At 65.9% G+C, this 55,426-nt stretch carries 55 protein-coding genes and 1 tRNA gene (2 of these 56 running past the window's edge); 21 read left to right on the top strand and 35 right to left on the bottom strand.

From position 1 onward, the window contains the following. The 3 genes from A0U87_RS13150 to A0U87_RS13140 all read right to left on the bottom strand — a co-directional run. Positions 1–819 carry the start of a glycoside hydrolase family 3 N-terminal domain-containing protein gene (locus tag A0U87_RS13150; RefSeq protein WP_048936387.1) on the bottom strand. The gene continues 1,467 nt to the left of window position 1, outside the view, so the window shows 819 of its 2,286 coding nt (coding positions 1–819); it begins with the start codon at positions 817–819; its stop codon lies beyond the left edge, outside the window. Between the two features lie 161 nt (positions 820–980). After that, the gene (locus tag A0U87_RS13145; RefSeq protein ID WP_017499387.1) at positions 981–1,301 is read right to left on the bottom strand and encodes a multidrug efflux SMR transporter; all 321 of its coding nucleotides are present in this window, start codon (positions 1,299–1,301) and stop codon (positions 981–983) included. A gap of 85 nt (positions 1,302–1,386) precedes the next feature. Further along, positions 1,387–1,472: transfer RNA gene (locus tag A0U87_RS13140), tRNA-Tyr, on the bottom strand. 103 nt (positions 1,473–1,575) lie between these two features. On the opposite strand from A0U87_RS13140, the gene rlmB reads away from it, so the two are divergent. Both rlmB and A0U87_RS13130 read left to right on the top strand, forming a co-directional pair. Beyond that, positions 1,576–2,316 (top strand): 23S rRNA (guanosine(2251)-2'-O)-methyltransferase RlmB, encoded by a 741-nt coding sequence (gene rlmB / locus A0U87_RS13135; protein ID WP_004210274.1) that lies wholly within the window; start codon positions 1,576–1,578, stop codon positions 2,314–2,316. Between the two features lie 85 nt (positions 2,317–2,401). Then, positions 2,402–3,169 (top strand): hypothetical protein, encoded by a 768-nt coding sequence (locus tag A0U87_RS13130; protein ID WP_048936386.1) that lies wholly within the window; start codon positions 2,402–2,404, stop codon positions 3,167–3,169. A 22-nt stretch (positions 3,170–3,191) separates the two neighbouring features. Here the strand turns inward: A0U87_RS13130 and A0U87_RS13125 are convergent, their stop codons facing one another. Continuing rightward, a complete protein-coding gene (locus tag A0U87_RS13125; protein ID WP_004210272.1) occupies positions 3,192–3,509 on the bottom strand; it encodes a 2Fe-2S iron-sulfur cluster-binding protein in 318 nt (105 codons plus the stop codon). A gap of 76 nt (positions 3,510–3,585) precedes the next feature. On the opposite strand from A0U87_RS13125, the gene A0U87_RS13120 reads away from it, so the two are divergent. Next, positions 3,586–4,215 carry a DNA-3-methyladenine glycosylase gene (locus A0U87_RS13120; RefSeq protein ID WP_048936385.1) on the top strand — a complete coding sequence of 210 codons (630 nt, stop codon included), beginning with the start codon at positions 3,586–3,588 and terminating at the stop codon, positions 4,213–4,215. 39 nt (positions 4,216–4,254) lie between these two features. On the opposite strand, the gene A0U87_RS13115 is transcribed toward A0U87_RS13120, so the two are convergent. Beyond that, entirely contained in the window at positions 4,255–4,887 is a 633-nt protein-coding gene (locus A0U87_RS13115; protein ID WP_037515927.1) for a DUF202 domain-containing protein, read from the bottom strand. Positions 4,888–4,900: 13 nt separating this feature from the next. After that, positions 4,901–5,437: a DUF4136 domain-containing protein gene (locus A0U87_RS13110; protein WP_037515925.1), complete on the bottom strand. Its 537-nt coding sequence runs from the start codon at positions 5,435–5,437 to the stop codon at positions 4,901–4,903. 314 nt (positions 5,438–5,751) lie between these two features. Here A0U87_RS13110 and A0U87_RS13105 point away from each other — a divergent pair, with 314 nt between their 5' ends. Together A0U87_RS13105 and A0U87_RS13100 are read left to right on the top strand one after the other, a co-directional pair. Further along, positions 5,752–5,928, top strand: coding sequence for a hypothetical protein (locus A0U87_RS13105; RefSeq protein WP_017499382.1), 177 nt, complete (start codon positions 5,752–5,754; stop codon positions 5,926–5,928). 191 nt (positions 5,929–6,119) lie between these two features. Then, entirely contained in the window at positions 6,120–6,794 is a 675-nt protein-coding gene (locus A0U87_RS13100) for a hypothetical protein (protein WP_010339336.1), read from the top strand. Positions 6,795–6,799: 5 nt separating this feature from the next. Here the strand turns inward: A0U87_RS13100 and A0U87_RS13095 are convergent, their stop codons facing one another. The 4 genes from A0U87_RS13095 to A0U87_RS13085 all read right to left on the bottom strand — a co-directional run bounded on the left by A0U87_RS13095 (position 6,800) and on the right by A0U87_RS13085 (position 9,132). Then, positions 6,800–7,474, bottom strand: coding sequence for a hypothetical protein (locus A0U87_RS13095; RefSeq protein ID WP_029547956.1), 675 nt, complete (start codon positions 7,472–7,474; stop codon positions 6,800–6,802). Positions 7,475–7,489: 15 nt separating this feature from the next. Continuing rightward, positions 7,490–7,693, bottom strand: coding sequence for a hypothetical protein (locus A0U87_RS26745; RefSeq protein ID WP_240700558.1), 204 nt, complete (start codon positions 7,691–7,693; stop codon positions 7,490–7,492). A gap of 141 nt (positions 7,694–7,834) precedes the next feature. Beyond that, positions 7,835–8,221: a hypothetical protein gene (locus A0U87_RS26740; protein ID WP_240700557.1), complete on the bottom strand. Its 387-nt coding sequence runs from the start codon at positions 8,219–8,221 to the stop codon at positions 7,835–7,837. Between the two features lie 239 nt (positions 8,222–8,460). Further along, the gene (locus tag A0U87_RS13085; RefSeq protein WP_037490921.1) at positions 8,461–9,132 is read right to left on the bottom strand and encodes a murein L,D-transpeptidase catalytic domain family protein; all 672 of its coding nucleotides are present in this window, start codon (positions 9,130–9,132) and stop codon (positions 8,461–8,463) included. 133 nt (positions 9,133–9,265) lie between these two features. On the opposite strand from A0U87_RS13085, the gene A0U87_RS13080 reads away from it, so the two are divergent. Next, positions 9,266–9,835: a helix-turn-helix domain-containing protein gene (locus A0U87_RS13080; RefSeq protein WP_048936459.1), complete on the top strand. Its 570-nt coding sequence runs from the start codon at positions 9,266–9,268 to the stop codon at positions 9,833–9,835. Between the two features lie 21 nt (positions 9,836–9,856). Here A0U87_RS13080 and A0U87_RS13075 read toward each other — a convergent pair whose 3' ends face one another. The 8 genes from A0U87_RS13075 to A0U87_RS13040 all read right to left on the bottom strand — a co-directional run bounded on the left by A0U87_RS13075 (position 9,857) and on the right by A0U87_RS13040 (position 23,610). Next, positions 9,857–11,179, bottom strand: a complete 1,323-nt coding sequence (locus A0U87_RS13075; protein WP_048936458.1) for an oligogalacturonate lyase family protein — start codon at positions 11,177–11,179, stop codon at positions 9,857–9,859. Between the two features lie 14 nt (positions 11,180–11,193). Further along, positions 11,194–13,902, bottom strand: coding sequence for a Tat pathway signal sequence domain protein (locus A0U87_RS13070; RefSeq protein WP_048936383.1), 2,709 nt, complete (start codon positions 13,900–13,902; stop codon positions 11,194–11,196). Between the two features lie 22 nt (positions 13,903–13,924). Beyond that, a complete protein-coding gene (locus A0U87_RS13065) occupies positions 13,925–14,617 on the bottom strand; it encodes a DUF6250 domain-containing protein (protein ID WP_048936382.1) in 693 nt (230 codons plus the stop codon). Between the two features lie 105 nt (positions 14,618–14,722). Further along, the gene (locus tag A0U87_RS13060; RefSeq protein WP_048936381.1) at positions 14,723–17,449 is read right to left on the bottom strand and encodes a TonB-dependent receptor; all 2,727 of its coding nucleotides are present in this window, start codon (positions 17,447–17,449) and stop codon (positions 14,723–14,725) included. A 320-nt stretch (positions 17,450–17,769) separates the two neighbouring features. Then, complete coding sequence (locus A0U87_RS13055; RefSeq protein ID WP_048936380.1) at positions 17,770–18,582, bottom strand: class I mannose-6-phosphate isomerase; 813 nt, start codon at positions 18,580–18,582, stop codon at positions 17,770–17,772. A gap of 100 nt (positions 18,583–18,682) precedes the next feature. Beyond that, positions 18,683–20,095, bottom strand: coding sequence for a succinylglutamate-semialdehyde dehydrogenase (gene astD / locus A0U87_RS13050; protein ID WP_048936379.1), 1,413 nt, complete (start codon positions 20,093–20,095; stop codon positions 18,683–18,685). A gap of 120 nt (positions 20,096–20,215) precedes the next feature. Next, a complete protein-coding gene (locus A0U87_RS13045) occupies positions 20,216–21,307 on the bottom strand; it encodes a tyrosine-protein phosphatase (protein WP_122928728.1) in 1,092 nt (363 codons plus the stop codon). A gap of 23 nt (positions 21,308–21,330) precedes the next feature. Then, positions 21,331–23,610: a TonB-dependent receptor gene (locus A0U87_RS13040; RefSeq protein WP_048936377.1), complete on the bottom strand. Its 2,280-nt coding sequence runs from the start codon at positions 23,608–23,610 to the stop codon at positions 21,331–21,333. Positions 23,611–23,836: 226 nt separating this feature from the next. Here A0U87_RS13040 and A0U87_RS13035 point away from each other — a divergent pair, with 226 nt between their 5' ends. From A0U87_RS13035 to A0U87_RS26735, 4 genes are all read left to right on the top strand, one after another. Further along, entirely contained in the window at positions 23,837–25,042 is a 1,206-nt protein-coding gene (locus A0U87_RS13035; protein ID WP_240626787.1) for a TetR family transcriptional regulator, read from the top strand. Positions 25,043–25,280: 238 nt separating this feature from the next. Further along, complete coding sequence (locus tag A0U87_RS13030; protein WP_048936375.1) at positions 25,281–26,141, top strand: methyltransferase domain-containing protein; 861 nt, start codon at positions 25,281–25,283, stop codon at positions 26,139–26,141. Positions 26,142–26,173: 32 nt separating this feature from the next. After that, positions 26,174–27,040 carry a DUF2520 domain-containing protein gene (locus A0U87_RS13025; RefSeq protein ID WP_048936374.1) on the top strand — a complete coding sequence of 289 codons (867 nt, stop codon included), beginning with the start codon at positions 26,174–26,176 and terminating at the stop codon, positions 27,038–27,040. Further along, the gene (locus A0U87_RS26735) at positions 27,037–27,258 is read left to right on the top strand and encodes a hypothetical protein (protein ID WP_048936373.1); all 222 of its coding nucleotides are present in this window, start codon (positions 27,037–27,039) and stop codon (positions 27,256–27,258) included. The genes A0U87_RS13025 and A0U87_RS26735 overlap by 4 nt, the downstream gene beginning before the upstream one ends. Here the strand turns inward: A0U87_RS26735 and A0U87_RS13015 are convergent. Then, positions 27,255–28,223, bottom strand: a complete 969-nt coding sequence (locus tag A0U87_RS13015; RefSeq protein ID WP_048936372.1) for a nucleoside hydrolase — start codon at positions 28,221–28,223, stop codon at positions 27,255–27,257. The two genes, A0U87_RS26735 and A0U87_RS13015, sit on opposite strands and share 4 nt — an antisense overlap. 165 nt (positions 28,224–28,388) lie before the next feature. Between A0U87_RS13015 and A0U87_RS13010 the strand changes: the two genes are divergently transcribed. After that, positions 28,389–28,496, top strand: a complete 108-nt coding sequence (locus tag A0U87_RS13010) for a helix-turn-helix domain-containing protein (protein ID WP_234415651.1) — start codon at positions 28,389–28,391, stop codon at positions 28,494–28,496. Here A0U87_RS13010 and A0U87_RS13005 read toward each other — a convergent pair. The 5 genes from A0U87_RS13005 to A0U87_RS12985 all read right to left on the bottom strand — a co-directional run bounded on the left by A0U87_RS13005 (position 28,493) and on the right by A0U87_RS12985 (position 34,260). Beyond that, positions 28,493–29,590, bottom strand: coding sequence for a glycosyltransferase (locus A0U87_RS13005; protein ID WP_048936371.1), 1,098 nt, complete (start codon positions 29,588–29,590; stop codon positions 28,493–28,495). The genes A0U87_RS13010 and A0U87_RS13005 overlap by 4 nt on opposite strands. Further along, positions 29,587–30,678 (bottom strand): sugar-transfer associated ATP-grasp domain-containing protein, encoded by a 1,092-nt coding sequence (locus tag A0U87_RS13000; RefSeq protein WP_048936370.1) that lies wholly within the window; start codon positions 30,676–30,678, stop codon positions 29,587–29,589. Before A0U87_RS13000 ends, A0U87_RS13005 begins: the two co-directional genes overlap by 4 nt. A 3-nt stretch (positions 30,679–30,681) precedes the next feature. After that, the gene (locus A0U87_RS12995) at positions 30,682–31,488 is read right to left on the bottom strand and encodes an NTP transferase domain-containing protein (RefSeq protein WP_048936369.1); all 807 of its coding nucleotides are present in this window, start codon (positions 31,486–31,488) and stop codon (positions 30,682–30,684) included. Further along, the gene (locus A0U87_RS12990; RefSeq protein ID WP_048936368.1) at positions 31,488–32,519 is read right to left on the bottom strand and encodes a phosphoribosylglycinamide synthetase; all 1,032 of its coding nucleotides are present in this window, start codon (positions 32,517–32,519) and stop codon (positions 31,488–31,490) included. Before A0U87_RS12990 ends, A0U87_RS12995 begins: the two co-directional genes overlap by 1 nt. Before the next feature lie 118 nt (positions 32,520–32,637). Then, positions 32,638–34,260, bottom strand: coding sequence for an NAD(P)/FAD-dependent oxidoreductase (locus tag A0U87_RS12985; protein WP_137405609.1), 1,623 nt, complete (start codon positions 34,258–34,260; stop codon positions 32,638–32,640). Positions 34,261–34,378: 118 nt separating this feature from the next. Here A0U87_RS12985 and A0U87_RS12980 point away from each other — a divergent pair, with 118 nt between their 5' ends. Both A0U87_RS12980 and A0U87_RS12975 read left to right on the top strand, forming a co-directional pair. Next, positions 34,379–34,786 (top strand): MerR family DNA-binding transcriptional regulator, encoded by a 408-nt coding sequence (locus A0U87_RS12980; RefSeq protein WP_004210206.1) that lies wholly within the window; start codon positions 34,379–34,381, stop codon positions 34,784–34,786. 57 nt (positions 34,787–34,843) lie between these two features. Then, on the top strand, positions 34,844–36,646 hold the full coding sequence (locus A0U87_RS12975) for an acyl-CoA dehydrogenase C-terminal domain-containing protein (RefSeq protein ID WP_048936367.1): 1,803 nt from the start codon (positions 34,844–34,846) through the stop codon (positions 36,644–36,646). Positions 36,647–36,652: 6 nt separating this feature from the next. Here A0U87_RS12975 and A0U87_RS12970 read toward each other — a convergent pair whose 3' ends face one another. Beyond that, positions 36,653–37,537, bottom strand: a complete 885-nt coding sequence (locus A0U87_RS12970) for a DUF3617 family protein (RefSeq protein ID WP_048936366.1) — start codon at positions 37,535–37,537, stop codon at positions 36,653–36,655. A 122-nt stretch (positions 37,538–37,659) separates the two neighbouring features. Between A0U87_RS12970 and A0U87_RS12965 the strand changes: the two genes are divergently transcribed. Continuing rightward, a complete protein-coding gene (locus A0U87_RS12965; RefSeq protein WP_048936456.1) occupies positions 37,660–38,958 on the top strand; it encodes an amino acid permease in 1,299 nt (432 codons plus the stop codon). 18 nt (positions 38,959–38,976) lie between these two features. On the opposite strand, the gene dnaJ is transcribed toward A0U87_RS12965, so the two are convergent. Continuing rightward, positions 38,977–40,113 (bottom strand): molecular chaperone DnaJ, encoded by a 1,137-nt coding sequence (gene dnaJ / locus A0U87_RS12960; protein WP_048936455.1) that lies wholly within the window; start codon positions 40,111–40,113, stop codon positions 38,977–38,979. Positions 40,114–40,216: 103 nt separating this feature from the next. After that, positions 40,217–42,115 carry a molecular chaperone DnaK gene (gene dnaK, locus A0U87_RS12955; RefSeq protein ID WP_004210200.1) on the bottom strand — a complete coding sequence of 633 codons (1,899 nt, stop codon included), beginning with the start codon at positions 42,113–42,115 and terminating at the stop codon, positions 40,217–40,219. A gap of 177 nt (positions 42,116–42,292) precedes the next feature. Between dnaK and A0U87_RS12950 the strand changes: the two genes are divergently transcribed. Beyond that, positions 42,293–42,778 carry a copper chaperone PCu(A)C gene (locus A0U87_RS12950; protein ID WP_037515827.1) on the top strand — a complete coding sequence of 162 codons (486 nt, stop codon included), beginning with the start codon at positions 42,293–42,295 and terminating at the stop codon, positions 42,776–42,778. Beyond that, positions 42,775–43,239 carry a hypothetical protein gene (locus A0U87_RS12945; RefSeq protein ID WP_048936365.1) on the top strand — a complete coding sequence of 155 codons (465 nt, stop codon included), beginning with the start codon at positions 42,775–42,777 and terminating at the stop codon, positions 43,237–43,239. Before A0U87_RS12950 ends, A0U87_RS12945 begins: the two co-directional genes overlap by 4 nt. Before the next feature lie 9 nt (positions 43,240–43,248). Here the strand turns inward: A0U87_RS12945 and A0U87_RS12940 are convergent, their stop codons facing one another. From A0U87_RS12940 to sdhC, 4 genes are all read right to left on the bottom strand, one after another. Next, positions 43,249–43,875, bottom strand: coding sequence for a hypothetical protein (locus A0U87_RS12940; RefSeq protein ID WP_048936454.1), 627 nt, complete (start codon positions 43,873–43,875; stop codon positions 43,249–43,251). A 124-nt stretch (positions 43,876–43,999) separates the two neighbouring features. Then, positions 44,000–45,814: a succinate dehydrogenase flavoprotein subunit gene (gene sdhA, locus A0U87_RS12935; protein ID WP_004210194.1), complete on the bottom strand. Its 1,815-nt coding sequence runs from the start codon at positions 45,812–45,814 to the stop codon at positions 44,000–44,002. Further along, a complete protein-coding gene (gene sdhD, locus A0U87_RS12930; protein WP_004210192.1) occupies positions 45,814–46,203 on the bottom strand; it encodes a succinate dehydrogenase, hydrophobic membrane anchor protein in 390 nt (129 codons plus the stop codon). The genes sdhA and sdhD overlap by 1 nt, the downstream gene beginning before the upstream one ends. Further along, positions 46,203–46,598: a succinate dehydrogenase, cytochrome b556 subunit gene (sdhC, locus tag A0U87_RS12925; RefSeq protein WP_037490915.1), complete on the bottom strand. Its 396-nt coding sequence runs from the start codon at positions 46,596–46,598 to the stop codon at positions 46,203–46,205. Before sdhC ends, sdhD begins: the two co-directional genes overlap by 1 nt. Before the next feature lie 172 nt (positions 46,599–46,770). Between sdhC and A0U87_RS12920 the strand changes: the two genes are divergently transcribed. The 3 genes from A0U87_RS12920 to A0U87_RS12910 all read left to right on the top strand — a co-directional run bounded on the left by A0U87_RS12920 (position 46,771) and on the right by A0U87_RS12910 (position 50,048). Then, entirely contained in the window at positions 46,771–48,102 is a 1,332-nt protein-coding gene (locus A0U87_RS12920; protein WP_029547951.1) for a methyl-accepting chemotaxis protein, read from the top strand. Between the two features lie 197 nt (positions 48,103–48,299). Beyond that, positions 48,300–49,298, top strand: coding sequence for a 50S ribosomal protein L11 methyltransferase (locus A0U87_RS12915; protein ID WP_048936364.1), 999 nt, complete (start codon positions 48,300–48,302; stop codon positions 49,296–49,298). A gap of 30 nt (positions 49,299–49,328) precedes the next feature. After that, entirely contained in the window at positions 49,329–50,048 is a 720-nt protein-coding gene (locus tag A0U87_RS12910) for a dienelactone hydrolase family protein (RefSeq protein ID WP_048936363.1), read from the top strand. Here the strand turns inward: A0U87_RS12910 and A0U87_RS12905 are convergent. From A0U87_RS12905 to A0U87_RS12895, 3 genes are read right to left on the bottom strand one after another with little or no spacing between them, the layout of a single operon-like run. Beyond that, positions 50,045–51,409: an amidase gene (locus A0U87_RS12905; RefSeq protein ID WP_234415652.1), complete on the bottom strand. Its 1,365-nt coding sequence runs from the start codon at positions 51,407–51,409 to the stop codon at positions 50,045–50,047. The two genes, A0U87_RS12910 and A0U87_RS12905, sit on opposite strands and share 4 nt — an antisense overlap. A 37-nt stretch (positions 51,410–51,446) precedes the next feature. Further along, positions 51,447–52,577 carry a M14-type cytosolic carboxypeptidase gene (locus tag A0U87_RS12900; protein WP_048936362.1) on the bottom strand — a complete coding sequence of 377 codons (1,131 nt, stop codon included), beginning with the start codon at positions 52,575–52,577 and terminating at the stop codon, positions 51,447–51,449. Continuing rightward, positions 52,574–53,164, bottom strand: a complete 591-nt coding sequence (locus A0U87_RS12895) for a DUF4136 domain-containing protein (protein WP_004210178.1) — start codon at positions 53,162–53,164, stop codon at positions 52,574–52,576. Before A0U87_RS12895 ends, A0U87_RS12900 begins: the two co-directional genes overlap by 4 nt. A 196-nt stretch (positions 53,165–53,360) precedes the next feature. Here A0U87_RS12895 and ykgO point away from each other — a divergent pair, with 196 nt between their 5' ends. Then, the gene (ykgO, locus tag A0U87_RS12890; protein WP_004210176.1) at positions 53,361–53,486 is read left to right on the top strand and encodes a type B 50S ribosomal protein L36; all 126 of its coding nucleotides are present in this window, start codon (positions 53,361–53,363) and stop codon (positions 53,484–53,486) included. Between the two features lie 184 nt (positions 53,487–53,670). On the opposite strand, the gene pyk is transcribed toward ykgO, so the two are convergent. Next, the gene (gene pyk / locus A0U87_RS12885; RefSeq protein ID WP_010339297.1) at positions 53,671–55,143 is read right to left on the bottom strand and encodes a pyruvate kinase; all 1,473 of its coding nucleotides are present in this window, start codon (positions 55,141–55,143) and stop codon (positions 53,671–53,673) included. Positions 55,144–55,247: 104 nt separating this feature from the next. Here pyk and A0U87_RS12880 point away from each other — a divergent pair, with 104 nt between their 5' ends. Then, positions 55,248–55,426: the 5' portion of a DUF1244 domain-containing protein gene (locus A0U87_RS12880; protein ID WP_048936361.1), read on the top strand. 121 nt of this gene lie beyond the right edge of the window; the window shows 179 of its 300 coding nt (coding positions 1–179); its start codon is at positions 55,248–55,250; the stop codon falls past the right edge of the window.

The raw sequence follows: 55,426 nt of genomic DNA, 5'->3' as shown, positions 1-55,426 counted from the left end.
GTCGGCGGTGGCGGGCACGCCGTTAATCTCGTTGAAGGCGGCCATGGTGGTGAGCGCCCCGGCGGCAAAGGCCTTGCCGAAGGGCGGCAGATGGGTTTCGCGCAGCGTTTCGTCACTGATGTCGACGCTGCCATATTCGAGGCCCGCCGCGACCGCGCCATAGGCGGCGAAATGCTTGGGACAGGCGAGCAGCGAATCGTCGCGGCGCAGGTCACGCCCCTGGAAACCGCGAATGCGCGCCGCCGACAACAGGCCGGTCAGATAGACATCCTCGCCCGCGCCCTCGACCACCCGGCCCCAGCGCTGGTCGCGCGCGACATCAACCATCGGCGCGAAGGTGAGGTGCAGGCCGGCTGCCGTCGCCTCCACCGCCATGACCCGCGCGGTCTTTTCCACCAGCATGGGATCGAAGCAGGAAGCCTCCCCCAGCGGAACGGGAAAGATGGTCTTGAGTCCGTGAATCACGTCGCCGGCCAGCAGCAGCGGGATGCCCAGGCGGCTGTTCTTGACCGCCATTTCCTGCGCGCGGCGCCCGCCGGCAACGCCGATGCCATTGAACAGGCAGCCGACCCGGCCCTTGCGAATCTCGTCCGCCAGGCGCTTCTCGTCCTGGATGCCGGCCGCCGGGTTGGGTGGGTTGAAGGGACGGAAGCTGTCGGCCAGGCAGGTCATCTGCCCAGCCTTTTCCTCCAGCGTCATCTTCGCGATCAGCGCGTCGACGCGAGCAACGTCAGCCTGCGCCAGTGCGCGGCGAGGGATGCCAAGGGCGAGGACACCGCCCAGAGTGCGGATCAGAAGGTCGCGGCGATCAAGAGTCATGCGGGAGAGAGCGTAACCGGGGAAGAATGAACGGGGCTTGTCCGAAGACAAACGGACTTGCGCCGATTTTGTTGCGCTGCGGCAATAAGCCTGCGGCGCGACGCCCCGATCCCGCGATCAGGCCATGCGCCGAATCATGTCGCGCGAATCAGGAGTAGCAATCACGCCTGGGCCGACAATTTGGTGCCGACCACGCCGATCACGATCATCGCCATGAAGCCGATCTGGGCCATGTTGACCCGATCGCCATAGAGAATCATGCCGCCGATGATGACGCCCACGGCGCCCAGGCCCGTCCAGATCGCATAGGCGGTGCCCGCCGGCAGATCCCGCATCGCCAGCGCCAAAAGGCCCATGTTGAGGAAGCTGAGGCCGATCGGCACGGCCGATGCCTGCCAGCTGCCGACGGTGGCGGCCCATTTCAGGCTCAATGCCCAGATGATTTCGGTGAATACGGCAATGCCGAGAATGACCCAGGCCAAGCGGCGTTCCTCTTGCGGTAACGGGCTCGGCTGGAGCGGCGCGCGGACCGGAAACCCGAAAGAGGCGGCGCGCCGATGAGGGCAGTGGTGGACAGGGCTGGATTCGAACCAGCGTACGGAAACCCGGGCAGATTTACAGTCTGCTGCCTTTAACCACTCGGCCACCTGTCCAGTGCCCTACGCGGTGGAAATTTGCTGTCCCGCCGCGCTGGAGGCGGCTCAATGGCGAATGGAGGCTTGCCTGTCAATGGGGTGATGTGAAAAGAGCGAAAACATGAAAAGAGGACATCGTACCGGCAAGCCGAAAGGCGCCTTCCCCCGCTTCTACGGACGCCATGCCATCACGGCTGCGCTCGCCAATCCGAACCGCGTCGTGCGCAAGATATGGGGCACGCGCGAAGCGATCGGCGCGCTCGACCTGCCGCCCGTGCTGCCGATCGTCTATTCCGACGTCGCCGACATGGGCCGGATGGTGCCGTCGGATGCGCCGCATCAGGGCATCGTCGCCGAAGTCGAGCCGCTGGACGATGTCTGGCTGGGCGACGTGCTGGAACAGGGGCGGGACGACCAGCGCCCGATCCTGGTGCTCGACCAGGTGACCGACCCGCATAATGTCGGCGCGATCCTGCGGTCGGCCGCCGCCTTCGACGCGCTGTGCATCGTGACGCAAGACCGGCATGCGCCGCCCGAATCGGGCGTGCTGGCCCGCGCCGCGTCGGGCGCGCTGGAAACCGTGCCCTGGGTGCGGGTGGTGAACCTGGCCCGCGCGCTCGAAGAGATTGCCGAAGCCGGTTACTGGCGCATCGGCCTGGACGGCGATTGCGACACCGTGCTGGCCGACGCGATCGGCGAATCGCGCGTCGCGCTGGTGCTGGGCGCCGAGGGCGAAGGGCTGCGCCACAACACCATGGCGCATTGCGACATTATCGCTAAGCTGCCGATCAGCCCGCGCATGGAGAGCCTGAACGTCTCCAATGCGGCAGCGATCGCCCTGTACGCCGCCACCAGCCGGTAAGCGGCCGCCGGGCACCATCTTGCGGCGATGTGGGTAGGGCGCCCTGCCCCGCCCATATCGTCGCGCAGACGAACGGGGGTTCGCCATGGTCCTATTGTCCCGCGCGGCGGGCGCGCTGGCGGCGCTGCTGATGCTGCCCGGATGCCTGGTGACCCCCGGCAGCTTCACCTCCACGCTCGACATCCGCGCCGACCGCAGCTTCGCCTTTGCCTATAAGGGCGAGATATTGGCGTCGGACATGGACAAGGCGCTGGGCGGCCTCAACAGTGATGCGGAGGAGGATCCGCTGGAAGGCGTCGCCCCGCCCGAGGGCGAGGAGGCCGTGCTGCAGAAGGTGGCGCAGAGCCAGAGCAAGACACCCGCCCCGCCCGCCGAACCCCAGTTCGACAAGGCCGGCGGCGACGATGCGCAGATGCAGGCGATGGCGAGCGCGCTCACCAAGGAGAAGGGCTTCCGGTCGGTCCAGTATCTGGGCGATCACAAATTCGCGATCGACTATGCGATCAGCGGAAGGCTGGACCATGCCTTCCTCTTCCCCTTCAACATCGACGCGCAGATCGTCCTGCCCTTCGTCGCGGTGGAAATGCGCGGGGCGGACCGGGTGCGGGTGAAGGCACCGGGCTTTTCCAACGGTTTCGACAAGAGCCAGGGGCCGGCCGGCATGGGCGGCGGATCGGGCGACGCCGCCGCCAAGGCGCTGAACGGCACGTTCACGCTGACCACCGATGCAGAGATCGTGAGCCAGAATCAGGAAGATGGCGCAACCACAGTGCCGGAGGGCAAGCGCATCACATGGACCATCACGCCGCTGACCGGCGATGCGCCGGCCGCGACGTTGCGGGTCAGGCCCTGAAAAACGGGGCCGTAGGAAGAAATCAGTCTTCCGGCGCGATGGTGACGCGCAGGCCGTCAAGCGCATCGCTCAGCACGACCTGACAGGACAGGCGGCTGGTCTCGTTGCGATGATCGCTGCTGTCGAGCAGGTCATTCTCGTCCTCGCTCATCGCCGGCAGGGCGTCGGCAAAGGCCGGGTCGACATAGACATGGCAGGTCGCGCAGGAGCAGCAGCCGCCGCACAGCGCGAGCAGCTCGTCAAAGCCATGGTCGCGAATGACTTCCATCACCGAGAGACCCTTGTCCCCCTCAACAGTCTGTTCGGCACCATCACGGTTGACCACGATCAGCTTCGGCATCTACCCATTCCTTTTGGACTTATCCCCGCCGCTCTGACCGACAGCGACGGCGAAATCAAGGGCTGGACAGGCGGACATGGTAAGCACGGCGGAAGAATTGCGCGTCAGCCTGGACTTCATCGCTGCGGCGGAGCCGGCATTCGGCGCGGCGATCGCCAGCGTCGGCTATCCGGTGCCGCGCGTGCGCGAGCCGGGCTATGAGACGCTGCTGCGCACCATCGTCGGCCAGCAGGTCAGCGTCGCCTCCGCCGCGGCGGTCTGGCGCAAGCTGGAGGCGGAGCTGGGCGTGGGCTGCACAGCCGAAGCGCTGCTGGCGCGCGATTTCGATGCGTTGCGCGCCTGTGGCCTGTCGCGGCAGAAGCAGGGCTATGCCCGCAGCCTGGCCGAACTGGTCGTGGACGGCACATTGGACCTCCACGCCCTGCCCGCCGACGATGAAGTCGCGATCGCGCAACTGGTGCAGATCAAGGGGATCGGCCGCTGGTCGGCGGAAATCTATCTGCTGTTCGCCGAAGGCCGCCCCGACATCTGGCCGGCCGGCGACCTGGCGGTGCAGATCGCGGTCGGGCGGATATTGGGCTTGGGCGAGCGGCCGAGCGAGAAGCTGACCCGCGACCTTGCCGAAGCCTGGCGGCCGCATCGCGGCGCCGCCGCGATCATGGCCTGGCACCATTATAATAAAGGGCAGGACATGCTGCAGAGCTGAGACGCGGCGGGGCACAGCCCCCGCCCGCCTGCCCGCGCTTCAGCCCAGCAGGGCGATGTTGAAGACGATGCCCAGCACCGCCGCCAGCGCCAGCGCCAGCAGACACAGCGCAATCACCAGCGTCACCGAGATCGGGAAGCGGCTGTCGGAGTGAATCAGCCCATCCTCCGTCATGATCTTGCGCCGATCCCGCAATTCGGTCGCGAACTGGACATGGCGCACGATCCCGCCGGCCAGCAGCACGATGCCGAACACCAGCAGCGCCACGCCGAAATTGCGCGGCGCGTTGACATTCTGGATGCTGCCCGCGTCCTGCATCTTCTGGAATGCCTGGTTGATGGTAAAGCCAAAGCCGATCAGCGACAGCGCCGTACGCATTTCCGACATCAGGGTCCGGTCCGCGCTCATCCGGGTGCGCTGGAACGACATGCCGGTCCGGCGCATCGACATTTCGGTGCGATGCCCGGACAGGTCGGTGCGATATTCGGAAAGGTCGGTGCGATGTTCCGACAGGCCCGTGCGATGGCGCGACAGGCCGGTTCGGAAATGCGAATAGGCGGTCGATGCCCCTTCGGGATCGCTCGCATCGACCGGCGGAATGGGCGGCACGGGCTCGCCCACATTGCGGGCCGGGCGGATGGGCACGCCCCTGGGTTCCTGCGTTTCGGCCATATGCCCCCTCCTGTCAGTTCGGCTTGATCGGCGGCGGGAAATTGGCGAGCACGGCGGTCACCGCCTTGTCGATTGTCGCCTGGTCGGGGCTCTTGCGGCTGACCTCCTGCGTGGCCGTGCCATGCCAGACCGGCTGTTTCGTCCCGGTGTCATAGATATCGACCGTCAGCGTGCCGTCGGTCACGTTGCGCACATCGACATTGCGATAGCCGCCCCAGCCGGCCCACCCGCCCCAGGGACGATAATAAGTGGCATAGGGACCGAAATCGGTCACCTCGACCCGGTCGCGCGCGCCCAGGGTAAAGCCGATGGCAAATTCGCCGGGTTCAGCCTGGCTATAGCCGCGCGCCGCGAGGGCGGTGTCGATCGACGCCTTCACCCGCTGGAACAGCAATGGGTTCATGCCCTGCGGCACATTGATCGACGCCCAGCTATAGCTGCGATAGCTGGCGAAATTGGCCGCGGGATCGGCATCATAATTGACCCGTGGCGTGGTGGCACAGCCTGCCAGCGCCAGCAGCAGACCCGTGACGAATATGCGCCTGATCATATCGCGACCTCCCTTTGAATATCCCTGGGCATAGCCAAGCGGACGCCGGGCCAGCCATCGGGATTCTCCCCTAGGGAGCGCCCCGGATATCCCTATCCCATGGCGTGAAGCGGCGCCCGAAAGCCGCGGTCGGACCAAAGCGGGACGATCGCCCGACCCCCGGAAAATCCGCTATGGCGCGATGCCCGCGAATGCGCGATCATCCCTTATTCCAGCGGTCGGACGGGTGAGTCGCGGCGTCAATCGCGAAACTGTTCCTGCCGATCGCAGCCCAGCAGAGGGAGCTGTGTGCGATGGTAAGAGACTGGCCTGCAATGGTCGCAGCGGGCGCCGGCATTTGTGTGGCACTGGCCACGGCAAGCAGCATGGGCACGCCGCAGGATGCAACCCCCACCGTCAGGCTGGCGCCACCGGCCCTGCCCTGGCTTGACGATCTGACCGCGGACAAGCCGGCGGTGCGCGCCGGACAGCAACTCGCCAGCAACCGCTAGCGCGGCCATCATCCGAGCTGGACGGGCCTGCGTTGAACGGGCTGACGGATTCACGCTCAATCGGTCCAACTGAACCGGCCCAACTGAACCGGGAAACATTCGGCCGGGGCAGCACCAACGCCTGAACGGCTCGGCGGCAAGACCCTGCCCCGGCGGCGGGATACCAGCCTTCCTCATGATCGGGAGCATCAATGGATTTCCTACGCCTGTTCCAGTCGCTGGAAGAATTTCTCTATGAGGCGATGAGCTGGCTGGTCTTCTATCCCCGCACCCTATGGCGGACCATCCGCCACCCGATCCAGATGCTGCGCTATTCCGACAAGGAACTGGAGGATGCGCCGGACCAGCAATTCACCGACATGCTGAGCCCGCCCCTGTTCCTGATGCTGACCATATTGCTGTCGCACCTGATCGAGGTGGCGTCGCACCAGAAGATGCCGGAGGTCGCGACCACCGGCATCGGCAAGGAAATCACCGCGTCGGAGATGAACCTGCTGGTGCTGCGCGCCTTCCTCTTCGCCATCTATCCGCTGATGTTCGCGGTGCGGCGGCTGAAGGCGCAGCGCATGGCGCTCAATCGCGACACGCTGCGCCGCCCCTTCTACGCCCAATGCTATATTGCCGGGCCGGCCGCGCTGGTGCTGGGCATCGCGTCGATCCTGGCGCGCCTCGGCGACGTCGCCTGGGCGATCGCCGCACTGGTCATCATGCTGGTGACGATCAGCTGGTATCTGCGGATCGAGACGATCTGGCTGCGCAGCCGCACCCGGAAATCGACCGGCAAGGCGTTCCGATCGGCGTTGGGCACCTGGCTGCTCGCCTCGCTGATCAACAGCGGGGCGAGCTTCCTGATCCTGGGCGGCTGACCCGGCTATTTGCCGTCCGGCGTCATCGCCAACACGTCGACGAAGCGACGCTGCGCATCGAAGCGGCAACGGAAGCGCTTGATCCCCTCGCTGCCCTTGTCGACCGTGCCGTCGATGAAGAAGCCACCGGGCGCCTTGGCGATCGCGCCGGTCTTCACATAGGCCGGGCGAGTGCCATATTGGCCGGACACTTCCCCCCGGCAATAAGCGGGCATGTTGCCCGACGTCAGCGCCGGCCCGGTCGCCGCCGGCATCACCTGCGCCGCGGTCGCCGCCAGCGCTTGCACGCTGACGGTCAGCGTATAATTGGCGACTTCGTTGCGGCGGGCGGCATTGCGCATCAGATAGACGCGGATGCGATAATCGCCATTGGCGGGCAGGCGGCCGGCAAAGCTGTTGCCGGCGGACGAACCGACGAACATGGCGCTATCCCCGGCACCGGGCGCGATCACGTTGAAATAGCTGGAGGCGTTGCTGGTCTGAAGCCGGACATTCATGGTCTGGCCGGCCCGCGCGCCGACCAGATAATCGACCATGTCATAGCCCTTGAGCGACGCCTTGATGACCTTGGAGGCGGTCCCCCTGGCGAATTGCACCCGCTCGCTGCGCACCGGGGCCTGGGCGATGGCCGGCATGGCCAGTGCCGACAGCGCGACGGTCGCAATCATGGCATTCCTCATGATGCATCCTTTCGATCAGTAGGGGTCCATCGACATCACATTGCCATTGCCCGTAACGCTACAACGCGAGCGATAATGGCCGGACGCGACGATGATCTCGTAGCGATCCCCACCTTGGGGATAGACGCTGACCGGCACGGAACTGCCCGCCGGCACATTCTGGAACTCGTCGCCGCGCCGGGCACAGGCCCGCTGCGCCGCCGCCGGCGCGCCCCGCACGATCTGGCTGTTGGCGGCAAGGCGATTGCTCCGCTCCGCATTGCCCGCCGAAAAGCCCGAATGATAGGCTTCGCTGTCGTTGCGATCATAGTCACCGCCATAAAGGCCGTCATGATAGCCGCGCTCATATTCGCTGTCATGCTAGGCCGAACTGTCGCCATGGCTCTTCTTGTGGCTGGCAAGCGCCGCGATCAGGCCGATCGCCGCAACGCCGGCTACGGCCGCGGCGGCCGTGTTGCCACCGTCATGGCCGCAATCACCGTCTGACGCGCTGTCGATCGCGTCATAGCGACCATTATAGGTGACGACCCGGATGCACTGGTCCTTCGCGCTGTTCCACCAATAGTTGGTGAGGCCATTCTGCTTGGCGACACGATAGCCGCGCGACTGGAGCGCATTTTCCCCCGAAGAGCCTCGCGCACCGACCAGATCATCGACATCGCGCGGCGCCGCCGCATGGGCCGGTGAGATCGGAAGGGCAGCCGCCAGCAAGGCGGTCACCGACAAGAATGTCGAAAAACGCGTCATCCTCTTTTCCCCTGTTCCTGCGACGCCGGAAAGCGGAGTCGCAGACGGCCGCATGCTACAGCAACGCTGGCGCCGCGCATTCGGCAAAGCCGTGGATAGAGCTCAGGGAAAATACCGAGAAATAAAGTCCGGGAGCGATGCAAGCATCGCTCCCGGACGGCCATGGTGCCCACCGCGAAAGGGGTTAAGCGGCGGCACGGACCCGCGCGCCGATTGGGGCGACGCGCTTATGGCAGAATTCAGACGACCAGCTTGGCCGCGTAGATCAGGCTGCCCCGGCCCAACTGGGCCATGACCTGCGACCGGACGCTGTCGCCGACCGCGAAACAGCCCTGGCTGCGCCCCAGCTTGCCGCGCGCACCGGCCAGCGTGGGTTCGGCATACCAGGCACCATGCAGCACGATCGCCCGGCTCATCGCATTGTCGTTGGTCGGATCGAGCCCCTGCAAGCGCTGCGACGGGCCATGTTTCCCGACATAGGGATCGGCCGTCAGGAATGCGCCCGAACAGGAGGCGTTGGAACCGGGCGCATTGGAAAAGCGCTCCAGCCAGCCGCTATGATCCGGGTCCGATCCGCTGCCATGCGCCACCAGATAGGAGGTGGTGGTGCCATCCAGCAGGTTGACGATGTGCAGCCGCGGCTCCGACGAGGGCGCGGCAAAATCGACCAGCGCCATGCGGTGCCGGTTGACGATCTGCGGATGCCGTTCCAGCGCCGCGCGGGCCTGCGCGAACAGCGCGGGCTTCACCAGCGCCGGCGGGGTGGGCGTGGCAAGCGGCGCGATCGGCTGGGCCGGCACCATGGGTTTCAGCGCGCGCATCGGCCCCGGCGCGGAGGCACGCGCGGTGCCAACAGCGCCCGCGACCAGAACGGAAGCGGAAAGGAGAAAACGGCGACGATCGGGGTTCATGGATGGTGCGACTAGGGTGCAGGCCCCGCCAAGGTCTTTGCCGAAATCGGGCGCCGCGCACAAAGTCTTGCGCACATCCGTCCGGCCCGGCATTTTTGTCGGGCGGGGCACGTCGAAGCGGGAGAAGCGGGACATGGCCGGAACGCGGCTATCGAACGGCATCTATCGGGAAGCGGTCGCCACCATCGTGCGGCGCATCCAGAAGGCCCATGGCCTGTCCGACAGCCAGCTGGCGGAACGGATCGGCTGTTCGGCCGGCACGGTCAAGAATGCCCGCAACGAGGCGAGCAACCTGGACGCCGTGACCCTTGCCAATATCGAGCAGGTCTTCGGCCCCGGCGCGATCGACCCCTATCTGGCGCTGGCCGATGTTCGCGCCGTGCCGCTGACCCCGCCAGTGCCGGTCGAGCGACTGCACCCGACGCTGGCGATCGTCGAGGCGTTGCACCGGATCATCGAGAAGCAGATGCCCGACAGCGAAGGGGGCACGCGCATCACGTCCCACGAGCTGCTGACGATCCTGAGCGAATTGCGCGAGGCGCGCGGCGTGTTCGACGCCCTCATCATGATCGCCGATCCCGCGATCGACAGCGGCGAGATCAGCTTCCGCGACAAGGGCCGCAAGCGGCTGGCCGTGGTCCACAGCCAGGGCGGCACCATCACCCGCGCCGACATCATGCACAGCGAGGACGATGCCGACTGAACCGGCATCGTCCCGCGCCGATCAGCCCGCCGTCTTGGCAATCTCCGCCGCGTAGATTTGCGGCGCGCCATCCATGTTGGAGCGGAAGATCATCCATTTGCCGTCGGGCGTGAAGGTGATGTTGGGCTCCAGCCGATAGTCATGCTTGCGCATGTCGACGATCTTCTCGACGCCGAAGGTGCCCGGCGCGATCAGGTCGGCGGCATTGTCGGCATGGATGCCGGCAACGTCGGGAATAGCCTGGGGCGTGAAGAGATAGAGATATTTGCCGTCGGGCGCATGGGCGACCATTTCGCTGTCGCCGCCGTCGCCGGAGAAATGCTTCAAGTCGGGCGCCTGGTTGTAATGGACCGACCATTGGTTGCGGTCGACCTTGAACCATTGGCGATGCCCGGTCGCCAGCTCATAGCCTGCGAGCCAGAACACCTCGCCACGCGGGGTCTGCAGATCATACCAGATCCACTTGCCGTCGGGCGAGAAGAACTCGTGGCCGGCGATTTCCATGTTCATGCTGCGCTTGTGGACCAGTTGCTGGCCGCTGCCGTCGGTGCGGATCGTCCAGATCCGGTCGACCTTGTGCCAGGGGCCTTCATGACAATACATGATGAGGCCGGGGTCGGTCGGCGAGAACTGGATATGGTTGAGCCAGTCGGTCGAGGCGACCACCACCTTGCGCTCCCCGGTGCGGATGTCGATGGTGAAGATCTCCATCGGGATGCGCGCTTCCAGCCGTTCATTGAGGCGCACTTCCTTCGCCTCGGCAAAGCTGAGCGGCTTTCCGTCCGGGCCGTTGGCGGCATAATTGGCCTGGCCGAACTGCTGCTTGATCTCGGGCGCGGCGCGCTTCTGGGTGCCGTCGGGCTGGAGCGGCTTGTCGCTCGCCGCCCATTGGCCGAGCAGCAGCGTCTCGTCCGCATTGATCGAGCCGATCGAACCACGATCGACGGTCGCGATCTTGCGCACCTTGCCGCTGTCGATGTCGGCGGCATAAAGCGTCGTCGCGCCCGCGCCGTCGTCGCGCCTGTGGCTGGCATAATAGGCCGTGCGCGTCTTGCGCCCGGTGAAGAGCAGCTGGATATCCTTGCCCTTGACCAGCGGCCTGATGCTCCAGTCCGCCAGCGTCAGCACCGAAATGCCGTCGGGGGTGGAGATCACCATCTTGTCGCCCTGCGGCGTATAGCTGTTCTGGTGGAAATAGAGGCTGGCGCTGCCCGGCGTGTCGGTCAGCCGCAGCACGCGGTGGCCGGTAGTCTGGTCGACCCATTCGGCCACGGGCTTGGCCAGCGCCGGGGTCGCCGCGCTCACCGTCAGCGCCGCCATCAGGCCCATCATCATCGTCTTCATCTTATGGCCCTTCATCAGTTGGCAGCGTCAGCGAGCGCGTCGGGAATGAGCGCCAGATTCTCGATCGCGGCAAGGCCCCATTGCGACGCCGCATTGGTGGAGACGTCCGGCCATTCGACGATCGGGCGGACATAGGCCGGCCCCTTCAGCGCCACGCGCGGATCGCCGTTCGACAGGCCGAGGCCCGCGTCGCCGCCGAGAAATTCCTTCCAGGCGCGCACCGCCAATTCCTTGTCGCCGGTCTCGCGCGCGACATAGGCGGTCAGGCGCGAATGGCCTTCCTTGAGGTTACGGCGACCGAAGGGCTGGTCGAATTTCGCCTTCCACTCCTGCGGCGAGGCATTGAACCAGCGGCAATAATCGAGCCAGGCGGTGCGATAGCGCGGCACGTCGAGCAGGTCGAGAAGCTCGGCATTCACCTCCAGCGCGCCAAACACGGCATTGAGGTGCGAGATGGAAATCTTGTCCCCCGCGCCCATGAAGCGCCCGGTCTTGAGATCATAGGGCGCGCTGCCCGCCAGCCAGCCATATTTCAGGCGACCGATGCTATCCATGCCGTTCAGCAGTCGTTCGCGCCACTTCTTGTCGCCGGTCCGCTCCCATTCGGTGAGCCAGGCCGAGGCGACCGAGCACCACATGGTGCCGAAGCTGAGGTCAATGACCCCCGCCGGCAGCGGCGTGCGCTCGGCCCCCGGCACCTTGCGGCCGATCTCGACATGCTCCAGCGCCAGGTCGGACGTGACCAGATCGCGCATCAGGTCGCCGGCGCGCTCGTCGGCGGTCAGATAATAGAAGATGCGGCGATACATGGCATTGCTGACGCGCGGCTGCTTGCTGCTGTCGCTCCAGTGCTGGACGCCATGGCGGGTGCCCAGCCCCTTGAACCGGCCGAGATGATAGACGTCGACCTCGCCGGTGTGCCGGGTCAGCGCCTCGGCAAAGCGGAAGGCGGCGGCATTGCCGGTGCGCAGCACGCTGGTCCAGAACCACAGGTCGGGCGAAAGCTCGCTATTGTCCCAGGCGAAGCCGCCAATGTCGTAGCGCCAGACATGCCGGTCGAAATCATAGGTGTGCATGATGTCGCCATGGTTCCAGAAACCATACCAGCGGCGGCGATCGACCTCACCAACATAGAAGTCGACGAGATTTGTATTCTGGTCCTCGATCCGCGCCTTCATGGGCGTCGAGCGGTCCGGCAGGCTCCAGATGCCAAACACCCCGGCTTCATGGATGCGGTCGGGCGTCACCATCAGCTGCGGCGGCACGGCGTTCGCCTGTGCCATGGCGGCCAGCGCATCGGCCGAGGGGGTGGCGGCGCAGGCCCAGAGGGTCAGCTCGCTGGTGCGGGCAACGCCGGTCGCGGCATCCCAGCCGGGCTCATAATCCTCATAGGTGATGTCGAGCCCTTCATTCTGGGCGTCATAACCCTCCATCCCCAGGACGCCGCGATAGGAGCGCATGTCCATCGGCTTGGCATCGGGCGACCAGAGCCAGGCGGTCAGCGTCGCCATGTCGCTTTCGGCGTCCCGAATGCTGATCTGGGACGGGTGGCGCTGCCAGAAATAGCGGGTGGCGATCGCCGCGCCGCCTTGGGGCGAGCCGATATAGCCCAGGCCCTGCGACCGGCTGCCAGCGACGGAATCGACCCAGGCATGGCCGTCCTGGGTGCGCTTGGCGATGGAGAAACCGTCGGCCGACAATTGGGTCAGGTCGAAATCGCCCCAGGTCGGGATGCGATCGAGCAGCTTGGCGACGCCCGGCGCCATCGCGTCCATCGGCACCGCCTTGCCGGCGATCTGCGCGGCACGCACCGCCTTGCCCGGATCGCGGCGCAGGCCGGTGAGCGGCCGCACCGCTTCGCTGAACAGGCCATCATCGGCGGTGGCGAGGCGGACATGACGGTCATGCGCGGCGCCCGCCATCGGCACGGCGGCGGTGAGGCCGATGCCGCTGATGAAATCCTTCGCCGGATCGCCATCGAAGATGAAGCTGTGGACGATGCGCAGATGGTCGCCGCCGGCATGGGCGTAGAGGCGCAGGGTGAAGGGCAATATCTGTCGCCCCTGCCCCTCATGCACGCCAGTCAGCTTGACCTCGGCGCGGACCGGCCCCTTCTGCTCGACCGTGGCGCTGGTGATGCGGCCGGTGAAGGGCGTGCGGGTGCCGCCCTCCGGCGCGCTGTCGACGCTGGCGACCAGCGTCAGGGGACCAACGACAGTGCGGCCGCCCTGCTGCGCCGACTGGATGATGGCATTGCCCGAGCGGCCGATGCTCCAGCGCAGCGCCCCGACCTGAATCTCGATCCGGTCGGCCAGTTCGCGCACCAGCACCGGTGCCTGCGGCGCGGCCGGCTTGCCCGGTACCACGCGCAGCGCGCCGGGCTGGCCGGTGCCGGCGGGCAGCGCATGGGCGGTCCATTTGATCGAACCGTCGGGCCAGGTGGCCAGCGTCCAGTGCTGCGAGGGCAGAGCGGTGCCATCGGCGCCCTGTACCGACAGCGGCTTGCCCGCGCGCAGCACGCCGCGCGGCCATGGCACGCCGAACGTCTGGCCGAGCGAGAGCGGCGGGGCGGCATCGTCGATCCAGCGCACCGGGGTTTCCGGCATCGCGCCGCTGCGCGCACTGGTCGCCGCCTGCGCCGCGCCCGGCAGCAGCGCGGTCGCGCTCGCCATCAATCCCGCCTTCAGGCTGTCGCGCCGGCTGATCCCCGCCCTGATATCCACTTTGCTCTCCCTTTTATGTTGTTCAGATCTTGGTGATGGTGAAGTTGCGGACCTGGAGATGGCTCTGCGTCGTGCGCAGGCCGAAATGGCCGCTGCGATAGGGATCGGGATCGTCGAGCGTGAACAGGGTCGCCCCGTCCCGCTCCACCACGATATGAGATCCGTTGGCGATCAGGCCGATCGAAAACCACTGATTGGGCACCAGCATCGCCGCCTTGTCGGTGCGGTCATGTTCCGGCAGCAGCGGGCGATGGCCCGGCTCCCCCACATAGCGGCGCATCCGCGTGGTGCTGTTCCGGTTGCCGCCAATGCCGACATAATAGGTCTGGAGGCTGTCATAATCCTCGAACGTGCCGCTGCGCGTGCGGCCGAGCGCGGATCCGCCGGGCGCCGCCGGGTCGCACGCCATCCAGAAAGCGTTGACGTCGCTGACCTCGTCATAGGGGCCGCCGTCCGACACGGCGCGCACATCATAGCGGATCGCGACCGGGCCCTTGAGCGCCTGACGGAACCAGAGCGTCAGCCCCCTGGGCGCGACGATGTCGAGCAGCCCGTCCTGCGCGGTCACGCGCGCGTCGCCCACCGCCTCGAGCTGCCATTGCTTGAGGCCATGACGGAAATCGTCGCGCCAGAGCGGCTCCCGCGCCGCAGCGTTCAAGGGGCCGGCGATCGGCGCGAGGGCCAGCGATGCAAGAAGGGTGCGGCGAGAGAACATGGCGACCTGTCCCGCTTGATCTTGAAAACATGATGCTGCGGGTCGGGCATGTCCCGACCCGCAGCCTGTCTCATGACCTGGGGGAGGCCAGGCCATGAGCGCCAATCAGAGCTTGAATCGGATACCGCCATAGACGCGGCGGCCGACCGTCTCGATGATGGTGCGGCGTTCGACGCTGTTGGCATTTTCCTTGCGCGTCGCGTCGAGCAGGTTGACGCCTTCCAGGAACATCGAGATGCCCGGCATCAGCGTGACGTTGAGCGACGCGTCGAGCTGGCCATAGGCTTCGCCAAACTCGGGATTGTTACCGCGGCCCTGCGCCGTGATCAGATATTTGGACCGCCAGTTATAGGCGCCCCGCAGGCTGACGACGTCATCTTCATAATAGGCCGAGATATTGTAGGCATGGCGCGACAGGCCCTGGAAGGGCAGGGAATCGCCAGTGAAATAATCCTTCCCTTCGTAGCCGCTATCCTTGGAATAGGTATAGTTGGCGACCACGCCCATCTGCTTGAGCACCGGCACGTCGATGAAGTCGAACGCGATCTGCGCGCCGGCCTCCACGCCGTTGATCGTCACCTTCTGCGTGCCGTTGGTGGGCACGGTGATGGTGTAGGTCACGCCGCTGGCATCGGTGTAGGGTTCGGTCGTGTTCTGGATGAACGAGCTGATTTCCTTGCGGAAATAGGTGACCGACGCGAAGCTGGTGCGGTTGATATAATATTCCAGGCCCGCATCATATTGGCGAGCGCGGAACGGCTGCAGATTCGGGTTGCCGCGCGAACCCGACAGGCCAACGACGTCGATGGTGAAGCGCGGTGCCAGCTGCTGCGGCAGCGGACGGGCCATCACTTCGGTCGCGGTCGCACGCGCCATCAGCTTGTTGGGGATGAGTTCCGCCTTCATGTTGATCGAGGGCAGGAATTCGGTGCTGTTGCTGTCATAGGATACGGGCGAGATCACGCCGCCGGTGCTGAGATAGCCCGAGGTGTTGACCTTGGTATTGACGACGCGGGCGCCGATCACGCCGCTGACGGGCACGGCCCCGACGTCGAAGGCGAAGCTGGCCTGGCCATAGCCGGCCAGATTGCGTTCGCCGACCTTCCAGGTGTCGGTATAGACCTGGCAGGTGCCGTCGGCATTGGCCGGGCAGCCGCCTTCCGCGAACGGATCGGGAATGCCGACCGCATCGGCCACGCCCTGGGTCATGTTGAGCCAGCCGCTATAATCGCCGGTGAAGCCCAGATTGCCGGTGTGGAAGAAGGGCGAGGTGCCGAGCGCCGCATTGCCGCTGACGATGCTGTCGATCTGTGCCTGCACCGCCGGATCGCTGAAGCCATTGAGCGTCGTGGTGCGGGTGTAGAAGCGGCTCTTGACCGTCAGGTCGCGATACTGGCCACCGATCTTGAACGAGGTGAACAGGCCGCCGTCGGTCTTATATTCCGCGTCCAGCTTGGCCATCTTCTCGGTCTGGTCGTCATAGCGCGGACGACGCAGCACGGTCAGCTGGTTGATGCCGGCCGTGGTGGTCGGATCATTGGGCAGGATGATGTTCGGCGCATTCTGGCCGTTGCTATAGTCGACGATCAGGCTGGACATGCCGGTGACGGCTGCGGTCGCGTTGATCTCGTTATTATAGGCCTTGGCCTTGGACAGCGAGATTTTCGGCGTCAGCGTCAGGTTGCCGGTCGTCCAGTCGGCGCCCAGCGCGACATTATAGGTGGTACGCTTGATGTCGCCCAGAATGTTGCGATAGGACACGCCCAGCTGGCTGGTCTGCGCCTTCGACGTATTGTTGGTCATCACCAGATATTCGACCGTATTGTCCGGGCCGATGATGGTGTTTTCCGTGTCGACGATGCCGCCGCTGGTGCCGGTCTGCAGATATTGCGAGGTCACCGACTGGATCGACTTGGTCCAGTTGCTTTCGACATAGGCCTTGAAATCGTCGCTCGGGCGCCATTCCAGGATGCCGTTCAGCGCATAGCGGCGGGTTTCCAGGCGGTTGATGACATAGCGCGGAATGTCGGGGAAGAAATCGCCGACGCCGTCATTGTTGAGGTCATAGGCCTGCATGCCGGCCGTATTGGGATCGCTGTCCAGCTGGACCCAGCCGGTGGTGCGCGCCTGATGGCTTTCGACATTGCGGTTCTCGAACGTGCCCGACACCAACACGCCGATCGTGCCATTGGCGAAGGTGTCGCTGCCGATCAGCGCCAGGCGCGGGTCCATATGGTCGCCGATATCGGCATAGATGGCCTGGGCGGAACCGGCCAGATAGGGCTTGCCGCCATTGTCGAACGGCCGGCGGGTGATGACGCGCACGGTGCCGCCGACGCCGCCTTCGGTCATGTCGGCGGTGGCCGACTTCACCACTTCCAGGCGGTTGACGAATTCGGAGGGCAGATCGCGGAAATCGACGTCGCGGCCGCCGCCCACGGTGGTGGACAGGGCGGTGACGCCGTTGATCTCAACGCGGTTCAGTGACGGATCGGCACCACGGATGGTGATGCCGGAGCCTTCGCCGTCGGAACGGGTCAGCTGGACGCCGGTCACGCGCTGCAGCGCTTCACCGACATTCTTGTCCGGGAACTTGCCGATATCCTCGGCCGAGATGGCGTCCAGAACCTGGGCTGCATTGCGCTTGGCGTTGAGCGCGCCCTGAAGGCTGGAACGGATACCAGTGACGACGATATCCTCGCTGCTCGCTTCGGGCGCCTGCTGGGGCTGTTCGGACTGCTGCTGGTCTTGTGCCGCGGCCGGCATGGCGCCCAGCAGGACGGCGGCGACGGCCGACGTCGACAACAAGGCGCGATAATTGGAAAACCTCACTTAAACATCCTCCCTATGCGTGCCCCCCCGTTTGGGCACGGGTTTGAGGTCGACCGCGACCAGACCCCGCCGCGACAACCCTTTGATATCCCATATATTGGGTCTTTATATCTATATATGGACACGTAGAGATGGCGCTCTCTTTGCGACAAATCGAGCTATATCATCGATGAACCGTTGCCATAACGGACCATGGTTCCATCATGTGGATCATTATACGTCACCAGACGCTTCACCGCGAATCCGGGCGCGCCGGTCGCGTTAAGCCGTCCGGCGGATCGAGCGCCAATGCGTTCCAGATTGTGGAATGGGTGCGCCGTTCAGGCGACGGGTCGCGCCAGTAGGGCGTGCAACCGGTGTTCGACCGCGATGTCCGCCTGATCTTCGATCAGCCAGCACTCGCCCGCCATCCAGGGCTGACCGTCGATCAGCCCACTCCCCTGCAACGGGATGAACCAGAACGGCCCCTGATCCTGCAGAACCCTTTCGCCAGCCTCATGCACCAGATTTTCGAGCGTGAAGGGGGCGCCGGTTTCCTCCACCAGCATAGCGGCGCTGTCGTTGGTCACATGCTGTGCCAGCCGGTCATAGGGTACGGGCTCACTAACAGCCATGCCGGCATCCAGATGCAGTTCGCGGGGGCGCCCATAATCAAACAGGCGATAGGTCACGTCGTTATTCTGCTGCACTTCGACGAGGGTGATCCCGCCGCCGATGGCGTGGATCGTACCTGCCGGAATATAATAGAAATCGCCCGGCTTTACCGGCTTCCAGTCGATCAATTCCTCAATCGATCCATCCAGTGCGGCAGCCTTCAGCGCATCGGCATCGACCGTCCGGGTCAGGCCGATGCCCAGCCGAGCGTCCCCTTCGGTTGCCAGCACATACCAGCATTCCGACTTGCCGCCAGCCAGCCCCATGGCCTGCGCCTGGGCATCGTCGGGATGGACCTGCACCGACAATTTCTCGCTGGTGAAGAGATATTTGACCAACAGCGGCTGAGGCAGGTCCGCGTCCGCCGTGAACCAGATCTCGCCCACGCGACGATCGGCATTCAACCCAAAGCGCGCAGGCAAATCCCTGCGTCCCCAAGGCTTTTCGACGGCGCTCGGAATCAGGCGATAGGACGACATATCCAAAGCCATAGCAGAATGGCAATCGCTGTCATGTCATCATCCGTGCCAAGCCGATATTGTCTTGCGTCATCTAGTAATTCCCGACCGGGCGCATGTATCAGCCCGCCAGCCCCTTGATATCGGCAGTCAGATCCAGCACCTGCGCCGCCTCGAAACTGGCGACCGGATAGGCGCAATAATCGGCGGCATAATAGGCGCTGGGGCGGTGGTTGCCCGATGCACCCAGACCGCCGAACGGCATCGCCCCGCTGGCACCGGTGGTCGGCCGGTTGCGGTTGACGACGCCCGCGCGGCTTTCCAGCAGGAACCGGTCCCACAGCGCATCATCGGCGGACACCAACCCAGCCGCCAGGCCATAGCGGGTCGCGTTGGCGGCGGCGATCGCGGCGTCGAAATCGGCGACGCGGGTCACCTGCAACAGCGGCGCGAAAATCTCCTCGTCGGGGGCGCTCACCCCGGTCATGTCGATGATGCCCGGCGTCAGGAAGGCCGCGCCGAGGTCTGCCGGCTGCTCCAGCGGCAACAATTCGCCCCCGCCCAGCGCCAGCAGCGCGGCATGGCGCGCCCTGGCATGAGCTGCCGCCTCAGCCGAGATCAGCGCGCCCATATAAGGCTCAGGCTGGCTGTCCCAGGCACCGATCGTCAGCCGCCGGGCGAGCGCCACCGTCGCGTCGAGGATCGCGTCGCCCGCCGCGCCCTGCGGCACGATCAGCCGGCGCGCGCAGGAACAGCGCTGGCCCGCGGTGATGAAGGCCGACTGGACGATGATCGAGGCGACCGCCTGCGCATCGCCGTCCCAGGCGACCAGCGGATTATTGCCGCCCAGCTCCAGCGCCAGGATGACGCCCGGCCGGTCGGCCATCACGCGCGCGAAATGCGCGCCCGCGCCCGCCGATCCGGTGAACAACAGACCGTCGATATCCTGCGCGATCAATGCCGCGCCGGTGTCCCGCCCACCCTGCAACAAGGTGAAGACGCCATCGGGCAGGCCCGCGTCGCGAAACGCCTGCGCCATCAGTTCGCCGACCAGCGGGGTAAGTTCCGATGGCTTGAAGATAACCACATCGCCCGCCAGCAGCGCCGGCACGATATGGCCGTTGGGCAGATGGCCGGGGAAATTATAGGGGCCAAGCACCGCCATCACGCCATGCGGCTTGTGGCGCAGCACCGCCCGGCCGAACGGGGTCGCCTGCTCGCGCGATCCGGCGCGCTCCGCCTGCGCCGCGATCGAAATGTCGACCTTGCCGATCATCGAGGCGATTTCGGTCTTCGCCTCCCATAGCGGCTTGCCGGTCTCGCGCGCAATCGCCTTGGCAAAGGCATCGCTGCGGTCCGACAGCAGCGCCTTGTAGCGCCGCACATGATCCTCGCGCGCGGATTGCGGCAGCCCGGCCCAGGCCGGAAAGGCGGCGCGGGCGCGCGTCACGGCCGCCGCACAGGTCGCGGCATCGGCCGCCTCCCCTTCCCACAGGAACGTGTCGCTGGCCGGGTCGATCGAACGGAAAATCATATGGCCTCCAGAAAGTGGGACAAGGATAGCGCACCCTTTTCCAGCCTCCTAGCGCCTTGCGGGCGCGGCGGGATAATGAATCCCGCCGCGCCCTTCATGCCGATCTGGAATAAGCGATACTTATTCCAGATAGGTGGTGCGCAGCGCGGCAATGTCCACCGGCGTCAGGCCGATTTCCTGGGCCAGATAGGCATCGACCGAACCCCATTTCTGGTCGATTTCGGCGAAGGCATAGGTCAGGAAGGGCGTGCCGTCGGGCAGCACCAGCGGATTGGCCTTGGCCATCGCTCCGCCCTTCTGCATCTGTGCGAACATGCCGGCGATCGGGCTGCTCTGCGCGACGGCATCGCTCATCGGCGGCACTTCATATTCCGGGCGGCGCGACGGCGTCGAGAGCACATAGTCGCGATAGATGACATCGCGCGGCACGCCGAGCGCCGACAGGATCATCGCGCTGACAAAGCCGGTGCGGTCCTGCCCGGCCGAGCAATTGTACAGCAGCGGCCCGTCCTTCGACAGCAGGCGGGCAAAGACGATACGCAGTTGCGGCTTCAACTGGGTCGCCATGCCGCGATAAGTGCCGGCATAGGCTTCGGCCTGCTTGGCCATGTCCATATTCTTGGGGTCGAACTTCATGCCCTGCATCATTGCGGCCATCGAATAGCCGACAGCATTATAGGCAATGCCGTCCAGCTTGGTCGGCGCGAACAGCCGTTCCTCGTCGGAGCGCAGGTCGACCAGATTGGCGACGCCCAGCGCCTTCACCTGCGCCACGTCGGCCGGGGTCAGCATCGCCTGCCCACCCGAGCGGTAGATCCGGCCCCAGCGGACATGCTTGCCGCCAGCCGCCGGATAGCCGCCCAGATCGCGGAAGTTGGAGGATTGTTCCATCACCAGCACACGCTCGGCCACGCGCGTCACCGCGCCGCTCTTGCTGTCGCGCAACAGGAAATAGGGGCGGGTGCCCGGCGCCACCTGCACCTCCTGCACGCCGTCCTTGTCCCTGGCCGCCACCAGCGTGGCGCTGGCAATGGGGGCATCGGGGCGATCGGCCTGCAACAGATCGACCGGATCGGCATCCTGCCAGCGGATCGCCAGCTTGTCGGGCGCCACCCGTTCCACCACCGGATCGGCGATGGTGCCGGCGAAGGCTGCGGCCGGCATCGTCAGGGGCAGCGCCGCCAGCGCGGCGCGGATCATCATCTTGCGCATGATCTTTTCTCTCTCCCTCTATTTTAGAAGCGCACCGTGGCTTCCAGGCCATAGGTGCGCGGTTCGTTGAAAATGCCCATTTGCAGCGACGAGGAGCCGGTCTGGAAGAATGTGTGCTGTTCGTTGAACAGGTTGCGCGACCAGGCCGAAATCTGGAGCTTGGCGTCGCCCTTGAGCGTGATGTCGGCGAGCGACAGGCGGGCATTCACCAGGAAGGAAGAGTCGGTCAGCGCCGCGTCGCTGGACTGGGAATGATAGCCATCGCCGCCATTGGCATCGACATGGGCGCGCAGCGTCGCCCAGTCGAGCGGCAGGCTATAGTCGATCGCGCCGCTGAAGGCGTTCTTGGGCGTGTAGACCACGAACACGGTCTGCAGCGCATTGCCGGCAAAGGGGTTGGCCGCCTGTGCCAGATCGCCCTTGGTATAGGCATAGGCGGCGGTCAGCGTCAGCCCCTCGACCGGCATGACCACCAGATCCGCCTCGAAGCCCTTGATCGTGCCATGGCCGTCGACATTGACGGTCTCGATCGTGGTGCGGGTCGGGCCGCCCGGCACTTCGGACAGCACCGCGTTGAAGTCGATCTGCTGATTCTTGTAGATCGTCTTGTAGGCGGCGAGGTTCAGCCGGACATGACGGTCGAGAAACTCGCCCTTGAAGCCGATTTCGGAGGTTTCGACCTCTTCGGGCTTATAGGCGCGATAGGTGACGGAGCGGGAATTGGCGCCGCCGGCGCGATAGGCTGTCCCCCATTTGCCATAGAGATGGATATTGTCGGTCGCGTCGAACGCCAGAGTGACGGTCGGGTCGATCCGGCTGCTGGAAATGTCGAAACGGAAATCCTTGTCGACGCCATTGACCTTGAACAGGTCGCCGCTCTTCTTGTCGCGGGTATAGCGCGCGCCGCCGGTCAGGTGCAGCGCATCGTCGAGGATCGCCGGGGTCCAGGTCGCCTGGCCATAGAGGGCGAAGCTGTCCGCCTTGGCGTCGCTGGCACGGTCGGGATAGGGCGTGACCTGGCCGGCTTCCAGCGTCGGCAGGCGGGTCGGCGCGTCGGCCGCAGTTGCGCCCCACTGCATGGTGTAGGGCGCCCAGGCCCAATCCTCGCCCTTTTCATGATAATAATAGGCGCCGGCGACGAAATCGACGCGCGAGAGCGAGCCCACCAACTGCACTTCCTGGCTGAACTGATTCTGTTCGAGACCCGCGAGGCTGTAGCGCGCAAACTTGGCATAGGGGGCGAAGGCCCCCTGATGCGCGCCGCCATTGTCATATTGGCTCTGGCTCAGTTCGCGATAGGAAGTGATGGAGCGCAGGTTGATGCCATCGGCGACCTGCCAGTCCATATGCAGCGCATGACCATGGGTCTTGCCGATGCTCTTCTGGATCGGCACGCCGATATCGGCGGTCCTGGCGCGATCGGGCTGGACCTCGACCATGTCCGCGACCGGCAGACGGTCCGACTTGCCCAGCATCTGGAAATAATAGGGCGTGCTGGCGTCGTAGGAGGTGTCGAAATCATATTGGGCGGAGAAGCGGCTGCTCGGTTCCCAGAGGATCGCGCCGTGCATGCCGCGCTGGTCGAGCTGGTTATAATCCTCCTCGCCCGTCATCGGATTGTCGGTGGTGCCGCCGCGCTTGGTGACCAGCGCGTCCAGCTTGACGCTGAGATTGGCGAAGCTGGGCAGGTCGAGATGGGTTTCGACCTTGTAGCCGTCATAGTTCATGACGCCCATGGCCTGGCTGAGGTGAAACTCGCCGCTCGGCTTCCTGCTGACGATGCTGAGCGCGCCGCCGGTCGAGTTGCGGCCGAACAACGTGCCCTGCGGCCCCTTCAGCACCTCGATCCGTTCGATGTCGAACAAAGCCGTGCCCAGCCCCTGCGACCGGCCGAGATAGACGCCGTCAATATAGATGCCGACGCCCGCGTCGCGGCTGGGCTGGTTGGCGTCGAACGGCACGATGCCGCGAATGCCGACGGTCAGCGCGGAATTGCGCGAGGCGAAGGGGGCGATGCGCAGCGAGGGCACAGCGCCGTCGCCCAGATCCTTCAGGCTCACCACGCTGCGCGCCTTGAGATCATCGCTGCCCAGCACCGAAATGGCGATCGGCGTCTTCTGCAGATTGGTCTCGGTCTTCTGCGCGGTGACGACAATCGAACCAAGGCCGGCATCCCCTTCGTCAAGCGGCGCGTCCTCCGCATGGGCCGGGGCCGCGAAGCCCGCCCCCATCAGCCCCGCCCCCATCAGCATGGTGCCGGCCAGAATGAGTGCGCGACGGCGCAGGACAGACGAACATTTCATGATGCGTATCCCCCGAATGATGTTGAATTCGGAGGGGCAGTTAGAACGTCTGTATGCATCCGCAGTTACATATGTATCTCAGTTCGATGACAGGAACAGCGGCAATATGACAGCGGCGAGACACGGATATCGCCCCGACGCAGCCTTTGCCAGTTCGGCGGGATATGGCATAAAGGACGTTATGGGGACGGCTGCAAATTCGAAAAAAACATCGGAAATCTGCGCGATGGAGCGGCTTATCGAGGCCGTTCTCGACATATGGGAACGCGATGGCGCGAGCGGCACATCGGCCCGCGCGATCAGCCGCCTGGCCCAGACCCCCGTATCCGGAATCTATCACCACTTCGGATCACTGAAACATTTGTTTCTATCCAGTCACGAACAGGCCCAGCGCGATTCGGAACGCTGGTGCGCGGCGCGGCTGGCGGAACTGGAGGGGGTCGCGCCCCTGTCGCGTAACGCCTTCGGGCCGTTGCTCGCCGCCCTGATCGACCAATGGTGCGAGGAGGAACGCCGCCTGGCCTTCGTCTGGCGCGAATGCCAGCTGATCGCTGCGCGCGAGGATCGCTATGGCCCGGTCGCCCAACGCTGGACGGCGATGTGGCGCAATTTCTGGGAAGAGGTCTGCGCGCGCTGCGACCATCCGGGCCGAGGCGCCTTCACCGCCTATCTGTTCGATGGCGAAGCGACGCTGCACCTGATGCGCTGGCGCCGGCCGGTCGACCGCGCCGGGCTGGAAGAGCTGTGCGCCGGCTGGAACGACTGGCTGTGCGGGCGCCCGGTGCGTGCCGGCCATTGGCGTCAGTTTGCCCGCGAACAGGCCGACCTTGCCCTGCCCGAACAGACGATCAGCAGCGGCACGATGGAACAGATTGCCGAGGCGGCGGCCGATGTGCTGGCGCAGGAGGGCATGGCGGCCCTGACCCATCGCGCCGTCGCCGCGCGGGCCGGCCTGACGCTGGGCGTCGTTTCCTATAATTTCCGGTCCAGCGCCGAACTGGTCCGCGCGGCGTTCGAGATGATCTATCGCAAGGCGGTGGAATCGGGCGGCGGCACCGTGCCGGAGGCAGTGACATTGACCGACGAGCAGTTGCTCGCGCGCTATTCCAATCCCCCGCCCCGCAACGACCGCATCCTGCCGGCGATCGACGAACTGATGCTGGCCGCCGCACGCGATGGTGACCTGCGCGATTTCGCCCCCCAGTTGCGCTATCGGCGCGGCCGCACCAGCGGCGGTCTGCTCCGCGCGATCCTGGGCCGGGATGTCGCGCCGCTGGAGGCCGCGCTCTTTTCCGGCGTCATATCGGGTCATCGCAAGACCTGTTTCGGCCTGACGCCGGCCGAAGCCGCCAGAGCCGGCGCACAGGCCATGCTGGACCTGCGCACGATGGTGCGCACCGCTGTGGATATGGCTCAGTCGGAAAGTGCCTGAGCATCATGCGCCTCAATCCCGCCGCGTGCAACGGATCGATGGCCAGCGATGCCAGCCATCACCCGTGGCGCGCCGTTGCTCGGCGAGCATAACATCTGGTCTATGGCGATATATTGGGCTTGAGTGACAGCTAAATTGACGACCTGATCGCCTGTCGCGTCATCTGGTAATCAGCCGCTCTTGCAAGTTGATCGCCAGCCATTAGATTTTTGCGAACGATTCGCAAAAGGGAAAGAAGATGGCGCAGCCCAATGTCTATCAGGTGTCGGACTGGAACGGATCGAGCGGCGAACGCTGGGTCACGCATCGGCAGCGGCTCGACGCCATGCTCGCCCCCTTTGGCGATGCGGCGATCGCGGCGGCGGCGGTCCAGCCGGGCGAGCGCGTGCTGGACGTGGGATGCGGCGCGGGCACCAGCAGCATCGCCCTTGCCCGCCAGGTCGGCGCAACCGGTGAAGTGCTGGGCCTCGACATTTCCGGGCCGCTTATCGCGCTCGCCCGATCGCAGCAGCCCGCCGACCTGCCGATCCGCTACGCCCTGGCCGATGCCGGCAGCGCGACATTGACCACCCACGGCTTCAACCTGCTCTTCTCCCGCTTCGGCGTGATGTTCTTCGACGATCCCGTGGTCAGCTTTGCGCATATGCGGCGCTGGCTGCGGCCGGGCGGACGGATCGCCTTCGTCTGCTGGCGGGCGGCGGCGGACAATGATTGGGTGCGCCTGCCGATGGGCGCGATCCGCGACATCGTGCCGCCGCTGGCGCCGCCCGACCCCGAAGCGCCCGGCCCCTTCTCCTTTGGCGATCAGGCACGGGTAACGCGCATCCTGACCGACGCCGGCTTTGCCGAAATCGACCTAGCCCCGATCGATGGCGTCATCCCCTTCGGCCAGGGCGCAAATCGCGAGGCGGCGCTGGACGATGCCCTCGCCATGGCGTTCGAGGTCGGCCCGCTCTCCCGCGCGCTCGCCGATCAGCCTGCCGATGTGCGGGATCGCGCCGCCCAGGCGGTACGCCAGGCCTTCGCCGCGCGGCCCGGCGAGACCGCGATCCTGATCGACGGCGCCGCCTGGATCGTGACCGCCACCAATCCGGGCTAGAGTAGCCGCACCGGCCGGGATATAGGCGCGCCATGACCGAGCATCCCGCCTATCGCCAGATCGGCCTCATCGGCACCGGCCGGGTCGCGCGCGCGCTGGGGCTGGCACTGGCGCCGCACAGCGCTGCGCCGATCCTGGTGCAGGGTCGCAATCCGGATCATGCCGCCGCTGCGCTCGAGGCGATTGGCCGTGCGCAGGCCGTTGCCCTGTCAACTTCGCTGTCATCCAATTGCGACCTGATCCTGCTGGCGGTGGCGGACGACGCCCTGCCGGCGGTGATCGCGGATCTGGCCACTATGCCGCTGTCTGCCACCATCTGCCATGTCAGCGGGCGCAGCGGCGCGGCGCTGCTTGCCCCGCTGCGAGCGCAGGGCGCGATCACCGCCGCCGTCCATCCGGCGATGACCTTCACCGGCGATCCGGCCGCCGAAGTCGCGCGGATGCAGGGCGCCCGCTTCGCCATCACCGGGGCCGATGCGCCTTCTATCGCGGCGGCGCGCAAGCTGGTCGCGCTGCTGGGCGGCGTGGCGGTCGAGGTCGCGGAAGCGCATCGCGCCCTCTATCATGCCGCCCTCTGCCATGCAGCCAATCATCTGGTAACGCTGATCGCCGGCGCGTCCGACGCGCTGGTTGCGGCCGGCGTGGTGGAGCCCGGCGCGCTGCTGGCGCCGCTGGTCCGGGCCGCGCTCGACAACAGCCTGGATCGCGGGATCGATGCCCTGTCCGGCCCGCTGCTGCGCGGCGACCGACAGACGATCGGCAATCATCTGACGGCGTTGACCTCGCACGCGCCCGAACTGCTGCCGGCCTATCGCGCCATGGCGCTGGCGACTCTCGACGCGCTGGACCGGGACGAGAGCGCGCTGCGCGACGATCTCAGCCGGCAAAGCGGCTGTTGATCATCCGGGTGGTCGACCAGCCGCCGTCCACCGCGCCCGAGCGGTCGATGCGCCGCCAAATTGATGTCCCTTCTGCACAACAAGGACCGACAGGCCCAGATGGACCGCATGCACACCTATATCTGGAAACCGGCCACGCGATGACCCCGCCGGCCAAGGCGCCGATGAATGTCTACGAGGTGCGGGTTGTGGACGATCGGATCGAGATCGCCCGCTAGCCTGCCCGCGGCCGCATCAGGGCCAGGAAATCGGCCAGTGCCAGCCGCGCATCGAGTTGGGTGAAGAGGCGGATCGAGCGGCCGGGGATTTCCGCGCCATAGCGGGAATCGTCCAGCAGGCGCCGTCCGGCGACGACCGAGGAGGCGCTGCTCTCCGCAGACACGGACGTCAGCAATACCATCGGACTGTCGCCCAGGGTGATGGCGCCGCCCAGTTGGACGAAAGGCGGCAGATCGGCATAGCGGCCATAGAGCCATGCGGTCGTGGGCGACATCGGCCGCAAGGTTGCCGTCATTTCCGCCACCGACATCTGCAACTGGCGATAGGCGCCGGCGGCTATCTGCCAGATCGGCATGCGACTCCGCTCGATCACGACACGCGCCGCTTCCAGATCGGTAGACAGATTATATTCGCTGCCGCCCTGCGGATAGTCGGCGCCGCCGATCCAGACCAGGGTCATGCGATCGGCGATGGCCGGCTCCAGCAGCATCGCCTGGGCGAGATTGGTGAGTGGCCCGCCACAGGTGAAGAAGAGCGGCAGCGGATCGTCCCGCATCGCCTCCGCCACGATCGCCCGTGCCGCCGCCGATGCCTGTGCCCCGGCGACGCCGAACTGCTCGCTGCCTGCGATCACCGGGCAAGGGTTCGTCACCCCCATGATCTTCATCAGGTCGATCGCCGCCTGTTTGCCCGCCGCGGCGGTTGCGCCGGCCGGCTGTCCGCCGAGCGCCGCCAGCTTCGCGTCGAGCGCCGATGTCGTGACCAGCACCGGCCGCGCCGCCTTCGTCGCCAGTTGATGCGCGAGCGCGATCAGACCGTCGGGATCGCCGGCGAAATCATTGTCGATGATGATGCGCGCCTTGGGCGACTGCCGGATCACCGGCAGGGCGGATCGGGCGGCCGTGCCGATCATCAGGCTGGCGCCCGCTGCGATGAACCCGCGCCGATCGATCTCTGTCCGCATGCCTCTCCCCTGTCTGGACCGAGGGCTGGCATGGGGCCGCTAAAGGGTCAAATAGCGATTTGCAGGTAGGCCATAGGCCAGCGCTATGGATGGCTGAGCAGCCCGCGCTGGCCCAATTTTCGGCGACCTGGAAGCACGTCCATTGGTGCGGCCGGCCGGTGAGGAATGTCGAGCGCCACGGCGGAGCGGCTGGGCTATGCCGAACAGACCAGTTTTGGTCGCGCGTTCAAGCGCTGGACCGGACTAACGCCACGGCAGTTTCGCAACGGCTAGCGCAGCAGCCGCCCCCAGGCATCGGACAGCGCGTCCAGACCGAAATGATCGATCCGGTCACCGGGGCGGATCGCGGTGGCGAGATCGAGCTGACGCTCCAGCGCATCTGCCAGCGCTGTCGCATCGGCCGGGTCGACCAGCAGGCCGCACCGTCCATCATCGAGCAGGTCGACGGCGTTGCCGGCGCTGCGCGACGCGACGATCGGCACGTCCACGGCCATCGCCTCCAGCAGGACATTGGGTGATCCTTCCCACCAGCTCGGCAGGATAAAGGCATCGGCATGGGCCAGCCAGGGAAAGACATTGTCGACCGTGCCGGGCAGGTCGAGATCATCAGCTATACCGAGCGCCTTCGCCTGCGCCCGCAGGCTGTCACAGGCGCGGTCGCGACTTTCGCCCAGGATGATGAGGCGCGCGGGTCGCTCCCGCCGCAGGATCGCGAAGGCGGCAAGCAGAGTGACGAAATTCTTCTGCGGCGCCAGCCGGCCGATCGCCAGGATCACCGGCGGCGTGCGCCCCATCCAGCGATGCGGCACTGGCCCGTCGGCCAGGAAGCGGGCGGCATCGGCGTCGATGCCATTGGGGATCACCGCCACCTTGCCTGCCCGCGCCGCGCCGGCAAAAGCAGGCGTATCCGCCAAGGTCGGCGACACCAGCACCAGATGATCGGCGTCGCGCGCCAGCAGCCGCGCCATCGCGGTGCGGCCGATGCGTCCGAGCCCACCTGATGGTGCGCCGGCCGCATTGCGCATGATGTCGTTGCTGATGCGATAGATGCGCCGCACGTCGCGCAGCCCCTGGCTCGCCGCCCAGGCGGTGCCATGGCCATGATTGCCCGCCGAAATCAGCGTCGCTTGCCCCCGCGATCGCAGATGCCGCCGCAACGCCGCGATCGCCTGCACCTTCTCGCGCGGGCGCGACGGGTTTGGCCCGGCCAGCAGCGCATGATGCGGCACGCCGGTCACGCCCTCGCCGCCCGGCAGCGCCGTCACCAGTTCGACATCCAGCCCGCGCGCCGCCAGTTCGGCGGCCAGGATACGGACATTGCGCACCACGCCGGTCGCGGCCAGCGCATGGACATAGAGGATGATCACGCCCGACGCGGGTCGCGCTCGATCGCGCCGGCCGCCTGCCAGCGCTGCGGCGGCAGATGGCGCAGATGATGGCAGTAAAGCGCGCCCAGCCGGCTGTCGGCCAGCCCCCGGCCGCTCACCAGTTGCATGATGTCGGTGCCGGGGTTCCAGTTGCCTTCGACCAGCACCGGGCCGTCCGGCGTCAGGCCAACATCCCAGCCGATCACGGTAAAGCCCGATCGGAAAGCGAGATGCGCCCGCAGCGCCAGCGCCACGGCGGCATCCAGATCAGGCACCGGCCGGCCGCTGATAAGTGCGCCGGTCAGCGGATGCCGGTCGCAGCGGATCGGCGCGCCGTCCGGTCCCGCCTGCCACACCGGCCCACAGCGTCCGTCGGCATCGACCGACAGCACAAGATTCCCGGCGTTGAAATTATCCACAGGGCGCCCGCCGCCGGCAGACAGGCGCAGCGCCAGCGCGCAGGCCTCGGGCGTGCCAACCTCGTCCAGGCAGGTGACCACGCGCAAGGTCGGCAGCGCGCCCGGCGACATGTCCGCCAGCGCTTCATGGGTAGCCAGGCAGCGCTGGATCACCCCGCCGGCCGCCCAGAGCGCCAGCAGGCGTGCGCGCAGCGTATCGTCGGCGATCGGCCCTTCCGCCCCTTCCCAGCGCCCGCCCTTCTTTGCGAAGCGCACAACCCCCTGCCCCTTGGAACGATAGCTGGGCTTGGCGATGATGACGCTCTGGCCGTGCAGCCAAGTGGCGATATCACCTGTCTCCAGCGCGAAACTGTCGGGCACCGGCAATCCCGCCGCAGCGGCATGGCGGGCGAAAAGCTGCTTGTTCTTGAGCGGATTGGTCTCGGCCGGGAAAGCGCCGGGATTGAGCAGCCGATGCAGCCCCTTGCGATCGCGCATGCTGAGCCCCTGCGCCCGCACCGTTTCGCACAGCAGGCGCCGTTCCGACGCCGCCCAGCCGCTGCGCCCGCTCGCCGCGATCAGCCGCGCAACCGTTCGCCGGCCCAGCGGCCAGTGGCGACGCAATCCGTCATGATAGGCCGCCAGCAGGACATTGCCGTCGGCCGGGGGCAACGCACGCAACGTGAACAAGGGTCAGGCCGCCTCGACCCGCGCCAGCCGCCGCTCCAGCAATTCGCTTGCCACGCCATGGCTGCGCGCATTGTCGACGTCGATCGCGACCGCGCCGTCGCTCAGGATCACCGGCGCGATCACCATGCGGAAGCGGCGGGAGAAACGCGCAAAGGCCTGGCCCAGTGTGCCGATGCCGAAGCGGAAACGGATCAGGTTGAGGAGGCCGAAGGCGCCGATGATCCGCATCGGATGCTTCACGAACTGCCCGCCCGAGCGGAAGGTCTCGGCCGCTGCCAGCGCCTTTGCATTCTTCAGCCAATAGGTGTTGCAGTTGGAAAATTCGTCGTCGGCGAAGCGATAGAATTTGCGCTGTCCCTGCGGATGCGCCGTCAGCACGGACGCGCGGCGGGTGAAGGCGACGGCGGCGTTCGCGCCCTGCGCGGCGCAACCGTCCAACATCTCGGCCAGTGCATCGGGCGTCAGCAGCACATTGTCGGCAGTGGTGATGAGCAACGGGAAGCGCGCACCATCGGCCGCCGCCAGTACGGAATCGACCAGATTGGGCCGGGCCGAAATAGCGACCAGCCGTCCGGTATTCCGTAGTCCGCGCAGTTGCGGCAGGGCGTCGAGCACCGCCACATCCTCGATCGCGACCCGGATTTCGCCGATGCGCGGGCTGGCCGCCAGCGCCTCGATCACATGGACCAGCATCGGCTGGCCGACCACCGGGACCAGGCATTTATGGGTGACGCCCGCAGCCTGTGCGAGTGGGTCTGTCGCGCCGTCGCGCTTGCCGGCGAGCACCAGCGCCGTTGCCATGCCGGGCATCAGGCGGCCTCCAGCACCGGCATTTCGGTCAGCAGGCCATGCCGGGCCAGGCTTTGCGCGACGATCGTTTCGACCAGGCTCTGATGATCGACGCCGATCGACGCGGCTGAGCGCGAGATCGTCTTCTTCGACCAGAGATTGCAGGACAGGTTCACTTCCATGAACAGCAGCTCGCCCGACGCCGGATCGTAGCGATACTCGAACCGGCCATAGTCGAACGGCCAGAGTTCGGGCAGCAGGCGGCGGGTCATATCCTCTAGCCGCGTCCGCAGGTCATGGTCCTCCACCAGGATCAGCGGATCATCGCCCGCATCGATCAGGCCGCGCTTCTCCTCATAGCTGCGTTCGCGATGCGGATCGGCCGGCACATACATCATCGGCGGGAGAATCCAGGGCTGGCCACCGCTGCCGCCGACGACCGGCACGGCCACGTCGAGCAAGGGCGCCCAGGCCTCGACCAGCACGTCATGGCCCAGGCCATGGAGATGATCGGCATGGGCATGGGCCTCCGTCCAGTTGTCGACCATCGCGAGGCCCCAGGAGGCCGACGAGGCGTTGGGCTTCACCACCAGCCGCTCGGCCTGGAATTCCGGGCCGGCCGGCATGGCGCCCCGACGCAGGATGCGCGCCGGCATGGTCGGCACGCCATGGGCGCGAGCGATCAGCTTGGAGAGATATTTATCGTCGGACACGCCACGGACGATCGGGCTTGCACCCAGGAAGGGCACGCCGCGCCAGGACAGCAGGAGCGGCGCCAGCATCTCGCTATTCTGAAATCCGCCGCGATTGAGCAGGGTGACGACGAAGTCGACATCGGGCTTGTCGAACAGCGCATCATAACTGTCGGCAACCGCGACATGGAGGCCAATCGCCTCCAGCGTCGATCGCATCTCATGATGATAGACGGCATGATTGCCATCCACGCTGTCGGCGCCGCCGCCCTTGCAGGCATGCTTGGCCAAGAACAGGAGGCGCAGCCGGGCCTTGTCGGCCGGGGAGATGCGCATGCAACGGTCGATCGGGTTCAGCATGGCGCCGCAATAACGCGCGCCCGTTACGCTGGATTGACGGTGCGATGACGCCGAAGGGACGAAGACGGGTCAGGGCCGTGACGGCTTCATGACCGGGCGATGTCAAACCCGTCGCAGATCAGGACTGGACCATCTGAACCGCCACCGCCTCGGCCACCTTGATGCCGTCGATCGCCGCCGAGAGGATACCCCCGGCATAGCCCGCGCCCTCACCCGCCGGGTAGAGGCCGGCAACGTTGAGGCTCTGAAAATCCTTGCCGCGCGTGATGCGGATCGGCGAGGAGGTGCGGGTTTCCACGCCGGTCATCACCGCGTCGGGATCGTCATAGCGGGCGATCTGGCGACCAAAGGCCGGCAGCGCCTCATGAAACGCCTCGATCACATAGTCGGGCAGGCAGAGCGACAGGTCGGTCGGCGTCACGCCCGGCTTGTAGGAGGGCACGACCGACCCCAGCTGGGTCGAAGGCCGACGCGCGAGGAAGTCGCCGACCGTCTGCCCCGGCGCCCAGTAGGAGGAACCGCCTGCGACATAAGCCAGGCTCTCCCAATGGCGCTGCAGTTCGATCCCCGCCAGCGGTCCATCGGGAAAGTCGCGCGCCGGATCGATGCCGACGACCAGCCCCGAATTGGCGTTGAACTCGGCGCGGCTATACTGGCTCATGCCATTGGTGACGACGCGCCCTTCCTCCGAAGTGGCGGCGACCACCCGGCCACCCGGACACATGCAGAAGCTGTAGACGGTGCGGCCATTGGCGCAATGATGGGCGAGGCTATAGGCCGCCGCACCCAAATCGGGATGGCCGGCGCAATTGCCATAGCGCGCCTTGTCGACCCAGCATTGCGGATGCTCGATCCGCACGCCGATCGAGAAGGGCTTGGGTTCGATATGCACGCCCTTGCCGTGCAGCATCTCGAAGGTCGGGCGGGCGCTGTGGCCCACCGCCATCACCACATGATCCGCCTCGATCACGCTGCCGTCATGCAACACCAGCCCGCGCAATTTCTGCGTGCCGTCGCCCTGCCGTTCCAGCACCAGATCGTCGACGCGGTGCTGCCAGCGATATTCGCCGCCGAGCGACTCGATCTGCTTGCGCATGGCTTCGACCATCGAGACCAGGCGGAAAGTGCCGATATGGGGGTGCGCTTCCCACAAGATATCGTCGGGTGCGCCGGCGGCGACAAATTCCTCCAGCACCTTGTGACCCAGGAAGCGGGGATCCTTCACCCGGCAATAGAGCTTGCCGTCGGAGAAGGTGCCTGCGCCGCCCTCGCCGAACTGGACGTTGGAATCGGGGTTGAGTTCGGCCCGGCGCCACAGGCCCCAGGTGTCCTTGGTCCGCTCGCGCACCACCTTGCCGCGATCCAGGATGATCGGCTTGAACCCCATCTGCGCCAGGATCAGGCCGGCAAACAGGCCGCACGGCCCCGCCCCGATCACCACCGGGCGCTTGCCCTGCCAGCCGTCGGGCACATGGGCGACGAACTTGTAGCTGGTGTCGGGCGTCGGCCGGACGTCATGGTCCTTGGCAAAGCGCTCCAGCACCGCGGCCTCGTCGGCCACGTCGATGTCGAGCGTGTAGACCAGTTGGATCGCGCTGCGGCGGCGTGCATCATTGCCGCGCCGCACGACGCTGTGGCCAAGCAGTTGCTGCGGCTCCAGCCCCAAGCGTTCGCAGATGGCGACGGGCATCGCCTCGGCCGGGTGGTCGAGGGGCAATTTCAAACCGGAAAGACGGATCATGGCGCCGCCCATAGTCGCAAATCGCCCGAAATGCTATTCCCCGAGGCCGTGGCACGGCCGATCGTCCTGCGCATCTTCTAACCTTGACGTAAACGTAAAGCCGTCATAGTCTTTGCTCATGAACACGCGCACCAGCATTGCCGGCATCGAGCTTCCCGATGACCGTGACCAGCAGAGCTACAGCATCACCGACCTCAGCGAGGAGTTCGGCGTCACCGCCCGTGCCCTGCGCTTCTATGAGGATGAAGGACTGATCGCACCGGAGCGCCAGGGCCTGGCCCGCGTCTATTCGCGCCGCGACCGCGCCCGCCTTGCCTGGATCCTGCGCGGCAAGCGCGTGGGCTTCAGCCTCAACGATATTCGCGAGATGATCGACCTCTATGACGCCGACGAGGGTCATGAGGAACAGCGCCGTGTGACGATCGACAAGTGCCGCGCGCGCATCGACCTTTTGACCCGCCAGAAGGACGATATCGATGCCGCCATCGCCGAACTGGCGAGCTTCATCGGAACGATCGAGAAATAAGCCGGAGCCGCATCGTCGGCTCCCCCGCAGCAGAACAAAAACGCCTGGAGAAGATTCATGCCCAGCTACAACGCCCCTGTCCGCGACACCCGCTTCGTGCTCGACCATGTCGTCGGGCTGGAGCGCTACGCCAATCTGCCCGGTTTCGAGAATGCGACCCCCGACCTGGTCGAAGCGATCCTGACCGAAGGCGGCAAGATCGCGTCGGAAGTGCTGTTCCCCATCAACGCCGTGGGCGACAAGGAAGGCTGTACCCGTCATGCCGACGGCAGCGTCACCACGCCGACCGGTTTCAAGGCTGCCTATGACCAGTTTGTCGAGGGCGGCTGGACCACGCTGCACGCGCCAACCGAATTTGGCGGCCAGGGCCTGCCCAATGTCGTCGCCACTGCCGTCACCGAATATGTGCTGTCGGCCAACCAGGCGTTCGAAATGTATCATGGCCTGACCGCCGGCGCGATCGCCGCGCTGATCGCCAAGGGCAGCGACGAACAGAAGGCCACCTATCTGCCCAACATGGTGTCGGGCGTCTGGACCGGCACGATGAACCTGACCGAGCCCCATTCCGGCACGGACTTGGGCCTCATCAAGACCAAGGCCGTGCCGAACGGCGATGGCAGCTTCGCGATCAGCGGCACCAAGATCTTCATCTCGGCCGGCGAACATGATCTGGCGGAGAATATCATCCACCTCGTCCTCGCCAAGACGCCGGGCGCCCCCGACAGCAGCAAGGGCATCTCGCTGTTCGTCGTGCCCAAGTTCATAGTCAATGAAGACGGCTCGCTGGGCGACCGCAATGCCGTGTCCTGCGGCTCGCTCGAACATAAGATGGGCATCCACGGCAACGCCACCTGCGTCATGAACTATGACGGCGCCAAGGGCTGGCTGGTCGGCGAGGAGAATAAGGGCCTGGCCGCCATGTTCATCATGATGAACGCCGCGCGCCTGGGCGTTGGTCTGCAGGGCCTGGGCCAGGGCGAGATCGCGTTCCAGAACGCCGTCCATTACGCCAAGGACCGTCGCCAGGGCCGCGCACTCACCGGCCCCAAGGAGCCGGAGGAAAAGGCCGACACGCTGTTCGTCCACCCCGATGTCCGCCGCATGCTGATGGAAGGCAAGGCGCTGACCGAAGGCCTGCGCGCGCTGATCCTGTGGGGCGCATTGCAGCATGACCTGTCGCACAGCGCCGCGACCGAGGAAGAGCGCCAGGCGGCCGACGATCTGCTGCAGCTGCTGACCCCGGTGATCAAGGGCTATGGCACCGACAAGGGCTTCGACGTTGCGGTGTCGAGCCAGCAGGTGTTCGGCGGCCATGGCTATATCTGGGAAAATGGCGTGGAACAGTATGTTCGCGACGCCCGCATCGCCCAGATCTACGAAGGCACCAATGGCGTGCAGGCGATGGACCTGGTCGGTCGCAAGCTGCCGATGAATGGCGGCCGCGCGCTCCAGGCCTTCCTCAAGATCCTGGCCACCGAAATCGCCGAGGCCAAGACCAACGAGAAGCTGGCGAGCTTCGCCGATGCGCTCGAAAAGGCCAAGGGCCAGCTCGAAGCGGCGACCATGTGGTTGATGCAGAACGCGATGAAGAACCCCGATAATGCCGGGGCCGGCGCGCATCATTACATGCACATCCTGGGCATCGTCGCCACCGGCCTGATGTGGCTGCGCATGGCGAAGGCCGCCACCGGCCTGCTCGATGCGGGCGAAGGCGATGCCGGCTTCCTGGAAGCCAAGCTGGTCACCGCGCGCTTCTTTGCCGAGCGCATCATGCCCGACGCCGGTTCGCTCCGTCGCAAGATCGAGGGCGGCGCCGACACGCTGATGGCGCTCGACCCGGACATGTTCCTGGCGGCCTAATCAGCCTTAATCCCGCCCTGCCGTGCCTTCGGGCCGGGAGGGCGGGCATTCGCCGATGCGCCGGCCGTTGAGCAGATATCGGTCCTCGGTTTGAAAACGCCCGGTGTCGGTGTTGGCGAGCATCAACCCTTCAATCCGCTCGGCCGTCAACTGCGCGCTCAATCGCATATCGATCGTGCCATAACGTGAAGGACAGGAGCGGGTGACACTCAGCCGCCCCTCCTCCACCTCCATGCGCGCCATCATGCAGCCCTGGTGTCCCTCGCGCTCGAAATGATCGTCGACAAATTGCCGCAATGTCTCCGCATCACTGCGGCTGAGGCATAGCTGATAGCGATAGCCCGGTGGCGGCGGCGGCGGCGCCCGTGACGGGCGGGGGCCAGTCGTTGGAAGACCCCGCGTCTGGCTGAACATCCGCCCCTTCTCGATCTCCCACAGACCCGGCCTGATCCGGTAGCGCGATCCGGTCACGAGGATGTCCGTATCCCGCTCGGCCGGCGGCAGGCTGATCTGCGGACCGGGCAGCGCGACCGAAGCGACCGGTTGCCGCGCCTGTTCCAGCGCTGCGGGACGAACGAGGACCACATCCTCCGCCTCCATATCCGCATCGACCAGCGCCGCGATCCGGTCGCTGACGCAGGCCTGCGCCTCGCGCCGTCGGCCATGGCCATCGGCCACGCACTGGCGCACGAACTCGCACATCGCCTGATCGACCCGATCCTCGCCGCTGCTGCGCGTGATCGTGCAGCGGACAAGGTCGCGGCCGCGCACATCATAGTCGATACCGACCTTGCGCAGCTTGGCGGCAGTGACGACGATCGGATCGTCCGCATCGGCTGCGACGAGCGACGCGGACAGAAGCATCAACACGCCTGTCGCGATCGGTCGCATGTCCCGCCTCTCCTGCTCTGTCCTTGGCCAAGGATCACCCGAAGCGCGCCGCCATGCAAGTCCGAACGAAGGCGCAACGATCCGCTCTGGCCCTGCCCCCTTTTCACCGATAGACAGGGATGATGGACAGCCCGCCGCCGGCACAGGATGTGATCCCCCACCGCCCGGTGCGGACGCTGGGGCTGGCCGCCTGCATCGCGCTGGTCATGGGCAACATGATCGGATCGGGCGTGTTCCTGCTGCCCGCTGCGCTCGCCCCCTTCGGCTGGGATGCGGTCGCCGCCTGGGTGTTCACCATCGCCGGCTCCTTGATCCTGGCCTTCGTGATCGCCCGACTGACCGTCGCCATGCCCGATGCCAATGCCGCGCAGATGAGCGCGCGCGCCTATGGCCCGCTGGCCGGCTTCGCGATCGGCTGGATCTACTGGCTGTCGATCATTATCACCAATGTGACGATCGCGGTCGCCGCCACCGCCAACCTGTCCAGCCTGTTGCCGGCGTTGAACCGGCCGGGCATGGGCGCGCTCTGTTCGATCGGCTTCATCTGGCTGACCACCGCGATCAACCTGCGCGGCGCCCATGCCGCCGGCACGGCGCAACTGGTGACGACGATCATCAAGGTCGTGCCCATCCTGGTCGTGCTGGTGCTGCTGGCGCTGACGATCGGGCGCGGCACGGCGGAAATCGTGCCCTTCCCGGCCCAGGGCTTTACCGGCAGCGGCATCACGGCAGCGGCGGCACTGACGCTGTGGGCCCTGCTCGGTTTCGAATCCGCCTCGGTCGCGGCCGACAAGGTCAAGGATCCCGCCCGCACCGTGCCGCGCGCGACGATGATCGGCACGGCGGTCACCGGCCTTCTCTACCTGTTCGTCTGTTCCGGTATCGCCCTCACCCTGCCCGGAGCCGAAAGCCAGACCGGGTCGCCCTTCGGCGCCTATGTCACCCATTATTGGTCGGCCGGGCCCGCCAGCCTGATCGCGACCTTCGTCGTCATCAGTTGCCTTGGCGCGCTCAATGGCTGGACCCTGTTGCAGGGCGAGGTGCCGCTGGCGATGGCGCGCGCAGGCGAGCTGCCGGCCTGGCTGGCGGGCACGGATGCGCGCGGCACGCCGGTGCGCGGATTGATATTGTCGAGCATCCTTGCCAGCCTGCTGCTGGTCGCCAACAGCCTGCAGGGGCTGGTGGCCTTGTTCACCGCCATGGCGCTGCTCGCGACATCGGCGACGCTGTGGCTCTATGTGGGTTGTGCGCTGGCTGCGCTGCGCTTGCGGATTGCCGTACCCGCCGCAGCGGTCGGCCTCGCCTATGCCTGCTGGACTTTATGGGGCGCGGGCCTCGTTCCCAGCGGCGCCAGCTTCCTGCTGATGGCGGGCGGCCTGCCCTTCTACTGGTGGGCGCGGCGCACCAGCGCCACGCCCTGACCAGTCCTGTGGGGAGGATCAGTCCCCCCACAATTCCTTGAGCTTGCCGAAGAAGCCGCTCGATTGCGGGCATTCCTCGCCGGTCTCGGTCTCGCGGAAGGCTTCGAGCAACTCGCGCTGCTTGGCCGTCAGCTTGGTCGGCGTTTCGACATCGACCTGGACGACCAGGTCGCCCTGACCGCGGCCGTTCAGCACCGGCATGCCGGCGCCACGCTGCTTGATCTGCTTGCCCGACTGGATACCGCTCGGGATCTTGATCTCGTGCCGCTGGCCATCGAGGCCCGGCACTTCGATCATTCCGCCCAGCGCCGCCGTCGTGATGCTGACCGGCACGCGACAGAATAGCGTGGTGCCATCCCGTTCGAAGATGCTGTGCCGCTTCACATGCAGGAAGATGTAGAGATCGCCCGCTGGCGCGCCACGCGCACCGGCCTCGCCCTCGCCCGACAGGCGAATGCGGGTGCCTTCGTCAACGCCCGCCGGGATATTGACCGACAGCGTCTTGGGCCGATCGACCCGGCCTTCGCCGCGACAGGATTTGCAGGGGCTTTCGATCACCTGGCCCGCGCCATGGCAGCTGGGGCAGGTCCGCTCGACCACGAAGAAGCCCTGCTGTGCCCGCACCTGGCCGTGGCCATGGCAGGTGCCGCAGGTCTTGACCCCGGTGCCCGGCTGGGCGCCCGAACCGTCGCAGCTATCGCAGGCGGCCGACACCTCGATCTGGATCTCGGTCTTCTTGCCATGATAGGCTTCGTCCAGCGTGATTTCGAGATCATAGCGCAGGTCCGCGCCGCGGCGCTGCTGCTGGCGTCCGCCACCACCGCCGCCAAAGCCGGCCTGGCCAAAGATCGTCTCGAAAATATCGCCAAGGTCGGAGAAACCACCGGCACCGCCGTGGAATCCGCCGCCGCCACCCTGTTGCTGCTGCTTGAACGCGGTATGACCGAACCGGTCATAGGCCGCCCGCTTCTGCGGATCCTTCAGGCAGTCATAGGCTTCGGAAACGGCCTTGAACTTGGCCTCGCTGTCGGTGCAGCCCCCGGTCTTGTCCGGGTGATATTTCATCGCCAGCTTGCGATAGGCGCTCTTGATCGCGGCCCCGTCGGCTGTGCGTTCTACTTCGAGCAGTTCGTAATAGTCGATTTCGGTCGTCATCTCGCCCTCGGCGCGCACGGTCCCCGGCCTCGCTCCGAACGGATGCACTGGTCAGAAACCAGCCTGTCCGCCCGAAGCGAAGCCGAGGAGCGTTTCATGGGGCTTACGCCTTGTTGTCGTCCACTTCGGAGAATTCGGCGTCGACGACGCCGTCATCGGCCTTCGGCGCTTCGGCCTCCGGCGAGGCTGCAGCAGCCTGCTCCTTCTCGTAGATCGCCTGGCCCAGCTTCATCGCGACGGTCGCGAGTTCCTGCGCCTTGGCCTTCATGGCTTCGGCGTCGCCACCTTCGATCGCCGACTTGGTTTCGGCAATCGCGGCTTCGATCTCGCCCTTCAGCGAGGCGTCGACCTTGTCGCCATGTTCGGCCAGCTGTGCCTCGGTCGTGTGGACCAGGCTTTCGGCGTTGTTCTTGGCTTCGGCGGCTTCACGACGCTTCTTGTCCTCTTCGGCGAAGCGCTCGGCATCCTTGACCATCTGGTCGATGTCGGAGTCGCTGAGGCCGCCCGAGGCCTGGATGCGGATCTGCTGTTCCTTGCCGGTGCCCTTGTCCTTGGCGGACACGTTGACCAGGCCGTTGGCGTCGATGTCGAAGGTGACTTCGATCTGCGGCACGCCGCGCGGTGCCGGCGGGATGCCGACCAGGTCGAACTGGCCGAGCAGCTTGTTGTCCGCCGCCATTTCACGCTCGCCCTGGAACACGCGGATGGTCACCGCCTGCTGATTGTCGTCGGCGGTCGAATAGACCTGCGACTTCTTGGCAGGGATGGTGGTGTTACGGTCGATCATGCGGGTGAACACGCCACCCAGCGTCTCGATGCCGAGGCTCAGCGGGGTCACGTCGAGCAGCAGCACGTCCTTGACGTCGCCCTGCAGCACGCCGGCCTGAATGGCGGCGCCCATGGCGACGACTTCGTCCGGGTTCACGCCGGTGTGCGGTTCCTTGCCGAAGAATTCCTTCACGGCTTCGCGCACCTTGGGCATGCGGGTCATGCCGCCGACCAGAACGACTTCGCTGATTTCGCTGGCGGTCACGCCGGCGTCGGCCAGAGCCTTCTTGCAGGGCTCCATCGTGCGCTTGATGAGGTCGGCGACCAGACGCTCCAGATCGGCGCGGGTGATCGTCTTCACCAGATGCTTGGGACCATTCTGATCGGCGGTGATGAAGGGCAGGTTGACTTCGGTCGACTGGGCCGAGGACAGCTCGATCTTCGCCTTTTCAGCGGCTTCCTTCAGACGCTGGAGGGCCAGCTTGTCCTTGGTGAGGTCGATGCTCTCGGCCTTCTTGAAGTCGGCAGCCAGATATTCGACCAGCTTGGCGTCGAAATCCTCGCCGCCCAGGAAGGTGTCGCCGTTGGTCGACTTCACTTCGAACACGCCATCGCCGATCTCCAGGATCGAGATGTCGAAGGTGCCGCCGCCAAGGTCATAGACGGCGATGGTCTTGCCGTCCTGCTTGTCGAGGCCATAGGCGAGCGCGGCCGCAGTCGGCTCGTTGATGATGCGCAGCACTTCGAGGCCCGCGATCTGGCCGGCGTCCTTGGTCGCCTGACGCTGGGCGTCGTTGAAGTAGGCGGGAACGGTGATGACCGCCTGCGTCACGGTTTCGCCCAGATAGCTCTCGGCGGTTTCCTTCATCTTCTGCAGGATGAAGGCGCTGATCTGCGACGGACTATATTCCTCGCCACCGGCCTTGACCCAGGCGTCGCCATTCGGGCCCTTCGCGATGTCATAGGGGACGAGTTCCATGTCCTTCTTGGTCATGGGATCGTCGAAGCGGCGGCCGATCAGGCGCTTCACCGCGAAAATCGTATTGTCCGGATTGGTGACAGCCTGGCGCTTGGCCGGCTGGCCGATCAGACGTTCGCCATCCTTGGCGAAGGCGACGATCGACGGCGTGGTGCGCGCACCTTCCGCATTCTCGATCACCTTGGGCTTGCCGCCGTCCATCACAGCGATACAGCTGTTGGTCGTGCCAAGGTCGATACCGATAACTTTTGCCATTTGTGTCCTCTTTGAACCCCAAAATAAATTCAGCGGTTGACGGCCCAATACCTCACGTAAGCGCCAAGGCAAGGCCGGTTTGCGCAAGGGATATAGGCGCGCTTTCGCTTGGCACAAGGATCAGGCGCGATTAGTCAGGCATTGACCGGAAACGAGACAGTCACGGAGCCCTGATCCATGCGTGCGCCCCTTGCCCTTATCGCCCTCGCCGCGCCGCTGGCCCTTGCCGGCTGCGGCGACCCTGCGCCCAGCTATGTCGACCAGGCCTGGGTCCGGCTGTCGCCCAACAAGGATACGCCCTCGGCCGGCTATTTCGTGGCGCATGGCGGCGATGCCGGGGTGCAGTTGCGCGGGGTGATGACCGACTATGCGCTCAAGGTCGAGATGCATGAGAGCGTCGGCAAGGACGGCATGATGTCGATGCAGCCGATCGAGAGCGTCGACGTGCCGGCCAAGGGCACGGTGGCCTTCGCGCCGGGCGGCAAGCACCTGATGATCTGGGGCGTCAACGATACCGCGATCAGCCGGGGCAAGATGCAGCTCACCTTCCTGATGTCGAACGGCGACCGGTTGCTGGTCGATGCGGTGATCCGCAAGCCCGACGGCAGCGCAGCACCGGCGCCTGCCGCGGGCAATGCGACGGAAGAGCATAAGGCGCATTGACCAGCCGCCCGCTGACACTTGAGGAGGCCGCGCTCGCCCGGACGATGTTCGGCGACGCGATCGCCTATGACCGGGTGCGCGTCCACAACCGCAAATGGTGGCCCTTCCAGCCGCGCGCCGTGACCATGGCGCCCGACGGCGACCTTTGGTTTCATCCCGAAGGCGGATTGTTCTGCGACGATTTCTGCGCCAGCCCGCTCAGCCTGCAGGGCCTGTTCATCCATGAAATGACCCATGTCTGGCAGGCGCAGCGGTCGGGCAAATATTGGCTGCCGCTGATGCGACACCCCTTCTGCCGTTATGATTATGCGATCGAGCCGGGCAAGCCCTTCGCCCGATATGGCATCGAGCAGCAGGCCGAGATCGTCCGCCATGCCTTCATCCTGCGCCAGGGTGGCCGAGTGGAAGGCAAGCCGGGGATCGCGGTTTATGAGGCGCTGTTACCGTTTGCCGTGACCTAATCGCTCCCCTCATCCCCCATGGCCGCTGCGGCAACCGTCGGGGACGACGCTGCGGCTGAGCGAGGCGGTGGAGAAGATATCGGCTTCGGGCAGGCTGTGGCTGTAGGTGAGGACCGCGCTGGTCAGCCGCTCCGTCGCGTCGCCATTGGCGTCATGGATCGTCGCCGCGATGATCGCGCCGTCGTCGAGCACATCATAGGTGCGCAGATTGCCGTCATCGGCCACCGCGATGCGGGATACGGGGCCATAGCGACCGCCGGTCTCCCGCCCCAGAAACTCCTTGGCGACCAGTTTGCGGTTGGCATCGACGCCACAGGCGGCGGCCGCGAGTGACGGCGAAGTTGACACTTCACCAGTGCGCACGTCGAGATGCTGCGCCTCCCCCGTGGCGCAATTGGCGACGATCCGGTCGCGCGGGGTTTCGACCCGGTGACGGTCGCCCTGATGATATTCGGCCGCCCATTCCTTGAGCTGCACTTCCTCACTGGGCGTCACCACATTCCAGGTGCAGACCGCATATGTCGCTTTCGTTGTCCGCGTCAGCGCGAGCACCGCGTCCACATCCTGGGGCGGGGCCGCAGCCGTCAGCAACAAGGGCAGCAGGATTATCCCCTGACGTCCAACAGGTTTCCGCATCGCCGGCACCTCCTTGATCGATCGGCACCCAAGCTAGAGCCTGATCGCGCGCTGGCAATGGGCAAAGAAAAAGGGCGGACCAGATGGCCCGCCCTCTTCGGATTTCCGGCATGATGCCAGAGGCTTAGTATACGCGCGCCTTCGGCTTGATATACTCGGCCTCGTCGGTCATCGTATAATCGTGGACCGGACGATAATCGAGGGTCACCTTGCCGCTCGAACCACCCCAGCCTTCGAACCAGCTGATGGTGTGCTTCATCCAGTTTTCGTCGTCGCGGTTCGGGAAATCCTCATGCGCATGGGCGCCGCGCGATTCCTTGCGGGCCTCGGCGCCTTCCATCGTGCAGATGGCCTGGCTCATGAGATTGTCCAGTTCCAGCGTCTCGATCAGGTCGGTGTTCCAGATCAGCGAACGGTCGGCGATCTTGACGTCCTGAAGGCGCTTGTTGACCGCCTGCATCTTGACGACGCCATCGGCCAGCAATTCGCTGTCGCGGAACACGGCAGCATGCTTCTGCATGGTGCGCTGCATGTCCATGCGGATGTCCGCCGTCGAGGTGGTGCCATTGGCATTGCGGTAGTGATCGAGGCGCGACAGCGCCAGATCGGCCGCATTGGCCGGCAGCGGCTTGTGCGGGGTGTTGGGCTTGAGATTGTCCTTGAGGAACAGGCCGGTTGCGCGGCCGAACACGACAAGGTCGATCAGCGAATTGGAGCCCAGGCGGTTAGCGCCATGGACCGACACGCAAGCCGCTTCGCCGACCGCGAACAGGCCCGGCACCACGACTTCCGGATCGTCGCCGACCTTCGTCACCACCTGGCCATGATAGTTACAGGGGATGCCGCCCATATTGTAATGGACCGTCGGGGTCACCGGCAGCGGCTGGCGGGTCAGATCGACACCGGCAAAGATCTTGCCGCTTTCGGTGATGCCCGGCAGGCGCTCGGCCAGAACCTTGGGGTCGATATGGTCGAGGTGCAGGAAGATATGATCCTTGTGCTCGCCGACGCCACGACCCTCGCGCATTTCCATCGCCATCGAGCGCGACACGACGTCACGCGACGCCAGATCCTTCGCCGAGGGGGCATAGCGTTCCATGAAACGCTCGCCTTCGGAATTGGTGAGGTAGCCGCCTTCGCCGCGCGCGCCTTCGGTGATCAGCACGCCCGCGCCATAGATGCCGGTCGGGTGGAACTGGACGAATTCCAGATCCTGCAGCGGCAGGCCGGCGCGCAGCACCATGCCGCCACCGTCGCCGGTGCAGCTATGGGCCGAGGTGGCCGAGAAATAGGCGCGGCCATAGCCACCGGTCGCCAGCACGACGGCATGGCTGCGGAAGCGGTGGATGCTGCCATCTTCCATGCAGATGGCGATGACGCCGCGGCATTCCTTGCCGTTCGGGCCATCTTCCATGATCAGGTCGATGGCGAAATATTCGATGTAGAAGTCGGCGTCATACTTCAGGCTCTGCTGATAGAGAGCGTGCAGCATGGCGTGGCCGGTGCGGTCGGCGGCGGCGCAAGTGCGCTGCACCGGCGGGCCGGCGCCCATATTCTGCATGTGGCCGCCGAACGGACGCTGATAGATGGTGCCGTCCTGGTTGCGGCTGAACGGCACGCCGGCATGTTCCAGCTCGATCACCGCCGCCGGCGCTTCGCGCACCATATATTCGATCGCGTCCTGGTCGCCCAGCCAGTCCGACCCCTTGACGGTGTCGTACATGTGCCAGGTCCAGTGATCGGGGCTGTTGTTGCCGAGCGAGGCGGCGATGCCGCCCTGCGCCGCCACGGTGTGGCTGCGGGTCGGGAACAGCTTGGTGATGCAGGCGGTCTTGAGACCCGCTTCGGCGCTGCCCATGGTGGCGCGCAGGCCCGAGCCGCCGGCACCCACGACGACGGTGTCGTAGGTATGGTCGATGATCTTGTAAGCTTCGCTCATTACTTGACGACCCCGATGAAGGCGATCTTGGCGATCGCGAAGACGCCCGCGGCAGCGCCGGCATAGGCATAGAAGTTCAGCAACAGCATCGAGAAGAAGGCCAGGCCCTTGTCGTGGACATAGTCCTCCAGCATGACCTGCATGCCCAGACGCAGATGCATGAAGATGCTGACGACCATCAGCATCAGCGGCACGGCGACCAGCGGATTGTGGATCCAGTTGACCACGCTCTCATAATCGAGACCGGGCAGCGCGATCAGGCTGAAGAGCAGCCACAGCACCAGCAGCAGATTGCCGATGGCGGTGTAGCGCTGTGCCAGCCAGTGGTGCGCGCCATGCTTGGCCGAGCCAAGACCGCGGACGCGGCCGATTCCGGTTCCGGTTCCCATCAGAATTTCCCCAGGCAGATCGCGGCCCAGAAGGCGGCGGTGGCGATCGTCGACAGCACGAAGGTCAGGATCGACCAGGTCTTGCTGGTCTTCAGGTCATAACCCGCACCCATGTCGAGCACGAAGTGACGCAGACCCGAGAAGAGGTGCTGGAAGAAGAACCAGGACAGGCCCGCCATGACCAGATAGCCGATCGGCGAGGTCGCGCAGGTGACGAAGGTGGCATAGGCTTCCGGGCCGGTCGCGGCGGCCATCAGCCACCAGATGAGGCCAAGAGCACCAGCGGTGGCCAGGCCATTGCCCGTCACGCGGTGAATGATGGAGACGGCCATTGCCGGCCCCCATTTCCAGATCGTCAAATGCGGCGAGAGCGGCCGGCTTGTGGTTCGCGCCATGTCTACCCAGGTCCCTGCTATGTCCTTTGAGTCCGCTCCCCTTAGGAGCGAAGACGCCGAAGGGCAAGCCGCGCGGACCATGTCGATGCGCGCGCCCAAATAAGAAGTGATTAACCAAATGGCGCTATCACCGCCTGGTTCGTCCTGACACCTATTTGGGGTTCTGCAATCCATGACTTCCGCCACCACGCCCAGGAACGCCATCGCCCAGATGCTGGCCGAAGTGGACCCCCGCGGTGATCTGGCCCGTGGCATGGCCGAAATCGAGCAGCTGGTTGCCGACGATGCGGTGATTGCCGCGCGCACCTTCTTCTCTACCTATATGGACAGTTCGGGCCTGCGAAACCGGTTGCAGCCCACGACGCTGGCGAAGATCGAGACCGCCGCGCATGAATATGTCCGCCAGAAGCTGCGCCATTACAGCGCCGGCGACTGGGCGCTGTCCTCCACCGCCTGCGTCCGCCACGCCCGCAAGCACGGCATTTCGGTGCGCGGCGTGCTGCTGCCCGTCGCCGCGGCCAACGAGAAACTGACCGATATCATCTGGGAACGCGCAGCCGACGACGCCACCCGGCGCCGGCTGGTCGACATCATGGCGCAGGTCGGCATGGTCGATGCCGGGCTGATGGCCAATGTGATCGCGATCGACGATGCCGAAAGCCAGCGCAATGCGCGCCAGCAGTTCGGCGTCCTGTTCGAACAGCGCATCATGGGCGAGATCGACGGCGCGTCGCAGCTGGGCGAATCGCTGCGCGAGCAGGCCAAGGATGCCTCTGCCGCGACCCGCGGTATGCTGGGCAAGGCGTCGGAAGTCGCCGCAGCCGCCGAACAATCCGCCCTTGCGATGCGCGAGGCTGCCCGCACCTCGGCCGGCCTGATCCGCGCCATCGAGGACGCGCGCACCGAAGTGGAAAGCGCCGCCGAAGTGGCACAGCGCGCCGCGTCGCAATCGGGCGACGCCGTTTCCATGTCGGCCACCCTGTCGGACCATGCCAAGTCGATCGAATCGATCCTGGGCCTGATCCGCGACATTGCCGGCCAGACCAACCTGCTGGCGCTCAACGCCACGATCGAGGCCGCCCGTGCCGGTGACGCCGGTCGCGGCTTTGCCGTGGTGGCGCAGGAAGTGAAGAGCCTGGCCAACCAGACCGCCCGTGCCACCGACGAGATTGCCGGCAAGATCGCCGCCATCCAGGCATCGACCCGCCAGTCGGTGGAGACCAACGAGCGCATCCGCGATACCGTGGGCGAAGTGCAGGCCAGTGCCCAGCGCATCCGCCACGCCATGGACGCCCAGGCCCAGACCGTGACGATGATCACCGCCGCCGTCGACGAGACCGCGCTGGCGGCCGACTCGATGTCGACCACCATTTCGGCGATCCGCCAGGACACCGAAGTGGTCGCATCGGAAATCGACCAGTTGGAACGCGGCTTCATGAGCGTCGAGGGCAAGCTGTCCAGCCTGCGGCATGCCTCCAGCGACTTCGGCCGCCAGGTCGCCTGAGACTGGGCTGAGGCCGGGCTGCAAATAGCGCCTTTCTGCGCTTCCGGTGCTCACGTGCTTCAAGCACGTTCCGTCGGACCGAGGCACGTGACTCGGTCCGAGGTTCTCGAAAGTCACTATTTTCGCTCCGGCCTGAGCCCAATCTGACAATTGCCAGATGCTTCCCCTCTTCCCTCTGCTGGTCTAAAGGCGGCGGCATGAATGATGTCGCTGCGCCAGCCGCCCAGAGCTGGAAAGTCACCCTGCCCTGCACCCGCGCCGAAGCGGAGGCGCTGGACGGGGACATCGCCGCCTTCGCCCTGATGGAGCATCCGCCGGTGCTGATGACCAGCGAGGCGGAGCCGGACGACGAGAATAAGTGGCAGCTCGACGCCTATTTCGAGGGCAAGCCGAGCCCGGCGGCGATCAAGCTGCTCAAGACCCTGGTGCCCAGCGCATCGGGCATCAAGCCGCAGGTGGAAGCGCTGCCCGACGAGGATTGGGTGACGATGAGCCAGCAGGGGCTGGAACCCGTCACCGCCGGTCGATTCCATGTGCGCAATGTCGCCAGCGATCCCGAACAGCCCGGCCATGTCAATTTCCTGATCGAGGCGAGTCGCGCCTTTGGCACCGGCCAGCATGAGACCACCGCCGGCTGCCTGGCGATGATCGACCGGATGCGCGGCGTCGGCATGCGCTTCCGCAATGTCGCCGATATCGGCACCGGCACCGGCCTGCTCGCCTTTGCCGCGATGACATTGTGGCCGCGCGCCCATGCGATTGCTTCCGACATCGATCCGGTGGCGGTCGACATCAGCCGCGAGAACGCCGTGGCGAACGGCATTGCCCTGGGCGGGGGCGCCGGCCAGTTGGCGCTCTGCACCGCTGCCGGCGTGGATCATCCCGCGCTGGTCGGGCGCGCGCCCTATGACCTGCTGATCGCCAATATCCTGGCCGGGCCGCTGATCGAACTGGCGCCATCGCTCTGCGCATTGGTGGAGGATGGCGGCACGATCGTGCTCGCCGGCCTGCTCAATGAACAGGCCGATGCGGTAATCGCCGCCTATCGCGCGCAGGGCATGCGCCTCGCCGAACGCAGCGATCGCGGCCATTGGCCGACGCTGCGCCTGCGCAAGCGGCCGCAGATCGGCTGGAAGCGGCCCCGCCGCATCAATGCCGCCGCGCGTGGCGAAGCCCCCGGCTTCGGCAGCATCTGACTTTTCGACTTATCCACAGGAGACGCTTTCATGGTCCTCACCCGTCAGACGATCATCCATGACGGTCCAGGCGGCACGTTCGAAAGCGTCGCCGTGGTCGACAATGCCGCCGCCGGCCCGGTGCCGGGCATCCTGCTGGTGCCCAATGTCCTGGGCACCAAGGAAGCCGACTTTGCCTATGCGGAAAAGGTTGCGGCGCTGGGCTATGCGGTGCTGGTCGCCGACGTCTTTGGCCAGGGCAAGCGCACCACCCGCGAAGATCCCGATGCCGGGCGCTACATGAACGAGCTCAACGCCGACCGCGCGCTGCTGCGTGACCGGATGCTGGGCGCCCACGCGCTGCTCAAGGATATGTCGGCGGTCGATGCCGCCCGCACGGCCGCGATCGGCTTCTGCTTCGGCGGCAAATGCGTGCTCGACCTGGCCCGCGCGGGCACCGACATTGCCGGCGGCGTCAGCTTCCACGGGGTCTATGAGGCACCGCCCTTCCCCAACGCCACGATTACCGCCAAGCTGCTGGTCTGCCATGGCTGGGAAGACCCGATCGCCCCGCCCGAAGCGACCGTCGGCCTGGCGAAGGAACTGACCGAGGCGGGCTGCGACTGGCAGATTCATGCCTATGGCCACACCGGCCACGCCTTCACCGACGAAAGCGTCCATATGCCCGAAAAGGGGCTGGCCTATAGCGCCGACGCCGACCGGCGCAGTTTCCGCGCGATGGTGAATTTCCTCGACGAGCTGTTCGGCTAAACCGCGAGCAGCTTCTCCACCGCTGCCGCGATCGCGAACAGGCGCCGGTCCTGCCCGGCCCGCGCCATCAGCATCAGGCCGACCGGCAGGCCGCCCTCGCGCGGCAGCGGCAGGGAAATGGCGCACAGGTCGAAGCTGTTGCCGAGGCCGGTGTTGCGCAGCAGCAGCCGGTTGCGGGCGACGAAGGCGTCGGCATTCGCCACTTCGGCCTGAGTCGGCGCGACGATCGGCGTGGTCGGCAACACCAATATGTCCAGTCCGGCCAGGCGCGCGTCCATCGACCGCACCAGCGCAGCGCGCTCCACCAGCATCTGCTTATGGCGTTCGCGCGTCACGTCACGGCCCGCCTGCATCCGCGCCAGCACGATCGGATCGAAATCCTGCGCACGGGTCGCGATTCGATCGCGATGGATGGCATAGGCCTCGACCGAGGCGATCGGCACCGGCGACTGGAGCGCCTGCATCGCATCGAATTGCGGGAAGACCTCGTCACTGAGCGTCACACCCGCCTTGCCCAGCCGCGCCAGCGCATCGGCAAAACGCGCCGCGACGGTCGCGTCCAGATCGGCCAGCGGCAGGCCCTGGGAAATGCCGGCGCGCAGCCCCTTGAGCGGTGCGAGGTCGAGCCGGCGGGGCGCCTCGCCCGCCAAGATCGCATCGGTGCGGAAACAGGCGTCGACGCTGGTTGCGATCGGCCCGATCGAATCGAGCGTGGGCGAGAGCGGAAAGGCGCCGTCGGTCGGCACCCGCGCCTTGGTCGGCTTGTAACCGACGACACCGCACAGCGCAGCGGGGATGCGGCAGGAACCGCCGGTATCGGTGCCGATGGCGATCTCGCACATCTGATCGGCCACCGCGACGCCGCCGCCGCTGGTCGATCCGCCCGGCACGCGGCCCCGGTCGGCCGGATTGCCCGGCGTGCCATAATGGGGATTCACGCCGACGCCGGAAAAGGCGAATTCGACCATGTTGGTCTTGCCGACGATCACCGCGCCGGCCTGCTTCAGCCGGGCAACGACCGGCGCATCGACGGTGGCGGGCGGGGCATCGGCCAGGATCAGCGAACCGGCGCGGGTCGGCTCGCCCGCGACATCGAACAGATCCTTGATGCTGACGATCGCGCCGTCGATCGGCGAGAGCGGCGAAGCGGCGCGGGCATCGGCCGCATCCGCCGCCGCCCGCGCGCTGTCCGCATAGAGGGTGAGGTAGGTGCGCCTGCCCTCCCCCGCCGGGTCGGCGATGCGCGCGAGCGCGGCTTCCAGACGCTCGCGCGACGGGCGGGATTTGGCGATGGCCGGCGCGCCGACGGTGCCGAGCGCCATGGCGCCACCGGCGCCGTGCAGGATCGTCCGTCGCGTCACGCCGCCATGCTCCATTATTGCCCCCCGACCAGCCTCGTCAGATATCCTCGATCATCTCCGCCAGCACGGCCAGGCAATCCTTGCCCAGTTGCGCCGAACGGGCCGGCGACCAGCCGAAATCGGCGTCGGGCAGATCGTCATTATCCTTGAACGGCATTTCCAGCGTCATCGCGACCGCGCCGAAGCGTTCGGCCAGCTGGTTGGTCGACATGGCGAGATTGGCCTTGCCGCCGCCCGCCACCGGATAGCCGAGGCGCGTCTGGAAATCGGGCGTGCGGGCCGCCAGCGTGTCGCGATAGCGATGATAGAGCGAGAGTTGCCGGTCGGTGATCGAGGGAATGCCCTCAAAGCCGGCCAGGAAGACCGCCGGAATCGCCTCGTCGCCATGCACGTCCATGGCGAAATCGACGCCGGTTTCATCCATCGCGGCACGGACCAGATAGACTTCCGGGCTCTTCTCCATCGACGGCTCATGCCATTCGCGGTTGAGATTGATGCCCGCCGCATTGGTGCGCAGATGACCGCGCCGGCTGCCGTCGGGATTCATGTTGGGGACGATGTGGAAGGTCGCCTTCTGGCGCAGATAGCGCGCCACCGCATCCTCGTCGTCGGTCAGGCGCTCCAGCGCGCCTTCCATCCACCACTCGGCCATGCTCTCGCCGGGATGCTGGCGGGCATAGAGCCAGACATTCTTGGGGCCTTCGCCGACGCTCAGCATGTCGAGCGGCTGGCCGTCCAAGGTCAGGCCGAGTTCGCGATGCTCGACGCCCGGCTGGCAGGCGGCCCAGGCGACCAGGTCATGATGGCGCTCCATCGAATAGGGCGCGAAATAGGCGAGCCAGACGGCATTGCTGTCGGGCGAGAGGCGGATGGTCAGCGTGCCGTCGGCATAGTCGGTATCGGCTTGCAGCCAATTCTCGCGATCCTCGCTCATCCGCGCCTTGTAGCCCGGCCAGCCGTCGGGATAGGCCGAGCCCGCGCAGTTCACGATCGCCAGTTCCACTTCGCGTCCGGCGGCACCCGCCAGACGGAAATGGAACCATTGATAGAAGTCGCTGTCCTTGTCCTTGACGATTTCCAGCTCGGCGCGGACGCCTTCTGGACTGTCGGTGATGGAAAGAACGCGGATGTTGCCGCTGTCGAAGGCGCTCGAAATGGAGATGGTCATTTGACCGTTATAGTGCGCCCGGATTCGCCCGGATAGCCCCCGAGGAGGGCGGCAGCGAGCTTTTGCGCGACGGCGCGCGGCTGCGATTCGGGCGTGCCTTCACGCGATTCGGTCGAGGCGCGGCCTTCCCAGATGGCGGCCTGATCGCTGCGACGGCGAATCTGGATCTGCAATTCGGTGGAGACGATATCCTTGGGCTTGCCCGACAGGTTGATGCCGACGCCCAGCCCCAGGCCGGAATAGCCGCCACTGCCCAGCGCGCCGCCGACGCCGACGCTGACCGGCTTGTCATTGCGCGCGGTGCCGGTCGGGCGGAAGCTGCGGCGGAAGCCGACCAGCGCGACATAATCGCTGCCCGCATCGCCCGCATTGGTGAAGCCGACGCGCTGCAGTTCCTGGCTCACTGCGCCTGCATAGGTGCGGAATTCCAGGCCAACGTCCGGATTGCCGGGGATTTCCTGTACCGCGATCGATCCGGTCTGTGCCGGGCTGCCATTGTGGAATCGCGTCACCTCCACCGACGGCACCGTCGCGCAGGCGGCGAGCGACAGGGCAAGACAGGAGGAGAGGATGATCTGTTTCAACATGCGATTGCACTCCAACGGGACTATGTCCAACACGCCGCCGACATAGCATTCCCTTCCAACGGGTGAAGCCATGACTTGGCTGCATGCAGGATGAACGGTGGCAAAAGGCGGTGGCCTGCGCTTGACTTTCGGCCGCCTCCCCCATAGGGGCTGCGCTTCGATTTTTCCAATCAGACATGATTCCAGAAGGCTGACAATGAAGATCCGCAACTCGCTCAAGTCGCTCAAGGGCCGCCACCGGGACAACCGCGTGATCCGTCGTCGTGGCCGGACCTACGTCATCAACAAGACCAACCGTCGCTTCAAGGCCCGCCAGGGCTAAAAGCGCGGACGGATCGGCTCGCCGATCCTCCGGACCTTCCAAAGGTCTTATTGAGCGCCCGATCCCATGGATCGGGCGCTCAACGTGTTGGCGCGGCATTTTCACGCGAATCGATTCGCGGCCATAAAAAAAAGCGCGGCCGCCCGAATGGGGCGGCCGCGCCGAATCGATCATGCCAAAGCCGTCAGGCCGGCAGGCTGGGTGTCTCGTCGCGCCCCTTCAGCTCGTCGCCGCGCACGGTCGCCACATGCAGCACATTGGTCGAACCGGGCGTGCCGAAGGGCACGCCGGCCAGCACCACGATCTTGCCGCCCTTGGCGCTCATGTCGTGGCGCAACGCCATGCGGCGCGCCTTGCCGATCATTTCCTCGAAATTGCCGATATCCTTGGTGCGGATCGCATGGACGCCCCAGGTCAGGCCCAGCTTGCGCGCCGTGTCCGACCGCGGCGTCAATGCCAGGATCGGCGCGGACGGCCGCTCGCGCGCCACGCGGCGCACGGTGCTGCCCGATGAGGTGAAGCAGGTGATGACGCTGGCGCCGACGACCGGCACGATGCCGGCGGCAGCCTCCGCCAGGGCGTCGGCGGTGGTCGGGTCGGGCCGCGTTTCGGTGAAGTGCAGACGGGCGAAATAGCCCGGATCGCGCTCCACGCTATGGGCGATGCTGTCCATCATCGACACTGCCTCGACCGGCCAGTCGCCCGCAGCCGTTTCGGCCGACAACATGATCGCGTCAGCGCCGTCATAGACCGCGGTGGCCACGTCCGACACTTCGGCGCGGGTCGGGGTCGGCGCCTTGATCATCGATTCGAGCATCTGGGTCGCAACCACCACCGGACGGCCCATGCGGCGCGCGGTGGCAACGATCTGCTTCTGCAGCGGCGGCACCGCCTGCGGCGGCAGTTCCACGCCCAGATCGCCACGCGCGACCATCACGCCGTCGGCCATCTCGATAATCTCCTCCAGCCGCTGCACGGCCGAGGGCTTCTCGATCTTGGCCATCAGCGCGCCATGGCCGCCCATCAGCTTGCGCGCTTCGGCCAGATCCTCGGGCCGCTGGACGAAGCTCAAGGCGATCCAGTCGCAGCCCTGATCGACCGCGAAGCTGAGGTCTCGGCGATCCTTGTCGGTCAGCGCCGGCACCGGCACGACCACGTCAGGCACATTCACGCCCTTGCGGTTCGACAGGGTGCCGCCGATTTCGACGATGGTGTCGATTCGCGTGTCCGTGACTGCCTTCACCCGCAGCACCAGCTTGCCGTCATCCAGCAGCAGCCGGGTCTCGGGGACCAGCGCGGCGTAGATTTCGGGGTGTGGCAGGTTCACGCGCTCGACGGTGCCCGGCGTGTCGTCCCGATCGAGGACGAAGGGCGCGCCGGTTTCCAGCACCACCAGCCCCTTCTCGAACGTGCCCACGCGCAGCTTGGGTCCCTGAAGGTCGGCCAGAATCGTGGTCGGCCGGGAAAATTCCTTTTCCAGCTCGCGGATCGTGGCGATGCGGGCGGCATGATCCTCATGCGCGCCATGGCTCATATTGACTCGAAAGGCGTCGGCACCCGCGACAAACAAGGCGCGGATCATCTCTGCGCTCTCGCTGGCGGGACCCAGGGTCGCGAGAATGCGAACCTTGCGCGAGCGGGGCGATAGTCGTGTCATGTCTTCTCCTGGCCGTATTGATCGCCTCTGGCTTGCCAGGGCGTCGTTATCGATTATCCGTGCTGCACGACAGGATGATGTAGATTAAGCGAAAGGTTCCGCCTGTGTCCGCTACCATACTCAGTGACGCCGTCGCTGCAACCGCCTTCCGTCGGCTGATCGCGCATTTGCAGCATCGGACCGACGTACAGAATATCGACCTGATGGGCACGGCCGGCTTCTGCCGCAACTGTCTGGCCGACTGGATTGCCGAGGCGGACGGCAATCTGAACCGTGACGAAGC

It is taken from the genome of Sphingobium sp. MP9-4, assembly GCF_005281675.1.
Lineage (GTDB): Bacteria > Pseudomonadota > Alphaproteobacteria > Sphingomonadales > Sphingomonadaceae > Sphingobium > Sphingobium yanoikuyae.
The sequence above is the reverse complement of the archived record's forward strand: the minus strand, read 5'-3'. Positions and strand labels throughout refer to the sequence as shown.

What these genes read in the sequence shown, in the direction of transcription:
- rlmB (WP_004210274.1), top strand. Translation starts at nt 1,576, where the DNA reads ATGAAAAGAGGACATCGTACCGGCAAGCCGAAAGGCGCCTTCCCCCGC.
- A0U87_RS13130 (WP_048936386.1), top strand. Translation starts at nt 2,402, where the DNA reads ATGGTCCTATTGTCCCGCGCGGCGGGCGCGCTGGCGGCGCTGCTGATG.
- A0U87_RS13125 (WP_004210272.1), bottom strand. Translation starts at nt 3,509, where the DNA reads ATGCCGAAGCTGATCGTGGTCAACCGTGATGGTGCCGAACAGACTGTT.
- A0U87_RS13120 (WP_048936385.1), top strand. Translation starts at nt 3,586, where the DNA reads ATGGTAAGCACGGCGGAAGAATTGCGCGTCAGCCTGGACTTCATCGCT.
- A0U87_RS13115 (WP_037515927.1), bottom strand. Translation starts at nt 4,887, where the DNA reads ATGGCCGAAACGCAGGAACCCAGGGGCGTGCCCATCCGCCCGGCCCGC.
- A0U87_RS13110 (WP_037515925.1), bottom strand. Translation starts at nt 5,437, where the DNA reads ATGATCAGGCGCATATTCGTCACGGGTCTGCTGCTGGCGCTGGCAGGC.
- A0U87_RS13105 (WP_017499382.1), top strand. Translation starts at nt 5,752, where the DNA reads ATGGTCGCAGCGGGCGCCGGCATTTGTGTGGCACTGGCCACGGCAAGC.
- A0U87_RS13100 (WP_010339336.1), top strand. Translation starts at nt 6,120, where the DNA reads ATGGATTTCCTACGCCTGTTCCAGTCGCTGGAAGAATTTCTCTATGAG.
- A0U87_RS13095 (WP_029547956.1), bottom strand. Translation starts at nt 7,474, where the DNA reads ATGAGGAATGCCATGATTGCGACCGTCGCGCTGTCGGCACTGGCCATG.
- A0U87_RS26740 (WP_240700557.1), bottom strand. Translation starts at nt 8,221, where the DNA reads ATGACGCGTTTTTCGACATTCTTGTCGGTGACCGCCTTGCTGGCGGCT.
- A0U87_RS13085 (WP_037490921.1), bottom strand. Translation starts at nt 9,132, where the DNA reads ATGAACCCCGATCGTCGCCGTTTTCTCCTTTCCGCTTCCGTTCTGGTC.
- A0U87_RS13080 (WP_048936459.1), top strand. Translation starts at nt 9,266, where the DNA reads ATGGCCGGAACGCGGCTATCGAACGGCATCTATCGGGAAGCGGTCGCC.
- A0U87_RS13075 (WP_048936458.1), bottom strand. Translation starts at nt 11,179, where the DNA reads ATGAAGACGATGATGATGGGCCTGATGGCGGCGCTGACGGTGAGCGCG.
- A0U87_RS13065 (WP_048936382.1), bottom strand. Translation starts at nt 14,617, where the DNA reads ATGTTCTCTCGCCGCACCCTTCTTGCATCGCTGGCCCTCGCGCCGATC.
- A0U87_RS13055 (WP_048936380.1), bottom strand. Translation starts at nt 18,582, where the DNA reads ATGTCGTCCTATCGCCTGATTCCGAGCGCCGTCGAAAAGCCTTGGGGA.
- astD (WP_048936379.1), bottom strand. Translation starts at nt 20,095, where the DNA reads ATGATTTTCCGTTCGATCGACCCGGCCAGCGACACGTTCCTGTGGGAA.
- A0U87_RS13045 (WP_122928728.1), bottom strand. Translation starts at nt 21,307, where the DNA reads ATGCGCAAGATGATGATCCGCGCCGCGCTGGCGGCGCTGCCCCTGACG.
- A0U87_RS13040 (WP_048936377.1), bottom strand. Translation starts at nt 23,610, where the DNA reads ATGAAATGTTCGTCTGTCCTGCGCCGTCGCGCACTCATTCTGGCCGGC.
- A0U87_RS13035 (WP_240626787.1), top strand. Translation starts at nt 23,837, where the DNA reads ATGGAGCGGCTTATCGAGGCCGTTCTCGACATATGGGAACGCGATGGC.
- A0U87_RS13030 (WP_048936375.1), top strand. Translation starts at nt 25,281, where the DNA reads ATGGCGCAGCCCAATGTCTATCAGGTGTCGGACTGGAACGGATCGAGC.
- A0U87_RS13025 (WP_048936374.1), top strand. Translation starts at nt 26,174, where the DNA reads ATGACCGAGCATCCCGCCTATCGCCAGATCGGCCTCATCGGCACCGGC.
- A0U87_RS13015 (WP_048936372.1), bottom strand. Translation starts at nt 28,223, where the DNA reads ATGCGGACAGAGATCGATCGGCGCGGGTTCATCGCAGCGGGCGCCAGC.
- A0U87_RS13010 (WP_234415651.1), top strand. Translation starts at nt 28,389, where the DNA reads ATGTCGAGCGCCACGGCGGAGCGGCTGGGCTATGCCGAACAGACCAGT.
- A0U87_RS12995 (WP_048936369.1), bottom strand. Translation starts at nt 31,488, where the DNA reads ATGCCCGGCATGGCAACGGCGCTGGTGCTCGCCGGCAAGCGCGACGGC.
- A0U87_RS12990 (WP_048936368.1), bottom strand. Translation starts at nt 32,519, where the DNA reads ATGCTGAACCCGATCGACCGTTGCATGCGCATCTCCCCGGCCGACAAG.
- A0U87_RS12985 (WP_137405609.1), bottom strand. Translation starts at nt 34,260, where the DNA reads ATGATCCGTCTTTCCGGTTTGAAATTGCCCCTCGACCACCCGGCCGAG.
- A0U87_RS12980 (WP_004210206.1), top strand. Translation starts at nt 34,379, where the DNA reads ATGAACACGCGCACCAGCATTGCCGGCATCGAGCTTCCCGATGACCGT.
- A0U87_RS12975 (WP_048936367.1), top strand. Translation starts at nt 34,844, where the DNA reads ATGCCCAGCTACAACGCCCCTGTCCGCGACACCCGCTTCGTGCTCGAC.
- A0U87_RS12970 (WP_048936366.1), bottom strand. Translation starts at nt 37,537, where the DNA reads ATGCGACCGATCGCGACAGGCGTGTTGATGCTTCTGTCCGCGTCGCTC.
- A0U87_RS12965 (WP_048936456.1), top strand. Translation starts at nt 37,660, where the DNA reads ATGGACAGCCCGCCGCCGGCACAGGATGTGATCCCCCACCGCCCGGTG.
- dnaJ (WP_048936455.1), bottom strand. Translation starts at nt 40,113, where the DNA reads ATGACGACCGAAATCGACTATTACGAACTGCTCGAAGTAGAACGCACA.
- dnaK (WP_004210200.1), bottom strand. Translation starts at nt 42,115, where the DNA reads ATGGCAAAAGTTATCGGTATCGACCTTGGCACGACCAACAGCTGTATC.
- A0U87_RS12950 (WP_037515827.1), top strand. Translation starts at nt 42,293, where the DNA reads ATGCGTGCGCCCCTTGCCCTTATCGCCCTCGCCGCGCCGCTGGCCCTT.
- A0U87_RS12940 (WP_048936454.1), bottom strand. Translation starts at nt 43,875, where the DNA reads ATGCGGAAACCTGTTGGACGTCAGGGGATAATCCTGCTGCCCTTGTTG.
- sdhA (WP_004210194.1), bottom strand. Translation starts at nt 45,814, where the DNA reads ATGAGCGAAGCTTACAAGATCATCGACCATACCTACGACACCGTCGTC.
- sdhD (WP_004210192.1), bottom strand. Translation starts at nt 46,203, where the DNA reads ATGGGAACCGGAACCGGAATCGGCCGCGTCCGCGGTCTTGGCTCGGCC.
- sdhC (WP_037490915.1), bottom strand. Translation starts at nt 46,598, where the DNA reads ATGGCGCGAACCACAAGCCGGCCGCTCTCGCCGCATTTGACGATCTGG.
- A0U87_RS12920 (WP_029547951.1), top strand. Translation starts at nt 46,771, where the DNA reads ATGACTTCCGCCACCACGCCCAGGAACGCCATCGCCCAGATGCTGGCC.
- A0U87_RS12915 (WP_048936364.1), top strand. Translation starts at nt 48,300, where the DNA reads ATGAATGATGTCGCTGCGCCAGCCGCCCAGAGCTGGAAAGTCACCCTG.
- A0U87_RS12910 (WP_048936363.1), top strand. Translation starts at nt 49,329, where the DNA reads ATGGTCCTCACCCGTCAGACGATCATCCATGACGGTCCAGGCGGCACG.
- A0U87_RS12900 (WP_048936362.1), bottom strand. Translation starts at nt 52,577, where the DNA reads ATGACCATCTCCATTTCGAGCGCCTTCGACAGCGGCAACATCCGCGTT.
- A0U87_RS12895 (WP_004210178.1), bottom strand. Translation starts at nt 53,164, where the DNA reads ATGTTGAAACAGATCATCCTCTCCTCCTGTCTTGCCCTGTCGCTCGCC.
- ykgO (WP_004210176.1), top strand. Translation starts at nt 53,361, where the DNA reads ATGAAGATCCGCAACTCGCTCAAGTCGCTCAAGGGCCGCCACCGGGAC.
- pyk (WP_010339297.1), bottom strand. Translation starts at nt 55,143, where the DNA reads ATGACACGACTATCGCCCCGCTCGCGCAAGGTTCGCATTCTCGCGACC.